The sequence below is a fragment of the Streptomyces sp. GD-15H genome, from assembly GCF_045291515.1.
Classification (GTDB): domain Bacteria; phylum Actinomycetota; class Actinomycetes; order Streptomycetales; family Streptomycetaceae; genus Streptomyces.
The window spans coordinates 1427323-1484022 of sequence record NZ_CP149447.1; the positions used below are offsets into that span (position 1 = coordinate 1427323).

General features: G+C 69.1%; 49 protein-coding genes, 10 pseudogenes and 1 riboswitch (1 of these 60 only partly in view). Of the genes and pseudogenes, 32 read left to right on the plus strand and 27 right to left on the minus strand.

Features of this window, described 5'->3' with window-relative positions; genetic code table 11:
- Nucleotides 1–214: 214 nt before the first annotated feature.
- From WJ438_RS06975 to WJ438_RS07020, 10 genes are read left to right on the plus strand one after another with little or no spacing between them, the layout of a single operon-like run.
- Complete coding sequence (locus tag WJ438_RS06975; protein WP_406724426.1) at nt 215–1186, plus strand: ABC transporter substrate-binding protein; 972 nt, start codon at nt 215–217, stop codon at nt 1184–1186.
- Complete coding sequence (locus WJ438_RS06980; RefSeq protein WP_406724427.1) at nt 1183–2007, plus strand: ABC transporter permease; 825 nt, start codon at nt 1183–1185, stop codon at nt 2005–2007. The genes WJ438_RS06975 and WJ438_RS06980 overlap by 4 nt, the downstream gene beginning before the upstream one ends.
- Nucleotides 2004–2792 (plus strand): ABC transporter permease, encoded by a 789-nt coding sequence (locus tag WJ438_RS06985; RefSeq protein WP_406724428.1) that lies wholly within the window; start codon nt 2004–2006, stop codon nt 2790–2792. Before WJ438_RS06980 ends, WJ438_RS06985 begins: the two co-directional genes overlap by 4 nt.
- Nucleotides 2789–3577: an ABC transporter ATP-binding protein gene (locus WJ438_RS06990; protein ID WP_406724429.1), complete on the plus strand. Its 789-nt coding sequence runs from the start codon at nt 2789–2791 to the stop codon at nt 3575–3577. The genes WJ438_RS06985 and WJ438_RS06990 overlap by 4 nt, the downstream gene beginning before the upstream one ends.
- A gap of 6 nt (nt 3578–3583) precedes the next feature.
- The gene (locus tag WJ438_RS06995; protein WP_406724430.1) at nt 3584–4783 is read left to right on the plus strand and encodes a flavin reductase family protein; all 1200 of its coding nucleotides are present in this window, start codon (nt 3584–3586) and stop codon (nt 4781–4783) included.
- 33 nt (nt 4784–4816) lie between these two features.
- Nucleotides 4817–5695, plus strand: coding sequence for a VOC family protein (locus tag WJ438_RS07000; RefSeq protein ID WP_406724431.1), 879 nt, complete (start codon nt 4817–4819; stop codon nt 5693–5695).
- Nucleotides 5696–5725: 30 nt separating this feature from the next.
- On the plus strand, nt 5726–6892 hold the full coding sequence (locus tag WJ438_RS07005; RefSeq protein WP_406724432.1) for a hydroxylase: 1167 nt from the start codon (nt 5726–5728) through the stop codon (nt 6890–6892).
- A complete protein-coding gene (locus WJ438_RS07010) occupies nt 6892–7767 on the plus strand; it encodes an alpha/beta fold hydrolase (RefSeq protein ID WP_406724433.1) in 876 nt (291 codons plus the stop codon). The genes WJ438_RS07005 and WJ438_RS07010 overlap by 1 nt, the downstream gene beginning before the upstream one ends.
- A 41-nt stretch (nt 7768–7808) precedes the next feature.
- On the plus strand, nt 7809–8669 hold the full coding sequence (locus WJ438_RS07015) for an alpha/beta fold hydrolase (RefSeq protein WP_406724434.1): 861 nt from the start codon (nt 7809–7811) through the stop codon (nt 8667–8669).
- A gap of 35 nt (nt 8670–8704) precedes the next feature.
- The gene (locus WJ438_RS07020) at nt 8705–10168 is read left to right on the plus strand and encodes a 4-hydroxyphenylacetate 3-hydroxylase N-terminal domain-containing protein (RefSeq protein ID WP_406724435.1); all 1464 of its coding nucleotides are present in this window, start codon (nt 8705–8707) and stop codon (nt 10166–10168) included.
- A gap of 106 nt (nt 10169–10274) precedes the next feature.
- On the opposite strand, the gene WJ438_RS07025 is transcribed toward WJ438_RS07020, so the two are convergent.
- The 5 genes and pseudogenes from WJ438_RS07025 to WJ438_RS07045 all read right to left on the minus strand — a co-directional run bounded on the left by WJ438_RS07025 (nt 10275) and on the right by WJ438_RS07045 (nt 16544).
- Complete coding sequence (locus WJ438_RS07025; RefSeq protein ID WP_406724436.1) at nt 10275–10820, minus strand: O-acetyl-ADP-ribose deacetylase; 546 nt, start codon at nt 10818–10820, stop codon at nt 10275–10277.
- Complete coding sequence (locus tag WJ438_RS07030; RefSeq protein ID WP_406724437.1) at nt 10817–12226, minus strand: phytoene desaturase family protein; 1410 nt, start codon at nt 12224–12226, stop codon at nt 10817–10819. The genes WJ438_RS07025 and WJ438_RS07030 overlap by 4 nt, the downstream gene beginning before the upstream one ends.
- A gap of 149 nt (nt 12227–12375) precedes the next feature.
- The gene (locus WJ438_RS07035; protein ID WP_406724438.1) at nt 12376–13221 is read right to left on the minus strand and encodes an inositol monophosphatase family protein; all 846 of its coding nucleotides are present in this window, start codon (nt 13219–13221) and stop codon (nt 12376–12378) included.
- A gap of 101 nt (nt 13222–13322) precedes the next feature.
- A pseudogene (locus WJ438_RS07040) lies at nt 13323–15181 on the minus strand (gamma-glutamyltransferase family protein).
- 226 nt (nt 15182–15407) lie between these two features.
- A complete protein-coding gene (locus WJ438_RS07045) occupies nt 15408–16544 on the minus strand; it encodes a phospholipase D-like domain-containing protein (RefSeq protein WP_406729617.1) in 1137 nt (378 codons plus the stop codon).
- A gap of 284 nt (nt 16545–16828) precedes the next feature.
- Between WJ438_RS07045 and WJ438_RS07050 the strand changes: the two are divergent.
- The 9 genes and pseudogenes from WJ438_RS07050 to WJ438_RS07090 form a co-directional block, all read left to right on the plus strand.
- A pseudogene (locus WJ438_RS07050) lies at nt 16829–17068 on the plus strand (DUF6411 family protein); the annotation flags it as partial.
- A gap of 116 nt (nt 17069–17184) precedes the next feature.
- Nucleotides 17185–17738: pseudogene (locus WJ438_RS07055) on the plus strand (AAA family ATPase).
- A 50-nt stretch (nt 17739–17788) separates the two neighbouring features.
- Nucleotides 17789–17974, plus strand: a riboswitch (cobalamin riboswitch).
- Nucleotides 17975–18002: 28 nt separating this feature from the next.
- Complete coding sequence (locus tag WJ438_RS07060) at nt 18003–19058, plus strand: ABC transporter substrate-binding protein (RefSeq protein ID WP_406724439.1); 1056 nt, start codon at nt 18003–18005, stop codon at nt 19056–19058.
- Nucleotides 19059–19105: 47 nt separating this feature from the next.
- Entirely contained in the window at nt 19106–20194 is a 1089-nt protein-coding gene (locus tag WJ438_RS07065; RefSeq protein ID WP_406729618.1) for a FecCD family ABC transporter permease, read from the plus strand.
- Complete coding sequence (locus WJ438_RS07070) at nt 20191–20961, plus strand: ABC transporter ATP-binding protein (RefSeq protein WP_406724440.1); 771 nt, start codon at nt 20191–20193, stop codon at nt 20959–20961. Before WJ438_RS07065 ends, WJ438_RS07070 begins: the two co-directional genes overlap by 4 nt.
- A 498-nt stretch (nt 20962–21459) precedes the next feature.
- Nucleotides 21460–21639, plus strand: a complete 180-nt coding sequence (locus WJ438_RS07075; protein WP_406724441.1) for a TSUP family transporter — start codon at nt 21460–21462, stop codon at nt 21637–21639.
- Nucleotides 21640–21799: 160 nt separating this feature from the next.
- Nucleotides 21800–22615, plus strand: a complete 816-nt coding sequence (locus tag WJ438_RS07080) for an SAM-dependent methyltransferase (protein ID WP_406724442.1) — start codon at nt 21800–21802, stop codon at nt 22613–22615.
- Between the two features lie 252 nt (nt 22616–22867).
- Nucleotides 22868–23533 (plus strand): hypothetical protein, encoded by a 666-nt coding sequence (locus tag WJ438_RS07085; RefSeq protein ID WP_406724443.1) that lies wholly within the window; start codon nt 22868–22870, stop codon nt 23531–23533.
- 479 nt (nt 23534–24012) lie between these two features.
- Nucleotides 24013–24885: a CAP domain-containing protein gene (locus WJ438_RS07090; RefSeq protein WP_406724444.1), complete on the plus strand. Its 873-nt coding sequence runs from the start codon at nt 24013–24015 to the stop codon at nt 24883–24885.
- Here WJ438_RS07090 and WJ438_RS07095 read toward each other — a convergent pair.
- The 4 genes and pseudogenes from WJ438_RS07095 to WJ438_RS07110 form a co-directional block, all read right to left on the minus strand.
- Nucleotides 24852–25058, minus strand: coding sequence for a hypothetical protein (locus tag WJ438_RS07095; RefSeq protein ID WP_406724445.1), 207 nt, complete (start codon nt 25056–25058; stop codon nt 24852–24854). The two genes, WJ438_RS07090 and WJ438_RS07095, sit on opposite strands and share 34 nt — an antisense overlap.
- Nucleotides 25059–25085: 27 nt before the next feature.
- Nucleotides 25086–26087 carry a TIGR03842 family LLM class F420-dependent oxidoreductase gene (locus WJ438_RS07100; RefSeq protein WP_406724446.1) on the minus strand — a complete coding sequence of 334 codons (1002 nt, stop codon included), beginning with the start codon at nt 26085–26087 and terminating at the stop codon, nt 25086–25088.
- A gap of 11 nt (nt 26088–26098) precedes the next feature.
- Nucleotides 26099–27052: pseudogene (locus WJ438_RS07105) on the minus strand (amidohydrolase family protein); the annotation flags it as partial.
- On the minus strand, nt 26947–29052 hold the full coding sequence (locus tag WJ438_RS07110; protein ID WP_406724447.1) for a recombinase family protein: 2106 nt from the start codon (nt 29050–29052) through the stop codon (nt 26947–26949). The gene WJ438_RS07110 and the pseudogene WJ438_RS07105, both read right to left, overlap by 106 nt.
- A gap of 126 nt (nt 29053–29178) precedes the next feature.
- Here WJ438_RS07110 and WJ438_RS07115 point away from each other — a divergent pair, with 126 nt between their 5' ends.
- Complete coding sequence (locus WJ438_RS07115; RefSeq protein ID WP_406724448.1) at nt 29179–30222, plus strand: IS630 family transposase; 1044 nt, start codon at nt 29179–29181, stop codon at nt 30220–30222.
- Between the two features lie 893 nt (nt 30223–31115).
- Here the strand turns inward: WJ438_RS07115 and WJ438_RS07120 are convergent.
- From WJ438_RS07120 to WJ438_RS07130, 3 genes and pseudogenes are all read right to left on the minus strand, one after another.
- Nucleotides 31116–32456: an IS1380 family transposase gene (locus WJ438_RS07120; protein WP_406724449.1), complete on the minus strand. Its 1341-nt coding sequence runs from the start codon at nt 32454–32456 to the stop codon at nt 31116–31118.
- A gap of 179 nt (nt 32457–32635) precedes the next feature.
- Entirely contained in the window at nt 32636–33598 is a 963-nt protein-coding gene (locus WJ438_RS07125; protein WP_406729619.1) for a phosphotransferase family protein, read from the minus strand.
- Between the two features lie 42 nt (nt 33599–33640).
- Nucleotides 33641–34080, minus strand: a pseudogene (locus WJ438_RS07130) (transposase); the annotation flags it as partial.
- A gap of 54 nt (nt 34081–34134) precedes the next feature.
- Between WJ438_RS07130 and WJ438_RS07135 the strand changes: the two are divergent.
- From WJ438_RS07135 to WJ438_RS07145, 3 genes are all read left to right on the plus strand, one after another.
- Nucleotides 34135–34452 carry a transposase gene (locus tag WJ438_RS07135; RefSeq protein ID WP_406724450.1) on the plus strand — a complete coding sequence of 106 codons (318 nt, stop codon included), beginning with the start codon at nt 34135–34137 and terminating at the stop codon, nt 34450–34452.
- Nucleotides 34453–34463: 11 nt separating this feature from the next.
- Nucleotides 34464–35207 carry an IS3 family transposase gene (locus WJ438_RS07140; RefSeq protein ID WP_406729620.1) on the plus strand — a complete coding sequence of 248 codons (744 nt, stop codon included), beginning with the start codon at nt 34464–34466 and terminating at the stop codon, nt 35205–35207.
- Between the two features lie 197 nt (nt 35208–35404).
- Entirely contained in the window at nt 35405–36475 is a 1071-nt protein-coding gene (locus WJ438_RS07145) for an IS110 family transposase (protein WP_406724451.1), read from the plus strand.
- Between the two features lie 14 nt (nt 36476–36489).
- On the opposite strand, the gene WJ438_RS07150 is transcribed toward WJ438_RS07145, so the two are convergent.
- Nucleotides 36490–38151, minus strand: coding sequence for a recombinase family protein (locus WJ438_RS07150; protein WP_406724452.1), 1662 nt, complete (start codon nt 38149–38151; stop codon nt 36490–36492).
- Between the two features lie 177 nt (nt 38152–38328).
- Here WJ438_RS07150 and WJ438_RS07155 point away from each other — a divergent pair, with 177 nt between their 5' ends.
- Nucleotides 38329–39513 (plus strand): group II intron maturase-specific domain-containing protein, encoded by a 1185-nt coding sequence (locus WJ438_RS07155; protein ID WP_406724453.1) that lies wholly within the window; start codon nt 38329–38331, stop codon nt 39511–39513.
- 43 nt (nt 39514–39556) lie between these two features.
- On the opposite strand, the gene WJ438_RS07160 is transcribed toward WJ438_RS07155, so the two are convergent.
- Entirely contained in the window at nt 39557–39961 is a 405-nt protein-coding gene (locus WJ438_RS07160; protein WP_406723465.1) for a hypothetical protein, read from the minus strand.
- The gene (locus WJ438_RS07165) at nt 39958–40812 is read right to left on the minus strand and encodes an IS5 family transposase (RefSeq protein ID WP_406723466.1); all 855 of its coding nucleotides are present in this window, start codon (nt 40810–40812) and stop codon (nt 39958–39960) included. Before WJ438_RS07165 ends, WJ438_RS07160 begins: the two co-directional genes overlap by 4 nt.
- Nucleotides 40813–40954: 142 nt before the next feature.
- Here WJ438_RS07165 and WJ438_RS07170 point away from each other — a divergent pair.
- Nucleotides 40955–41473 (plus strand): annotated as a pseudogene (locus WJ438_RS07170) (IS30 family transposase); the annotation flags it as partial.
- A gap of 7 nt (nt 41474–41480) precedes the next feature.
- A pseudogene (locus tag WJ438_RS07175) lies at nt 41481–41729 on the plus strand (integrase core domain-containing protein); the annotation flags it as partial.
- Here WJ438_RS07175 and ltrA read toward each other — a convergent pair.
- Complete coding sequence (ltrA, locus tag WJ438_RS07180) at nt 41662–42963, minus strand: group II intron reverse transcriptase/maturase (protein ID WP_406724454.1); 1302 nt, start codon at nt 42961–42963, stop codon at nt 41662–41664. The pseudogene WJ438_RS07175 and the gene ltrA sit on opposite strands and share 68 nt — an antisense overlap.
- Nucleotides 42964–43795: 832 nt before the next feature.
- Here ltrA and WJ438_RS07185 point away from each other — a divergent pair.
- Nucleotides 43796–45013, plus strand: a complete 1218-nt coding sequence (locus tag WJ438_RS07185) for an IS110 family transposase (protein WP_406724455.1) — start codon at nt 43796–43798, stop codon at nt 45011–45013.
- On the opposite strand, the gene WJ438_RS07190 is transcribed toward WJ438_RS07185, so the two are convergent.
- From WJ438_RS07190 to WJ438_RS07220, 7 genes and pseudogenes are all read right to left on the minus strand, one after another.
- Entirely contained in the window at nt 44997–45320 is a 324-nt protein-coding gene (locus tag WJ438_RS07190; protein ID WP_406724456.1) for a transposase, read from the minus strand. The genes WJ438_RS07185 and WJ438_RS07190 overlap by 17 nt on opposite strands.
- A 211-nt stretch (nt 45321–45531) precedes the next feature.
- Nucleotides 45532–45975 (minus strand): hypothetical protein, encoded by a 444-nt coding sequence (locus WJ438_RS07195; RefSeq protein ID WP_406724457.1) that lies wholly within the window; start codon nt 45973–45975, stop codon nt 45532–45534.
- A 188-nt stretch (nt 45976–46163) separates the two neighbouring features.
- On the minus strand, nt 46164–46799 hold the full coding sequence (locus WJ438_RS07200; protein ID WP_406724458.1) for a GMC oxidoreductase: 636 nt from the start codon (nt 46797–46799) through the stop codon (nt 46164–46166).
- The gene (locus WJ438_RS07205) at nt 46796–47788 is read right to left on the minus strand and encodes a GMC family oxidoreductase (RefSeq protein WP_406724459.1); all 993 of its coding nucleotides are present in this window, start codon (nt 47786–47788) and stop codon (nt 46796–46798) included. Before WJ438_RS07205 ends, WJ438_RS07200 begins: the two co-directional genes overlap by 4 nt.
- Nucleotides 47785–49257 carry an aldehyde dehydrogenase family protein gene (locus tag WJ438_RS07210; RefSeq protein WP_406724460.1) on the minus strand — a complete coding sequence of 491 codons (1473 nt, stop codon included), beginning with the start codon at nt 49255–49257 and terminating at the stop codon, nt 47785–47787. The genes WJ438_RS07205 and WJ438_RS07210 overlap by 4 nt, the downstream gene beginning before the upstream one ends.
- A gap of 281 nt (nt 49258–49538) precedes the next feature.
- Nucleotides 49539–49886, minus strand: coding sequence for a hypothetical protein (locus WJ438_RS07215; RefSeq protein WP_406724461.1), 348 nt, complete (start codon nt 49884–49886; stop codon nt 49539–49541).
- 503 nt (nt 49887–50389) lie between these two features.
- Nucleotides 50390–50587, minus strand: a pseudogene (locus WJ438_RS07220) (IS481 family transposase); the annotation flags it as partial.
- Nucleotides 50588–50659: 72 nt separating this feature from the next.
- Here WJ438_RS07220 and WJ438_RS07225 point away from each other — a divergent pair.
- From WJ438_RS07225 to WJ438_RS07235, 3 genes and pseudogenes are all read left to right on the plus strand, one after another.
- Entirely contained in the window at nt 50660–51034 is a 375-nt protein-coding gene (locus tag WJ438_RS07225) for a transposase (protein ID WP_406724462.1), read from the plus strand.
- Between the two features lie 29 nt (nt 51035–51063).
- A pseudogene (locus WJ438_RS07230) lies at nt 51064–51282 on the plus strand (IS3 family transposase); the annotation flags it as partial.
- Between the two features lie 266 nt (nt 51283–51548).
- A pseudogene (locus tag WJ438_RS07235) lies at nt 51549–51677 on the plus strand (IS3 family transposase); the annotation flags it as partial.
- Nucleotides 51678–51708: 31 nt separating this feature from the next.
- Here the strand turns inward: WJ438_RS07235 and WJ438_RS07240 are convergent.
- The 3 genes from WJ438_RS07240 to WJ438_RS07250 all read right to left on the minus strand — a co-directional run bounded on the left by WJ438_RS07240 (nt 51709) and on the right by WJ438_RS07250 (nt 54580).
- Complete coding sequence (locus WJ438_RS07240) at nt 51709–53100, minus strand: IS30 family transposase (protein ID WP_406724463.1); 1392 nt, start codon at nt 53098–53100, stop codon at nt 51709–51711.
- 224 nt (nt 53101–53324) lie between these two features.
- Nucleotides 53325–53729 (minus strand): hypothetical protein, encoded by a 405-nt coding sequence (locus WJ438_RS07245; protein ID WP_406723465.1) that lies wholly within the window; start codon nt 53727–53729, stop codon nt 53325–53327.
- Complete coding sequence (locus WJ438_RS07250) at nt 53726–54580, minus strand: IS5 family transposase (RefSeq protein ID WP_406723466.1); 855 nt, start codon at nt 54578–54580, stop codon at nt 53726–53728. The genes WJ438_RS07245 and WJ438_RS07250 overlap by 4 nt, the downstream gene beginning before the upstream one ends.
- A 343-nt stretch (nt 54581–54923) precedes the next feature.
- Here WJ438_RS07250 and WJ438_RS07255 point away from each other — a divergent pair, with 343 nt between their 5' ends.
- Nucleotides 54924–55406 (plus strand): hypothetical protein, encoded by a 483-nt coding sequence (locus WJ438_RS07255; RefSeq protein WP_406724464.1) that lies wholly within the window; start codon nt 54924–54926, stop codon nt 55404–55406.
- 21 nt (nt 55407–55427) lie between these two features.
- Here the strand turns inward: WJ438_RS07255 and WJ438_RS07260 are convergent, their stop codons facing one another.
- On the minus strand, nt 55428–56294 hold the full coding sequence (locus WJ438_RS07260; protein WP_406724465.1) for an IS5 family transposase: 867 nt from the start codon (nt 56292–56294) through the stop codon (nt 55428–55430).
- A 399-nt stretch (nt 56295–56693) separates the two neighbouring features.
- On the opposite strand from WJ438_RS07260, the gene WJ438_RS07265 reads away from it, so the two are divergent.
- Nucleotides 56694–56700: the 5' portion of a helix-turn-helix domain-containing protein gene (locus WJ438_RS07265; protein WP_406729621.1), read on the plus strand. Its footprint extends 290 nt past the window's final position; 7 of the gene's 297 nt are visible here — the first part of the coding sequence; the start codon lies at nt 56694–56696; the stop codon falls past the right edge of the window.

The window sequence follows — 56700 nt, forward strand, 5'->3', positions numbered from 1 at the left end:
CGGCCAACTATTTTCAGCCAGAACGTTACGTGTACACGGAACGTACGCGACGCCCTGCGTTCCGTCGAGGTTTCCTCGAGAGCCGAGTCGAAATTCCGATTGGTGAGGGATCGGGCCACTCGAGGGCCCCGTTTTGCGACTGTCGTCATGCCCGCCACGGACGAAACCTCCGAACGAGCCGCACTCCCGGGCACGACAGAAGGACTGGACCCTCATGGCTTCCACTCGTTTTCGCGCTGTCGCCGCGACCGCCGTCGCGGCGCTGGCCTTTTGTACCGCCTGCTCCTCCGACGGCTCCGGCTCGAACGCGTCGGCCGACGGGCCGCTCAATCTCGCCGTCTTCGCCTCGCTCAACGGTGTCCCGACCTTCGCCGCGGACGAGGAGGGCGTGTTCGAGAAGCACGACCTGGACGTCGAGATCAGCACGGCGAAGACGTCCACCGAGATGATCCCGCAGCTGCTCGGCGGCAAGGTGGACCTCGCTCTGGTCGACACGGCCACCTCGCTGGTCGCCGCGGGCCAGGGCGTCGACCTGGTCTACGTCGCCGGTGCGACCAACGGGGGCATCCCCAAGGGCCAGGAGGAGTTCAGCTTCGCCAATGTGTGGGTCCAGAAGGACTCCCCGATCAAGTCGCTGGCCGACCTGACCGGCAAGACCGTGGGGGTGCCGCAGATCAAGAGCGCGCCCTGGGTCGACCTGCGCGGTTCCGTCGACGAGGCCGGCGGCGACAGCTCCTCCATCAAGTTCGTCGAGTCCCCGGACACCCTGGCCGCCCTGAAGTCCGGCCAGGTGGACGCGACCACCACACCCGAACCGGTGGGCACCGTGGAGCGCGCCAAGGGCGACCTGCGCCCCCTGGCCCCGGTCAACTCCGGCGGCGGCGGCGTGGCATACGTCTGGGTCACCACCCGGGAGTTCGCCGAGGCGAACAAGGAGACCGTCAAGAACTTCGCCGAAGCCGTGCGCGAGGGCAACAAGGCGGTCAACGGCGACCGTGAGCTGCTGGTGAAGACCGCCGCCGAGGTCCTCGGCGCGGACGCCGGCCTCCTGGAGAAGGCTGCGTTCCCGGTCTACACCGAGAAGCCGCTCACCGCCGAGGACGTCGAATTCTCGGTCGAGTACATGAACAAGTACGACCTGTTCGAGAAGGGTGCCCCAGACGCCGCGAAGCTGGTCGGACCGTGATCGGCACGAAACCCAGGACGGTGACCGGTACGAAGCCCAAGGCCGCGTCGTCCGGCGTCCGGCGGTTGGCCAACCGGCTGCTGGCGATCTTCGTCGCGCTCGTCGTCTGGTACCTGTTCGCCCTCGGGCCCGGGGCCTCCAGCGACTTCCCGACGCCGCTGGAGAGCTTCCGGTCCGCGGTCGACCTGGCCGGAACCGGCGCCTACTGGTCGAACATCGCCACCTCGGTCGAGACGGCCCTGCTGGGGCTGGCACTCGCCGTGCTGGTCGGCCTCCCGGTGGGTCTGCTGATCGGCTCCAACGAACACGCCCGGCGCAGCACCCAGCTGATCCTCGACTTCGGCCGGACGGTTCCCGCGATCGCGCTGCTGCCGCTGTTCCTGCTGCTCTTCGGCGCGACCCGCGATCTGGGCCTGGTCCTGATCCTGGTCTCGGCGGTCTGGCCGATCATCATCCAGACCTCCTACGCGGTCGGGGAGATCTCGCCCCAGCTGCGCCGGGTCGGGCGTGCCTACCACCTCTCGCGGTGGCATTCGCTGCGCCACCTGGTGGCGCCGTCGATGTTCCCGTTCGTCTTCGTCGGCCTGCGGATCGCCGCGACGATCTCGCTGCTGATGGCGATCAGCTCGGAGTTCCTCGGCGGCTCCGACGGTCTCGGCTACGTACTGCTGCAGGCGATGCAGATCAACGACACCGAACGGGCGTTCGTGTACTCGTTCACCGCGGCGGTCCTCGGCCTGCTGCTCAACCTGTTCTTCGTGCTGCTGCAGCGCCGCGTGCTGTGGTGGCACCCCTCGGTCCGCAAGGGAGGTGCGGCATGAACCGGACGCTGAAGGTCGCTTCGCTGGTCGCGCGGGAAGTGTGGCTCCCGGTTCTGCTGGTCGCCGCCTGGTGGTGGCTCAGTGCCGGCAGCACCTCGCTCTACTGGCCCGCTCTCTCGGAGATCACCGACCGTTTCGTCGACCTGTGGTTCTTCGACCACCTCCTCGAGGACGCGCTGCCCAGCGTGGTCCGGCTGGTCGCCGGCTTCGGGATCGGATTCGTCGGCGCCGTGGTCCTCGGCCTGGTGCTCGGCTCCCTCCCGGCCCTGGAGGACGCGACCCGGCCGCTGGTGGAGTTCATGCGGGCGCTGCCCAGCGTGGCGCTGCTGCCGATCATGATGCTGCTGCTCGGCACCGACGACGACATGAAGGTGGTCACCATCGCCTTCGTCTCCACCTGGCCGATCCTGCTCAACACCGTCGAGGGCGTCCGGTCCGTCGACCCGGTCCTGCACCAGGTCGCGGCCGGCGACCGGCTGAGCGCCTGGCACCGGATCCGTTACGTCGTCGTCCCCGCCGCCATGCCCCAGGTCTTCGCCGGCGCCCGAGTGGCGCTGTCGATGTCGGTGGTGGCGATGGTGCTCACCGAGATGGTCGGCAGTCCGGGCGGGCTCGGCTACTTCGTCCTCAATTCCCAGCGCACGTTCGACATCGTCGCGATGTGGACGGGCCTGATCGTGCTGGGCCTGATCGGCTACGCGGCGAACAGGGCCTTCGGCCTCGTCGAGGCCTGGGCGCTGGCCTGGCACCGCGGTTACACCAAGCAGAAGGAGGATCAGCGATGAAGGCGCAGACCACCCCAGACATGGACGCTCCGGACACCGGCGTCACCGACCCGATCATGCAGGTCCGCGGGCTCGGCCACAGCTACGGCGAACGTCAGGTCCTTCAGGGCCTGGACTTCGAGGTCGGCCGCGGCGAGCTGATGTGCATCGTCGGACCGTCGGGCGTCGGCAAGACCACGCTCCTGGAGTGCCTGACCGGGCTCCGCCGCCCCAGCGAGGGCCAGGTGCTGTTCGACGGCCGGCCGATCGAGTCGCCGCCGCGCGGCCTGGCCATCGTCTTCCAGGACTACAGCCGGTCCTTGATGCCCTGGCTCAGCGTGCTCGACAACGTCGTCCTGCCGCTGCGCTCGGCGGGCGTGGCCAAGGACGAGCGGGACCGGACCGCACGTGAGGCACTGGCCGAGGTCGGTCTCTCCGACTTCACCGACTCCTACCCCTGGCAGCTCTCCGGCGGAATGCAGCAACGGGTCGCGATCGCGCGGGCGCTGGCCTACCGGCCGGCCGCGGTGGTGATGGACGAGCCGTTCGCCTCGGTGGACGCCCAGACCCGGGCGGACCTGGAGGACCTGCTGCTGCGGGTCCGCGAGCACCTCGGCATCACGGTGCTGCTGGTCACCCACGACATCGACGAGGCCGTCTACCTGTCCGACCGGGTGCTCGCCCTGGGCGGAAGCCGGCCGGGATCCGCAGTCTGCTCACCGTGGACCTGCCCGGCCCGCGCGAGCAGGTCACCACCAAGGCGCTGCCTCGTTTCGCCGAGCTGCGCAGCCAGGTCTACCGGCTGATCCGCAATGTCTGAGCCGACCACGGGCGCGGCCCTGACCGCGATCGACCCGCACATGTTCCGCGAGGCGCTCGGGCACTACCCGACCGGGGTGGCCCTGATCACCGCGACCCTCGACAGCGGCGAGCAGATCGGGATGGTGGTCGGCACCTTCACCTCCGTCTCCCTGGACCCGCCCCTCGTCGCGTTCCTGCCCGACCGCGGCTCGCGCACCTTCGCCCGGCTGCGGGAGGCCAGCACCTTCTGCGTCAACGTGCTCGCCGCCGACCAGGCCGACCTCGTCACGAGCTGGCGCGGTCCGGAGTCGTTCGCCGGCGTCGAGTGGCGGCCCTCGCCGTCCGGCGCGCCGATCCTCAGGGACTCGGTCGCCTGGATCGACTGCGCCTACCACCAGCTGGTCGACGCCGGTGACCACTACATCGCGCTCGGCGAGGTCCGCTCTCTGGACGTGCAGCGGCCGACCTCTCCGCTGCTCTTCTTCCAGGGCGGCTTCGGCGGCTTCGCCCCCTCGTCGTTCCTGGCACCGGCCGACCACGACCTGATCCGGGCCGCCCGGCTCAGCGAGGCGGCGATGGAGCCGCTGGCCGCCCTGGCCGCCGAGGAGTCGGCCGATGTCTCGCTGCTCGCGCTGGTCGGCGACCACGACGTGGTGATCGGTACCGAGCGCGGCTCGGCGACGCGCACCTATTTCGAGATCGGCCTGCGGCTGCCGCATCTGCCGCCGACGGGCGCGGTGCACCTCGACCCCGGGGACGAAGCCGCCGTCACCCGCTGGCTCGACCGGCTGCCGCGCAAGGACGACGCGGCACGCAAGCGCTGCCGGGAGATCGTGGAACGGGTCGCCGTCCAGGGCTACTCGCTCAACCTGGTGGGCCACGGCCCGGACCAGGAGACCTGGCAGGACGTCACGCGGTACATCCACGGCGAACCGACACCGCGACGCCAGCGTCAGGTGCTCACCATGCACCTGGACCACCTCGACTACTACGAGCCCGAGCTGGATCCGGACGGCACCTACGACGTCCGTTCCCTCACCGTGGCGGTGCCGATGGCCGGTGCCCCGCGGCTGGCGGTCCGGATGTCCTTCCCGCCGGCCGGGGCCGACGGCAGGACCGTCGCCCGGTGGGGTGCGCAGGTGCGCGACCGGGCCGCCGAAGTCGCCGACCTGATCCAGATCCGGTTCGGCCAGGACCGTGTGCTCGGCTGAGCCCACCCCCATCGAAAGACCGCGAGGAGAGACATGACCGCCCGAGTCACCGCCCTGGGTTACCTCCAGTTCACGGCCACCGATCTCGACCACTGGCAGGACTTCGGCCAGCGGGTGCTCGGGCTGATGGCCGACCGCCGGAACGACGACCGCCTGCTGTTCCGCGTGGACGAGAAGACCTACCGGCTCGAGGTGCGTCCCGGCGAGAAGGGCGGCGTCACCGCGGTCGGCTGGGAGACCAAGGGGCCCGCCGAGCTCGCCGAGCTGGAGGCGCGCCTGGTCGCCGCCGGGTATGAGGTGACCCGGCCGGGAGAGGCGGTGGCCAAGGAGCGGATGGTGTCGGACCTGATCCGGTTCCGTGACCCCGACGACTGCTACGACCACGAGATCTTCTGGGGTCTGAGCACCTCCTCGGTACGGTTCGCCTCTCCGGTCGGCGCGGAGTTCGTCGCCGGGACCGAGGGGGTGGGGCACGTACTGCAGGTGGTCTCGGACCGTGCCCGCTACGAGTCGCTCTTCCTCGACGTGCTGGGCTTCCGGCTCTCCGACCACATCGATCTGGCTCCGGACCTGGCCGCGACGTTCCTGCACTGCAACCCGCGCCACCACTCCTTCGCCTTCACCCCGAAGGTGGAGGGCCGTCCGCTGGGCGTGGGTCACTTCATGCTCGAGGTCACCGACCTCGACGTGATCGGCCGGGCGATGGAGCACATCGAGGACGAGCCGCACCGGCTGCTGAAGACGTTCGGCCGACACAGCAACGACCGGATGACCAGCTTCTACCTGCTGACCCCGTCCGACGTGGGACTCGAGTTCGGCACCGGCGGCATCAAGATCGACGACGAGACCTGGACGCCCACGCGGTACGACACCGCGCACTTCTGGGGCCACCACTCCGTCGATCACCACTGACCTGATTGCCACACCAGAGAGGAAGGCGCCATGAACGCCGTGCTTGACCGCGTGATGCAGCACGCCGAACTGCTGGAGAGCGACGGACCCGTCTCCGAGGAACTCGGCCGGGTCAGCGACGCGGTCGCTGCCGTGCTCCGCGAGTCCGGTGTGATCCGGATGCTCCAGCCCCGCGACTTCGGCGGCTTCGAGTCCCACCCGACCGAGTTCCTGCGCACCGCCTACGAGATCGGGCAGCGCAACGGCGCGGCCGGCTGGATCACCGGCGTGGTGGGCGTGCACCCGCACGAGCTCGCCCAGGGCGACCCGCGGATGCAGCGCGAGATCTGGGGTGAGGACCCCGACACCTGGGTGGCCTCGCCGTACGCCCCGATGGGCCGGGCGCGGCCGGTGGAGGGCGGCTACGTCTTCAACGGCCGCTGGCCGTTCTCCTCGGGCACCGACCACTGCCAGTGGGTGATGATCGGCGGCCTGATCACCGACCAGGAGGGCAATGTCACCGACCGGGAGACGATCCACTTCGTCATCCCGCGCAGCGACTACGAGATCCTGCACGAGTCCTGGGACGTCATCGGGCTGCGCGGCACCGGCAGCAAGGACATCGTCGTCAAGGACGCCTTCGTGCCGGAGCACCGGCTGATCCGGACCAACCCGGTCACCGACGGCAGTGCCGGGACGATCGCGGGCCGGGACGCGCCGTTGTACTCGATGCCGCGCAACGTGGTCTTCTCCGGCGCGGTCACCACGGCGACGATCGCGCTGGCCCAAGGCACCCTGGCCGCGTACGTCAAGTGGACCCGGGAGCGCAGCAGCCGGTTCGGCTCGGCCAGCCGCGACCCGTTCCAGCTGTCCGTGCTGGCGCCGGCGGCCGCCGACATCGACGCCAGCATCGGTCACGTCCTGCACGACATGGACCGGGCGTTCGACATCGTCTCCTCCGGACGGCTGCTCACCCTGTCCGAGCGTGCCGAGATCCGCCGCAACCAGGTCTCCGCCTCGCACCGCGCGGCCGCGGCCGCCGACAAGATCTTCAAGGTCAGCGGCGGCTCCCAGCTGCACGCGAAGAACCCGATGCAGCGGATGTGGCGGGACTGCCAGAGCGCCCTGCACCACGTGCAGAACTACGCCGGTCCGCTGTACCAGGCCTATGGCATGAACTACTTCGGCGGCGAGATGCCTGCGGCGGTGAAGGTCTGATGGCGGCCGGCAGCCACGAACCGCTCACCCGGGAGTCCACGTCCCGGTTCGTCACCGTCGACGGCACCCGCATCCACTACCACGAGGCGGGCACCGGCCCGGACGTCCTGCTGTGCGTCCACGGCGGGGCGCCCGGGGCCTCGGGCTGGGGCAACTTCGGCACCAATCTCGCCGAGCTGTCCCGGCATGCCCGGGTCCTGGTCGTCGACCTGCCCGGCTACGGCCGGTCCGACTCCATCGAGCTGTCCGGCGGCAAGTACCGGCCCTACGCCGACGTGTTCGCCGCGATGCTCCGCGAGCTGGGCATCGAGCGGGCGAGTGTGGTCGGCCTGGCCACCGGCGGTGCGGTCGCGATCGCGATGGCCCTGTACCACGCCGAGCGCGTGGACCGCCTGGTCCTGGTCTCCAGCGCCGGCGGTGTGCCCCTGTTCAGCACGACGCCGTCCGAGGGCCAGAAGGCCATCCGCTCCTACTACGCGGGCGAGGGACCGTCGCGGGAAAAGATGCGCGCCTATCTGCGGATGATGATGTCCGACCCGGCGCTGGTCACCGACGAACTCGTCGAGGAGCGGTACCTGGAGTCGGTCGCCGGCGGCGAGGAGCGCCGGGCCGGCGCCGAGTCGGCGGGCGTGCCGGCCGAGCCGCTGTGGCAGGAGCTGGGCCGGATCGCGGTGCCGACGCTGATCGTCTGGGGCACCGAGAACCGGGTGCAGGGCTTCGACAACGCCCTCTTCCTGCTCAACCGGATCCCCGACGCCCAGCTGCACCTGTTCAAGCGCACCGGACTGTGGGTGCCCCATGAGCGGGCCTCGGAGTTCACCCGGCTGGTGCTCGGATTCCTCGCCGAGCGTACGGCCGGCCCGGCCACCGCCTGAGCCCGCCGGAGCCGGGCCGAGATCCATCCAAGGAGAAGAAGATGACGTACACGAGCGTGTGGTCCGACCTGGCACAGGTCGAGTTCCGGCAGGGGTACCTGGAGACGGGACCGTACCGGACCCGGTTCCTGCAGTCGGGCAGCCCGGACAAGCCGTTGCTGCTGTTGCTGCACGGGATCACCGGGCATGCCGAGGCGTACGTGCGGAACCTGGCCGCGCACGCGGAGCACTTCAACTGCTACGCGATCGACTTCATCGGCCACGGCTACTCCACCAAGCCCGAGCACCCGCTGGAGATCCCGCACTACCTCGACCAGGTCAACCGGGTGCTGGACGCGCTGGGTCACGAGAGCGCGTACTTCAGCGGGGAGTCCCTGGGGGGCTGGGTGACGGCGCGGTTCGCGCAGTTGCATCCCGGACGCACCGAGCGGATCGTGCTCAACACCATGGGCGGCACGATGGCGAACCCCAAGGTGATGGAGCGGCTGCTGACGCTGTCCACGCAGGCCGCCGAGGATCCCTCCTGGGAGCGGGTCAAGGCCCGTCTGGAGTGGTTGATGGCCGATCCGTCGATGGTCACCGACGATCTGATCAGGACCCGGCAGGCGATCTTCGAGCAGCCGGACTGGAAGATGGCGTGCCGGATGAACATGGCACTCCAGGACCTCGAAACCCGGCGGCGCAACATGCTCACCGACGACGACCTGCGCGCGATCCGGGCCGAGGCGCTGGTCGTGTGGACCACCAAGGACCCGTCGGGCCCGGTGGACGAGGGACGCCGGATCGCGGACCTGATCCCGCGCGGACGGCTCGCGGTCATCGAGAACGCCGGCCACTGGCCGCAGTACGAGCAGACCGAGACCTTCGACCGGATCCAGCTCGACTTCCTGCTCGGCCGCTGACCTCCGCGCCGAGCCTCATCACAAGGAGTGACGCCATGGGGCTTCGTTCGGGTGCCGCGTACCTGAAGAGCCTGCGGGACGGGCGCAGTCTGTACATCAACGGTGACCGGGTCGACGACGTCACCGCCCACCCCGCCTTCCAGGGCGTGCTCACCACGCTCGCCGGACTCTACGACGCCCAGCTGGACCCGGAGTTCGCCGATGTGCTGACGGTGTGGGACACCGAGACCGGGGAGGCCCACAGCGCGACCCTGCTCGAGGTGCACGACCACGACGACGTGCTGACCCGGCAGCGCTGTGACCGGCTCCGGACCGAGCTCACCTACGGCATGATGGGCAGGCTCCCCGACTTCATGAACGCCTATCTGCTCGATGTCAAGAGCAGCCTGGAGCACGTCGGCAAGCACGAGGAGGCGGCCCGGATGGGCGACTACCTCGCGCGGCTGCGCCGGGAGGACCTCGCGGTCACCCACACCCTGGTGGACCCGCAGAGCGACCGCTCGACGCAGGACGCCCCGGCGGAGGCGGTGCGGATCGTGGAGCGACGCGCGGACGGCATCGTGGTCCGCGGCGCGCGTCTGCTCTCCACCCTCGCCCCGGTCGCCAACGAGGTCTTCGTCGGTCCGTACGTGCCGCGCAGGCCGGGGCAGGAGGACTACGCTCTGGTCTGCACGCTTCCGCTCGACGCGCCCGGCCTCAGCATCGTCTGCCGACAGGCCTACGACCGCGGGGACGGCCTCTTCGACACCCCGCTGAGCGGCCGTTTCGACGAGGGTGACGCGATCCTCGTGTTCGACGACGTCTTCGTCCCCCAGGGCCGGGTCGTCGTCGCCGGCGACCTGGACGCCTACAACAACGTGGTGCGAGGCGCGGTGGGCTACGGCCCGCTCCAGGGGGCGGCGCGCAGCACCGCCAAGCTGAAGTTCCTCGCCGGCCTGGCCACCGTGGCCGCGCGGACGACGGGTCGGGCGGACTCGCCGCGCTACCAGGAGGAGCTCGGCGAGATCATGGGGCTGCTCAACGTCGCCGAGGGCGTCCTCGACGGTGCCGCGCTCGACCTGAGCCGCCGGATCGGCGAACGTCGCGACCCCGGGTCGGTGCGGCGCGGTCACGGCCTGCCGGGCGAGGAGTCGCGGGTCGGCATCGCGGCGTTGACGTTCTTCTTCCCGCACGCGATCGCCAGGGCGGTCGAGGTGCTCCGGATGGTCGCCGGCAGCGGCGCGATCGTGATGACCGAGGGCGAGTTGCGGCACGAGGAGATCGGTCACCTCGTCGAGAAGTACGTCCACGGCCCGGGGATCAGCGCCGAGCGCCGCCTCCAGGTGATGCGGATGGTCTGGGACATGACCTGCAGCCCGTTCGCCGCCCGTCAGGCTCTCTATGAGCGCTACTACACCGGCGACCCGATCGTCGGCAGGGTGCTGTTCTTCCACGCGCCGAAGACCCGCGAGGCGGAGGCCCTCGCCGAGCGCCTGCTGGAGGCCCGGGCCGCGAACTGACCGGGACTCACCAGCCGGGCGGAGGGCTCGTACGCTCCGGAGGGGCCGGGGAGCGGGCTCCGGCCCGGAACCGGGCGGGTTGGCCGGGCTCAGCCCGTGCAGGAGTTCAGCCGAGCTGTGCGGCGAACGCCTCGTAGGCGGGGGCGTCGAAGAGGACGAACCTGACTTCCTCGACTGCCGTGTCAGCCCCGCGTACCGCGTCCACGGCGATACGTGCGGCGTCCTCCAGGGGCCATCCGTACGCGCCGGTGGAAATGGCCGGGAAGGCGATCGTCCGTGCTCCGAGTTGGTCGGCGACGCGCAGGGACTCGCGGTAGCAGGACGTCAGCAGGGACGGATCGCTGCCGGAGCTTCGGTACACCGGGCCCACGGTGTGGATCACCCAGTGGGCGTCCAGGTCGCCCGCGGTGGTGGCGACGGCCTGGCCGGTGGGCAGGCCCTTGCCGACGGGGGTCCCCCCGCTCGAGCGAAGCCGAGAGTGGGGGAGGGAGGCGCGGAGTCCGCGGCACTCCTCGAGGATCGCGGGGCCGCCGCGGCGGTGGATCGCGCCGTCGACGCCGCCTCCGCCGAGCAGGGAGGAGTTGGCCGCGTTGACGATCGCGTCGACGTGCTGACGGGTGAGGTCGCCCTGGACGAGGGTGAGGGTGGTCATGTCCGGCGCAGCCTCCTCCAGACGGCCTTCGCCGCGTTGTGCCCGGACATGCCGTGCACGCCGGGGCCGGGCGGGGTGGCCGACGAGCAGAGGAACACGGCCGGGTGCGGGGTGGAGTACGGGAAGAGGGACAGCTTGGGGCGGAGCAGGAGCTGGAGGCCGCCGGCCGCGCCGGAGGCGATGTCGCCGCCGACGTAGTTGGCGTTGCGGGCGGCGAGTTGGGGCGGGCCGGTGGTGGCGCGGGCCAGGACGCGGTCGCGGAACCCCGGGGCGAAGCGCTCCAGTTGGCGTTCCAGGGCGTCGGTGAGGTCGCCGGTCCAGCCGTTCGGGACGTGGCCGTAGGCCCAGAAGGTGTGCTTGCCGGCCGGGGCCCGGGTGGGATCGGCGACGCTGGGCTGGACGGTGATGAGGAACGGCCGGTCGGGGGCGCGGCCCTCGCGGGAGGCGGCGCGCAGGGCGGTGCCGATCTCGGCGCTGTCCGCGCCGATCTGCACGGTGGAGGCCCTGCGGGCCTCGGGCGCGGTCCACGGCACCGGGCCGTCCAGCGCGTAGTCGATCTTGAAGACGCCGGGACCGTAGCGGTAGTTCGCGTAGTGGTCGCCGAAGCCGGCGATGCGGGCCAGGGCGGTGGGCGAGGTGTCGAAGACGTACGCGCGGGCCGGGGGCAGGTCGTCCAGGCGCTTGACCTCGTAGTCGGTGTGGACGGCGCCGCCGAGGTCCTTCAGGTATCCGGCGAGGGCGTCCGAGATGGCCTGGGAGCCGCCGCGGGCGACGGGCCAGCCGCGGGCGTGCGCGGCGAGGGCGAAGACCAGGCCGATGGCGCCGGTGGCGAAACCGCCGAGGGGGGCGATCACATGGGCGACGAGACCGGCGAACAGGGTCCTGGCCCGCTCGTCGCGGAAACGGCGCATCAGCCAGGTGGAGGGCGGCAGTCCGACGAGGCCGAAGCGGGCGAGGGTGACCGGGTCGCGGGGCAGCGCGGTGAGCGGCAGGGACATGAAGTCGCGGGCCAGGGTGTCCCACCGGGGCAGGAAGGGTTCGACCAGGCGGCGGTACGGGCCGGCATCGCGCGGACCGAAGGAGGCGGCCGTCTCGCCGACCGACCGGGACAGCACGGCCGCCGTGCCGTCCAAGAAGGGGTGGGCCATGGGCAGGTCCGCGTGCAGCCACTCGAGGCCGTAGCGCTCCAGCGGCAGGGCGCGGAACGCCGGTGAGTTGATGCCCAGCGGGTGCGCCGCGGAGCACGGGTCGTGCCGGAAGCCGGGCAGGGTCAGTTCCTCGGTGCGGGCGCCGCCGCCGACGGTGCCCTTCGCTTCGAACAGCGCGACGGAGAAGCCGCGCCGGGCCAGCTCCGCGGCGGCGGTCAGTCCGTTCGGCCCCGCCCCCACCACGACCGCATCGAGCATCGACACCACCTTCGGACTCCTTCGTCAGCCGACGGCAACCGGAGGATCAGGATATGCCGGTGCGCCGACACTGCCCCGAGTGCGGAGCGACCTCACCGGGATTCTGGGCCAACGCCGCCTCGGCCGACCGCGCCGCCGACCCGGAGGGGTCAGACCCCGGCCGACAGCAACCCCACCACCCGGCGGGCCGTGGCCTCGTCGCGGGCCGCGGTGAACGGGAGGTCGTTGCCGCCCGTGATGCGGAAGGGGTCGCCGGAGCGGGTCAGGTGGGTGCCGCCCGCCTCCTCGACGAGGAGCAGGCCCGCCGCGTGGTCCCAGGCGGCTTCCCAGCAGAAGGCGGTGGCGTCCGACTCGCCGCGGGCGACGGCTAGGTACTCCAGTCCGGCCGAGCCGCAGGAGCGGGGCGCCACACCGTCCGCCTCCAGGCCGAGGAGCGAACGCTTCTGCTCTTCCGTCGTGAAGTCCGGGTGGGAGGTGGCCACCCGCAGGTCGCGGCCGGGTTCCGGGGGGCCCGCGTGCAGCCGCGTCCCGTCGAGGAAGGCGCCCTGCCCGCGGACGGCGGTGGCGAGTTCCTCGCGGGCGGGGGCGTACGTCCACGACGCGTGAACGACTCCCCCGTGGGCGAGGGCGACCAGGGTGCAGAACCCGGTGTCGCCGTGCACGAACTGCCGGGTGCCGTCGACGGGGTCGACGATCCACACCGGCGCCTCGCCGCGTATCCCGTCGTACGATGCCGGGTTGTCGTGCACCGCCTCCTCGCCCACCACGACGGAGCCGGGCAGCAGGGCGAGCAGCGCCTCGGTGAGGTACAGCTCGGACTGCCGGTCGGCGTCGGTCACCAGGTCGTGCGGGCCGGACTTGCGGTCGATCTCGTGGTCGGCGAGCCGGCGCCAGCGCGGCATGATTTCCTGTGCGGCAGCCTTGCGGACGGCTTCCTCCACATCGACGGCGTGCTTGGCGAGAAACTCTTCGATGGTTTCGTTGTCCTTGATCATGTCTCCCATGAGAACATGCCCCACTGACAAACCCCACCCGTCCGGTGCACTCCAGGTGGTATCCCCATGAATATGGGTCCTCGGCCCGAGGGAGTATGGGCTCAGCGGCCCACCGCGTAGCCTTGCATGCCGCGCGGGTTCGCGGCCGCCGAGAGCACGCCCGTCGCCGGGTCCCGTGCGACCGCGCACAGCCGGCCCTCCGACCATGCCTCGCCGACCGTGACCCGATGACCCCGGCGCCGCAGCTCCCGCACCACCACCGGGTCCGTCCGGGACTCCACGGTGACACTGCCGGGACGCATGCCGCGCGGGTAGAAGGACCCGGGGAAACTGTCGTTGTGCCAGTTCGGGGCGTCGATCGCGCCCTGCAGGTTGAGGCCGCCGCGTACCTGACCGCGCAGTGCGACGGCGAGGAAGAAGTGCAGCTGCCACTGGTCCTGCTGGTCCCCGCCGGGCGTGCCGAACGCCATCACCGGCACCCCGTCCCGCAGGGCGAGGGACGGGGTGAGGGTGGTCCGGGGGCGGCGACCCGGGGTGAGCGTGTTGGGCAGCCCCTCCTCCAGCCAGGTCATCTGGAGCCGGGTGCCGAGGGGAAAGCCCAGCTCGGGGACGACCGGGTTGGACTGGAGCCAGCCGCCGCTCGGAGTGGCCGCGACCATGTTGCCCCAGCGGTTGACGACGTCCAGGTGGCAGGTGTCCCCGCGGGTCGCTCCGTCGCCGGAGACCTCCGATTCGCCCGGCACGGGGGACGTGGGGTGCTTGGCGACCGTCGGCTCGCCGACACCCGGCACGGCGGTGCTCCTCCCCGGGCCCCCGCCTCGCGCAGGCCGCCCGCGCCGAGGGCCGCCGCGCGCGCGTGCGCGCTCAGTCGCGGGGTGCGCCCGCCGGGGCTGCCGGGCCGCAGCGCGTGGGAGGCCCGGGGTCCCACACGGGTACGCCGCTCGGCGTTGTACTCCGCCGACAGGAGGTCGTCGAGCGGCACCTCGGCCGCGTCCCCGTACCATGCCTCCCGGTCGGCCATGGCGAGCTTGCCGCCCTCGATCAGCAGGTGCGTGTAGTCGGCGGAGCCGTACGGGGGCAGATCCGGCGGGAGCAGGGCGAGCTGCTGGAGCAGGACGGGGCCCTGGCTCCAGGGGCCCGCCTTGCACACGGTCCAGCCGTTCCAGTCGTACGTCGCCGGGTTCTCGTACGTCGCCGACCAGCCGGCGAGGTCGGCGGTGGTCAGCGTGCCGGTGTGGTGCTCGCCGCTGGTGTCCAGGGTGGGCCGGCCGTTCTGCCGTATGAATGCCTCGGCGATGAAGCCCGTGCGCCACACCTCCCGCGCGGCGTCGATCTGCGCCTCCCGGCTGCCCGCGCCGGCGGCCTCGGCCAGCAGCCGCCGCCAGGTGGCGGCGAGGGCGGGGTTGCGCAGCAGCTCGCCGGGGCGGGGCGCCCGGCCGCCGGGCAGGTACACCTGCGCCGAGGAGGTCCACTCCGTCTCGAACAGCTCCCGTACCGTCTCGACGGTCCCGCCGACGTTCTCCACGGGCGCGTGCCCGTGCTCGGCGTACCCGATGGCGTACCGGAGGACGTCGGCGAGGGAGCGGGTGCCGTGGTCGCGCAGCAGGAGCATCCAGGCGTCGAAGGCGCCGGGCACGGCGGCGGCGAGCGGTCCGGTGCCCGGGACGAGGTCCAGGCCGAGCGCCCGGTAGTGGGCGGCGCTCGCCCCGGCCGGGGCGACGCCCTGCCCGCACAGCACCCGTACCTCGCCGCCGGCGGGCGCCAGCAGGATGGGCACCTCGCCGGCCGGGCCGTTGAGATGCGGCTCGACGACGTGCAGCACGAAGGCGCCCGCCACGGCCGCGTCGTACGCGTTCCCACCGCCCTCCAGGACGGCCATGGCCGACTGGGACGCCAGCCAGTGCGTGGAGGACACCATGCCGAAGGTGCCCTGAAGGGTGGGGCGGGTGGTGAACTGCATCTCTCACCTCAGTGTTCGCGCGTGCCGACGACCTCACCCATCCTCTCTGCCCGCTCCGGGAAGAACCCGGGGAGAGGCCGGGGAGTTTCGGTGGCGGACGTGTGGTCCGCCGAAACGGCTGCGGGCGATGTGCGGCTGACGCCGACGGTGGAAGAACCTGCGGGCCTCGGCGGCGAGGACGGCCCGGTCACGGGCTCCCGTCATCCCCTGCCGCGCTCCCCCGGTGTCACAGGAACCGGCGTATGGGCAGGACGGCCTTCTCACGCGCCTGCTGCAGCAGCGACCGTCTCCCCCATCGTCCTTCCCGGATCGGCTCACTGTCCGTCACGTCCTCGTCGAAATGGGCGTCGAGGGTGCCGGTGAACTCCTCGTCGAGGACGGCCAGCATGACCTCCTCGTCGTGTTCGAGGGAACGCCGGTTGAAGTTGGTCGACCCGATGAGCGCGGCCGCCCTGTCCACGGTGATGACCTTCGCGTGCAACATCGTCGGCTGGTACTGGTAGATCCTCACGCCGCAGGCCAGCAGCTCCTCGTAGAAATGCTGCCCGGCCAGCCGGCAGACCCGTTTGTCGGTGTGCGGCCCAGGCAGAAGGATCTCCACCTCCACCCCGCGTCGCGACGCGTTGCACAGAAGTTCGATGAAGTAGGCGTCCGGTGAGAAGTAGGCGGTCGTGAGCCGGAACCGCTCCTCGGCCGACTCGATCATCACCTGGACCAGGGTCTGCATGTCCTGCCAGCCGAAGCCGGCCGAACCGCGCACCACCTGCACCACCGCGTTTCCCTGGGGCCGGTGTTCGCCGAACCGGTCATGGTCGTCGAAGAGTTCGCCGCAGCACTCGGCCCAGTTCTGCGCGAACGCCGCGGCGACACCGTCCACCGCCGGACCGCGCACCTCGACGTGCGTGTCGCGCCACTCGTGCTCGTCACGGGCGTCGCCGCACCATTCCTCGGCTATGCCCACCCCGCCGGTGAACGCCACGCGCTCGTCCACGAGCAGCGCCTTGCGGTGGCAGCGATGGTTCTGCTTGAGCGGCGAGAGCGCCATCGGCTCCCGGAACCAGACCACGCGCACGCCGGCTTCGCGCATGTGCTCCAACAGGCCCTTCTCGATCGTGCGACTGCCGAACCCGTCCAGCAGCAGCCGGACCCGCACGCCGGCGCGGGCCCGCTCCGCCAGGGCCCGGGCGAACTGCCGGGCGATGTCGCCCTTCCAGTACACGAACGTCATCATGTCCACCGTGTACGCGGCGGACCGCACGCTCTCCAGCATCGCGGGAAAGATCTCGTCACCGTTTCGCAGCGCGACCAGGGCGTTGTCCTCCGTCGCGGCGATTCCGATCAGCCGCTCCAGCCTGCGACGCATCCGCAACGCGCGTTCACCGGCGGACCCGCCGGCGGACGTGGAGGGCGGGGTGTGCTGTGGCACCTCTTCGAGGCTCATCCACTCTCCGGCCGGCACGCGAGGAAGCTCCGTACTGTCCGTCCTCGTCCGGCGGAGGTCGGCACAGCAGGGCGACGACGGCAGGCGGCACGCCCCGGGAAACGGTCACCGGGTCGGCTTTCCACTCGTCGAGCGAGCCCCTGGCCACGTATATCCCCTGTGGGCGAGGACAAACGGCAGCTACGTCACAGTCGTTGGAGGTTATCGTGGCCGTCGTCGGAATTGTCGCGCTCTGTGTCGTTCTCGCCGTACTGGCATTCCTCGTGCCCCGCCTGTCCCGCGGGCCCGAACGCGGCACCCAACGAGCCCTGGGCTTCGGCTCCCGTGCGGGAGGAAAGGCACCCGGCCCCCTGGGACGCCTGTTCAGCAAGCCGTTCCGCAGCAGCTCGAAGGCCGTGGGCCGCAGTGGTTCCGCCGGTCGCCGCACTCGTGGCCGCCTGCCTTCCGAACCCGGCGGTCCTCGCCCCCCCGGACCGCCGTCGACGCGTGCGGGCATGCCCGTCCCCGCCGTCGCGGTCAGGCCGGGACGGGGCCGGCGTGGCTCCCCGGCCGCCGGAGTAGCGTGCTTCGCGTGACCGTGGGAAGCGAAGAGACCCGGCTCGTCGTCGTCCGGGGAACTCGGCGTCGGGCAAGTCCTCGGTGGCGGCGGGGATCCGCGACCGCTTCGGGCGCGGCCTGGCCCTGGTCGGGCAGGACAACCTGAGGCGGACCGTGCTGAGGGAACGGGACGTGCCCGGCGCCGCCGACATCGGGCTGAGCGACACGGTCGCCCGCTACGCGCTGGACGCCGGCTACCACGTCGTCGTCGAGGGCATCCTGCACGCCGACCGCTACGGCGACGTGCTCGCGGGTCTGGTCGGCGACCACCGCGGCGTCTCGCACTGCTTCTACCTCGACATCCCCTTCGAGGAGACCCTTGCCCGGCACGCCTCGAAGGCCGATCCCGACTATCTGGCCCAGGTCACCGAGCGGGAACTCCGTGACGGGTACCGCGAACGCGACCTCCTTCCGGATGTCGCCGAAACCGTCGTCGGAGCCGAGGCCACCCTCCACGACACCCTCACCCGCGTCATGCGCGACACCGGTCTCACGGGACTGCCCGCACGCGTCGGCTAATGCCGATAACCGTGCACGCCCGCCCCGGGCGCCTTTTGAGCACGGAGCTCCAGACCGTAGGATCGGCTGGTCATCGCCGCGACGGGAGACAGGAAGCCGGTGTGAATCCGGCACGGTCCCGCCACTGTGACCGGGGAGTGCACCCCTTCGAGACGCCACTGCGCGCACCGCGTGGGAAGGCGAGGGGGAACGTCGATCCGGGAGTCAGGACACTGGCCTGTCGCGGGCCCGTTTTGAGGAGCGCGGACTCCCAGGAGGCTTTACGTGTCCCACGCCTTTGCGCGCCCGTCTTCCTTCCGCCCTGCCCGGCGGCGCCGTGCCCCGCGTGCGGCGGCCGCGGCCGTCGCACTGTCGGCGGTCCTGCTCACGGCCGGCTGCGGCCCGTCCGACGGCTCCGGCCGGGATCCGAGCGGCGACGCGGGCAACACGGCGGCCCCGGCCGGGGGTTTCCCCGTCACCGTCGACAACTGCGGTGTCAGAACGACGTACGACGAGCCCCCGTCCCGCGTGGTCACCATTCACCAGCATCCCGCGGAGCTGATGCTCGCCCTCGGGCTGAAGGACCGCATGGTCGGCACCGCGTTCCCCGACTCGGCCGTCCTGCCCGAACTCAGGGAGGACTACGAGGCGATACCGGAGCTCGCGAAGAGGGAGCCGTCCTTCGAGGAGATCCTCGACGCCGAGCCGGACTTCGTCTACGGCGGCTACGGCAGCGCCTTCGCCTCGAACGAGGGCCGCTCCCGCGAGGCGTTCGCCGACGCGGGCATCGACACCTATCTCAACCGCGAGTACTGCGGCAGGAAGCGGGTGACGATGAAGGACACCTACGACGAGATCCGCACCATCGGCACGGTCTTCGGCGTCCCCGAGCGCGCCGACCTGCTGGTGTCCGACCTCCGTGGCCGGGTCGACCGAGCCGCCGCGGCCGTCGACGGCGAACCCGACGTGCCGGTCTTCGTCTACGACAGCGGTGACAAGTCCGCGTTGACCGCGGGCGGCAAGAGCCTGGGCACCGAGCTGATCAGCCTGGCCGGCGGCACGAACGTCTTCGCCGACCTCGACGACGTGTTCGGTGACGTCTCCTGGGAACAGGTCGTCGAGCGCGCACCCGAGGTCATCGCCCTCTACGACTACGCCGGGGAGAGCAGCGTCGAGCGGAAGAAGGAGTATCTGCTCTCCCAGCCCGCCCTCGCCGACGTACCCGCCGTCAGGAACGAGCGGTTCGTCGTACTGCCGCTGACCGCGACCCTGGTCGGGATCCGTTCCGCGTACGCGGTCGAGGACCTGGCGCGCGGGCTGCACCCCGGAAGCTTCCGGTGACGGCCCCCGCCGCCGACCTGCCCTCCGACGCGTCCGCCGACCCCGGCGTGCGGCGTCGGCGGCCACCGGGCGAGAAGCGCGGCACGCCGGGGACGCTCACCGTCACGCTGCTGGTCCTCGCCGTCCTGCTCCTGATGTCGGTCGTCGCGGGCCTGGGCATCGGCTCGGTGCGGGTGCCGCCCGGCCAGGCCTGGGGAATCGTCACGCACGCGCTGGGCGCCGACCTGGGGGACGCGCAGTGGTCACGGGCCCGGGAGACCATCGTGCTGGACGTGCGGGCGCCGCGCGTCCTGCTCGGCGCGGTGGCCGGCGCCGGGCTCGCGGTGGTGGGCACCGCCATGCAGGCCCTCATCCGCAACCCGCTCGCCGAGCCCTATCTGCTGGGTGTCTCCTCGGGGGCGGCCCTGGGCGCCGTCGTCGTGATCGTGTTCGGGGTGACCCTGTTCGGACCGGTGTCCCTGTCGGTCGCGGCCTTCGCGGGCGCCCTCGGGGCCCTGCTGCTCGTGTACGCCAGTGCCCGCACCGGCGGCCGCATCACGTCGGTCCGGCTGGTGCTGTCCGGGGTGGCCGTCGCGGCGGTGCTCACGGCGGTCCTGAACCTGCTGCTGCTCACCGGTGACCGGGGCAACGAGGCCCGCACGGTCCTCGCCTGGACCCTCGGCGGCCTCGGCGGCGTCAACTGGAGCACCCTGTGGCTGCCGAGCACGGCCCTGCTGATCGGCGTCGGCGTCCTGATGGCGCAGGCCCGCAATCTGAACCTGCTGCTCGCGGGCGAGGAGGCCGCCACCACGATGGGGCTGGACGTGGCCCGGTTCCGGGTGCGCATGTTCGTCCTGCTCTCCCTCGTCACCGGTGTCCTCGTCGCGGCGGCCGGACCGATCGGGTTCGTCGGTCTGATGCTGCCGCACATCGTGCGGCTCGTCGTCGGCGGCGACCACCGCCGCGTCCTGCCGACGGCCGCGCTCGGCGGAGCGGTCTTCCTGATCTGGGCGGACATCGCCGCACGCACGGTCGCCGCGCCCATGGAGATCCCCGTCGGCGTGCTCACGGCCCTGTGCGGGGGGCCGTTCTTCCTGTGGCTGATGCGCCGCGATGCACGGCGCGGCACCGACCGGAGCGACCGGAGGGGAGCATGAGCGCGGCCGAACTCACCGTCGACGGAATCACTCTGACCGCGGGTGCCCGCACCCTGGTCCGTGACGTCTCCCTGACCGCGCGTCCGGGTGAGGTGATCGGCCTGGTCGGTCCCAACGGGAGCGGCAAGTCCAGCCTGCTGCGTGCCGTGTACCGCGTCCTGCGCCCCGATGCCGGCCGGATCCGCGTCGACGGCACGGACGCCTGGTCGCTGTCGGTGCGTCAACTGGCCCGTGACGTGGCCGCGGTGGTGCAGGAGTCGGGCGCCGACTTCGACCTCACCGTCCGTGAGGTCGTCGCGATGGGCCGCACCCCGCACAAGCGGCTCCTCGACGGCGACACCCCCGAGGACGCCGAACTGATCGAGTCGGCGCTGAGGTCCGTGGACGCCACCGGCCTGGCCGGCCGTCCCTTCGACCGGCTCTCCGGTGGCGAACGCCAGCGCGTGCTCATCGCCCGTGCCCTCGCCCAGCAGCCGTCGCTCCTCGTCCTGGACGAGCCGACCAACCATCTCGACATCCGCCACCAGTTGGACGTGCTCGGCGCGCTGCGGCGGCTGCCCGTCACGGTGCTGGTGGCGCTGCACGACCTCAACCTGGCCGCCCACTACTGCGACCGCCTGTACGTCCTGTCCGACGGCGAGGTCACCGCCTGCGGCCCGCCCGCCGACGTCCTCACCCCCCGGCTGCTGGCGGAGGTCTACGGAGTCACGGCCGAGGTCGCGGTCCATCCCCGCACGGGATCTCCCCACGTGACGTTCGTTCCCTGACGCGCCGGTCTCCGGCATGGTCCCGTCGAAGGTGAGAGCGGTATGTCGATGTCCGTGGTGGTGCTGCTGGGACTGATGGGAGGTATCGGTCTCACGGCGTCGGACCCGGTGGGGTGCTGCCCACGATCGGGCTGTTCACCCTGACCGGCCTGTCCCCCGCCGAGGTGGCCGGTACCGCCCTCGTCACCCACGTCGCCACCGGCGCGCTGGGCACCGCGGCCTCCACCCGTTCCGGCCAGTTGCGCGAGCCGGAAACACGCCGCACCCCCGGGACCCTGGCCGTCACGGCCGTGTCCGGGACTCCTGTCGGATGCTGCTCAACACCCTCGTGTCCGCTCGTGCGTTCGGGGTGGTACTCGGTGTGCTCGTGGCCGTGGTGGCCGCCCTGGTGCGGCACCGCGAACGCCACCGGCCCGCGGCCGCGCTCGGCGTACCCGTGCTGGAGTCCCTGGCCTCCGCCCAGGCCCAGTCGATCGTCATCGCCGGGGTGGGCGCACCGTGGGCTATCTCGCCCACGGTGCCCTCGACTGGCCCCTGGCCGCCCTGGTCGGCATCCCGGAACTGGCCGGCGTGCTCCTGGGCCGGCGGATCGCCCACGCACTGCCCGCCCGCAGCCTGCAGTACGCGCTCGTCCTCACGTTGTTCGCGCTGACGTCCTACCTCGCCCTGCACGGCTGACGGCCGGACGGCGGACGTCCCGACGCCGAGCGGAATCCGTCCGCGCGCCCCACCGGAGATACGAACTGAAGTGCGCGACAGCACTGTTGGGACGTAAGTTGTGGTGGAACACACATATTGGCTGAACACACCTGCCTCGGCTGAGAGACGGACCGTACCCATGAGCGACCCTGCGACGACGCCCGGACCCGCTGCGCACCAGAAGATCGACACCTCGGTGCCGCATTCGGCCCGGATCTGGAACTACTGGCTGGGCGGGAAGGACAACTACCCCGTCGACGAGGAGGCGGGCGACGCGTACACCGCCGTCTTCCCCGGCATCGTCACCATCGCCCGCAGCAGCCGGGCCTTCCTGCGCCGCAACATCACGTATCTGGTCTCCGAGGCCGGCATCCGGCAGTTCCTGGACATCGGGACCGGCCTGCCGACCGCCGACAACACCCATGAGGTCGCCCAGCGCATCGCGCCGGAGAGCAGGATCGTCTACGTCGACAACGACCCGATGGTCCTGGCGCACGCCCGCGCCCTGCTCTACTCCGCCCCCGAGGGTGCGACCGCCTACGTCGACGCCAGCGTGCTGGACCCGGAGCACGTCCTGGCCGCCGCCGCGAAGACGCTGGACTTCAGCCGCCCCACCGCCCTCATCCTCAGCAACATCCTGGGACACATCGCCGACTACGACCAGGCCCGCTCCATCGTCACGCGGCTGATGGACGCGCTGCCGTCCGGCAGCTACCTCTCCATCAACGACGGTTCCCGGGGCATCGACCCGGGCTTCGAGCAGGCCCAGGACGGCTACAACAAGAGCGGCGCCGTCCCGTACAACCTGCGCGCCGTGGACGAGATCACGTCCTTCTTCGACGGCCTGGAGCTCCTGGAGCCCGGTGTCGTCCCGGTCCCCCTGTGGCGTCCGGACACCGAGACCCCCGAGTCCGCGCCCGTCGCCGAGCACGGCGGCCTCGCCCGCAAGCCGTGACCCCCTGACGCCCCGCGCGGTCGCGGTGGGAACACCGCGACCGCCCTCGGCCCGCGCCCAGCAGTCCCGCGCTGCCGCAATTCGCCTGAACGCAGGGGAAGTACAGCAAAACACCGCCCTTGTCGGCACGTACCCGTCACCCTCCCCCCACGGAGCGAGTTCGCACTTCCACCCCACCGGGAAGCGTGTGACACTGGCGTCCCGTCCGCTGTGCGGACCCCCTTCCGCACCGACCCCCACGAGAAGTGCGACGTGCGTTCTTTTCCTCTGCCGATAGCGCTGGCCGCGCGCCTGTCCCCGGTGATCGTCCTCGCCGCGGCGGGCTGGGCCCTGTCGTCCGGACCGTCCTCCGAGCCGCAGGCAGCGGAGAGGAGAACGGCCGAGGAGACGGCAACCCAGTCCGCCTCCGCTCCGTCGACGACGGCGGTGCCCAAGACGTACACCGCCGCTCCTGCCCCCTGCGGCAGCGTCGCCGAGAAGACCGTCAAGTCCCTTGTGCCGGGGGCCAAGGCGTCCGGCAAGGAGATCAAGTCCACCGACTCCAAGCTGCGCAGGACCTGTTCCTGGAACGCGCTCGAGGGCTACGAGTACCGCTGGCTCGACGTCTCCTTCGAGGTGCTGCAGTCGGACGACGCGGCGGAGCAGTCGTACGAGAGACGGCTGAAGGACAAGAGCGGTGGCGGCGCGGTCCCCGGGCTCGGTGACGCAGCGTACTCCGTGGTGAACCTCGCCACCGAGGACGGGCAGCAGACCCGCGAGGGCGTGGTGGTGGCCCGCGCCTCCAACGCGCTGGTGGTCGTGACGTACAACGGCAGTGACTTCGAGTCGAAGAAGGCGCCCTCCACGGACGAGATCAACAAGGGCGCCATCAAGGCCGCCAAGGAGGCGATGACGGCGCTGCGGGAGGGGCGGGGCTGACCCGGCCACTCTTGCGGCGCGCCGGGCGGCCCGTCCACCCCGGCGTCGGCCCGGAGTCCGAATCACGGTGGCCTACGCCCGGTGCCCGGCGTCCCGCGGGCACTCCTCGGCTCCGGCAGCAGTCCGGAATTCATGATTCCGTGACATCTGTCACGCCCGTCCTCGATCTATGCAGGCCGCTTAGTAGAACCCGCTCCGACGACATGGGGGATTTATCCGGCTTGCCGTGAACGTGGGGCGGGCCGAGGTGGGTGGTGATCCGATGGGGAGCCGGAAGCCGCGGTTCTTTCGCGGGACGAACGCTCCTGACGGGGCAGCAGGCGTCCCGAGGGGCCCGTCGCGAGAAGGTCGGCACGCTCTTCCATCCGCCGCAAGACCCCCGCAGGCCTACGAAGCGCAGTAGTGCAGCGGCCCTTTGCGTCCCGTGCCGGGCCGTCCCAAGAATGACCAATCTCCGGACAACAGGGGTGAGGTCACACATGGGAAAGCATCGTCGTCAGCAGCGGTACCGGCGGACGGTCGTCACGGCAGTCGCCATAGGCGTCATAGGCATACCCTCGGTCGCCATGGCCTGTACCGACTGGCCCGGCAGCGGGCAGCGGCAGCAGCAGGGCACCGCCGCCCCCGCCGCGGCCGAGGACAGGTGGGACGACGCCGACCGGGACCACCGGTGGAGCGGCCGGCAGCACGGCGGGCCCACGGCGGCGCCGTCGCACACACCGACCGCCACCGCGGGCGCCTCGAAGGCCGAGGCACTGCGGCACAGCAGCGCCGAACCGACGCACAAGTCGAAGAAGAAGAAGAATAAGAATAAGAAGGCCCCCGAGGCATCCGCCTCCAAGCCCGGCACCACGGCTCCGAAGCCCACCGCGGCCACTCCAAAGCCCACCACCGCGGCCCCGAAGCCCACCACGGCCACCCCGAAGCCCACCACCGGTGCTCCGAGCCCCGCCGCGACGGGCGGCGCCGAGGCCTCCGGAGCCGTCGCCAAGGTCGTGGAACTCGTCAACACCGAGCGCGGCAAGGCCGGTTGCTCCCCGGTGAAGGTGAACGCCACCCTGACCGAGGCCGCGCAGAACCACAGCGAGGACATGGCGGCGAGCGGCAACATGTCGCACACCGGCTCGGACGGGTCCTCGCCCGCCGACCGCATCACACGCGCAGGCTACGGCTGGAGCACCTACGGCGAGAACGTCGCCTACGGCTACTCCACTCCCGAGCAGGTGATGGCCGGCTGGATGAGCAGTCCCGGCCACAAGGAGAACATACTCAACTGCGAGTTCGAGGAGATCGGTGTCGGTCTCGCGCAGCCCGGCTCCTACTGGACCCAGAACTTCGGCACGGCCCGGTAGGCGCCGTACGCGCGCACGCGCCGGTGACCTGCCATCAGCGCGACGTACACGACGAGCGACGCCGCCGGCCCCACCGCCCGGCCGTGGTCCGCGACGCCCGGCGGGAGCTCGACGCGTCCCGCCGGGCCGGGTACGGGGCTCTCGAACGGCGGGGGCGGGACGGTCGCGGTCATGGGCGTGCCCTTCCGCGGAGGTGCCGGTCAGCGGTTGAGTGCCGGGATGATCTCCGCGCCGTACGCGTCGATCGTCGTTTCCTGCGCGTCGTGCATGTCGTACACGGCGAACTGGTCCACACCCAGCTCGCGCAGCGCCTTCAGCTTCTCGATGTGCGCCTCGGCCGGGCCGAGCAGGCAGAACCGGTCGACGATCTCGTCGGTGACGAAGTCCGTGGACGGGTTGCCGGCACGCCCGTGGTGGCTGTAGTCGTAGCCGTGCCGTTCCTTGACGTACGACGTCAGCGCCTCGGGGACCAGGTCCGAGTGCTCTCCGTAGCGTGCGACCAGGTCCGCGACATGGTTGCCGACCATGCCGCCGAACCAGCGGCACTGCTCGCGGGCGTGCGCCAGATCGTCGCCGACGTACGCCGGGGCGGCGACGCAGACGGTGACGGAGGCGGGGTCGCGCCCCGCCTCCGCGGCCGCGGCCCGTACGGCCTTCACCATCCACTCGGTCAGATACGGGTCGGCGAGCTGGAGGATGAAGCCGTCGGCCTTCTGTCCGGCGAGGGTGAGCGCCTTCGGACCGTACGCCGCCATCCAGACGGGCAGTTTCCCGTTCCTCACCCACGGGATCCGCAGCGGCTGCCCGTCGACCTCGGCCTCGCGCCCCTCGGCGAGGCCGCGGATCACGTCGATCGCCTCGCCCAGGCGGGCCAGGGTGTTGGGCTTGCGTCCGGCGACCCGCATCGCGGAGTCGCCGCGGCCGATGCCGCAGACCGTGCGGTTGCCGAACATGTCGTTGAGGGTGGCGAAGGTGGAGGCGGTGACCTCCCAGGTGCGGGTGCCCGGGTTGGTGACCATCGGGCCGACCTTCAGCTCGGTGGTGTGGGCCAGGATCTGGCTGTAGATCACGAACGGTTCCTGCCACAGCACGGCGGAGTCGAAGGTCCAGCCGTGCGTGAAGCCGTTGCGCTCCGCGCGCTGCATCAGGCCGACCACCCGCGAGGCCGGCGGGTCGGTCTGCAGAACGAGTCCGAAGTCCATGCGCACCACTCCTAGTCGAGGTACTGGCAGGTGGAACGCGGGGTGTAGACACCGTGCCCGGCGCGTCCGGTGTACTCCCGCTCGGTGATGACCGGTTCGCCTCGCGAGAGGACGGTCTCGACGCGGCCGGTGACGCGCTTGCCCTCGTACGCCGAGTAGTCGACGTTCATGTGGTGGGTCGCGGCGGAGATGATCTGTTCGGCGTGCGGGTCGTAGATCACGACGTCGGCGTCGGCGCCCGGCGCGAGGGTGCCCTTCTTCGGATACAGGCCGAACATGCGGGCCGGGGTGGCGCAGGCGATCTCGATCCAGCGGCGGCGGGTGAGGTGTCCGTCGACGACGGCCTGGTGGAGCAGGTCCATCCGGTTCTCCACGCCCGGCATACCGTTGGGAATCCTGGAGAAGTCGCCGCGGCCGAGGTCCTTCTGGCCGGTGAAGCAGAAGGGGCAGTGGTCGGTGGAGACCACCTGGAGGTCGTTGGTGCGCAGTCCCCGCCACAGGGAGGCCTGGTGTTCCTTCGGCCTCAGGGGCGTGCTGCACACGTACTTGGCACCCTCGAAGTCCGGCTCGGCGAGGTTGTCCGTCGACAGGAAGAGGTACTGGGGACACGTCTCGCCGAAGACGTTCAGGCCCTCGTCGCGGGCCCGGGTCAGTTCGGCGACCGCCTCCGTGGCGGAGACGTGCACGACGTACAGCGGGGCGCCGGCGACCTGGGCGAGCCGGATGGCGCGGTGGGTGGCCTCGGCCTCCAGCAGGGCCTTGCGGACCTCGCCGTGGTAGCGGGGGTCCGTCTCGCCGCGGGCCAGCGCCTGTTCGACGAGTACGTCGATCGCGATGCCGTTCTCGGCGTGCATCATGATCAGGCCGCCGTTCTCGGCGGACCGCTGCATGGCACGCAGGATCTGGCCGTCGTCGCTGTAGAAGACGCCGGGATACGCCATGAACTGTTTGATTTTCGTTCCGCCGCCCCCTCACACGTCGTATCGTCATCGTCGCAGGTCATGGGCGATTCCGGGAGGGTTGCGAGGGCTGGATCGAAGGCACCGGTGATGTCGAGGTCGGGAAGGACGTACAGCGGCGGCACCTGCGTTCCTTCATAGTCGCCCAGCGCGCGCACCGCGGCTCCCCAGGAGCCGTCCTTCAGATACCCCAGGACCCGCTGGTAGACGCTGTTCGGCCGGTGGCCCTGCAGAACCTCCTCGGGCAGGTCCTTCCACTGCAGCCCATGACGCACCTTGTAGAGGGATGCCTCGAACGCCACCCGAGGCGGAACGATGCGAGTCTTCTTCCTGGGGACCGGAAAGCACGCTTCAACCCGCTGCCAGTCATCGTCCGTCAGCTCCGGGGGTACGAGCAGCCCCCGCTCCTCGAACCATCCCTCGAAGGAGCAACCAGCGTTTCGTAGCATTCCGGGAACGTGGCTGGTGACGCGAACTTCGATGTCGACAAGATCAAGCAGGTCCAACCTCTCGGCGAATTCCAGAGCACCGATTCGGGGAGTCACATCAAGGGCCTGCTCGACGACCTCGTGAACTCGCTCCTCCCGCTGCTGAACCTCCAAAAGGCGTTCAGCCGCATCCGCCCTTAAATCACGAAGCCGGCGCTCCTTGCTCTGAAGCTCATCCTTCACCTCTGCGATGGACGCCTTAATCTCCAGTTCCGTCTCGGCATCGTCGCTCTCATCCGCGGCCAGGACTTCGGCCAAGGCGACAAGCTTCTTCTTCCGCAAGCGCTGGCTTCGCTCCAGTTCCTCGTCGAGAGCGGCAAGACGCTCCTCGTACAACTGCGCTTCTCCGGGCACGTCCCCAAGCCACTCTTCAGCGAGGGCCCTAAGCTTTTCCGGATCCCCTAGCGTGCGCACCACCTCGCGCCAAACGACGTCCTCCAGCGGCCGGGCGAGGATCTCCTGGCAGTCACAGGGTGGATCGGAGCGACGCCCCGAACACCGGTAAGAGGTTCTCCCCCGCGCTTCGCGGTGGGCACCGACGTAGTGGGCGCCACAGAGTGCGGTAACACGCCGAGACAGGAGGTAGTCCTTGTGGTTTTCCTTGGTGAACGAGCGCCGGGCGAGCGCCCTCCTAACCTCCCGCACTCGAGAGGTCGGCAATGGGACGGGCACGGGTATGCGAACAGTCTCTCCATACAGCGGCTTGCCGTCAGGGCCAAGGCGCACGGATCCTCGCCCGCTCTCGACGTTGCGGTAGACGATGTATCCGTCCAGCGCCGTCTGCATCCATGTCCGGATGAGGTTCGCCCCTGTCCAGGGGAGCCCGCGCGCGGTCTCATAACCCAACGCGTTAAGCGCAGTGGCTGCTTCTTCGGCAGGGAGCAGCTCATCGGCCAGGAGCCGAGCCGATACTTCGAGGAACCGGGCTCCCTTCTCACGAAGAGTGGGGGGCCCGCTCACACCCTTCTTTGGGAGCTCCAGCCAGAAAGGAGCGACACCTCCAGGCCATCCCCCCTGCGCGAGTTTCTTCTCACGCCCTCCCATCGTTCGGTCGAGGATCATGGCGTGTTCCAGCTCTGCCATGTAGGCCAAGAGGCTGAGCTGGATGCCGAACATGTCATCTTCGCTGTCGATCCGGCCATCTGCGGTCGCAACGCGCACCTTGACACCGCCGAATACCTCGATGTCCGTGGTGTCGTAGACCCAGCGGTGAATGTCGCGCATGGTCCGACCGATACGGTCGAGTTTGCCGAAGATCACGAGGTCGTAGCGCAGAGCCGCCAGGTCAGCATTCAGGGCATCGAGGTCCGGCCGGTGCGCCAGCTTCCCCGAGACGCCTCCGTCCGTGTAGACCTCATAGACGTACGAGCCCTTCCCTAGCTTGTAGTCCAGCCAGGCAAGGCACTCGTCGAGCTGGACCTCAAGCCCGTACCCCTTGAGCTGCTTTACCGTGGAGACCCGCAGGTAAATGGCGACGCGAATTTTCCGTGACCGCCTAGGCAGCACGACCTTACGCATTCCGGAATCCCCTCCATCTCCTGGTCGAAAGGTCGACACAAACGTGCAGGCGGTGCGAGAAACCACCCATCTCTAGAAGCAAATATTGAGCCGAAACGATCTGGTTGCCTCGCGCGTTGAGTGTGCGTGATCGAGTCGGGAGATGCGCGGCGGCTGGCGCCTGCCGCGCAGGAAGTGGTGCGGCTGCGGGTGGTGGCCGCGCTGGAGTCGGGGCGGGTACGGACGTACCGGCAGGCGGCCGAGGTGTTCGGGGTGTCGGAGCGTTCCGTGGGCACTTGGTGGCGCAAGTACCGCCGGCTGGGACGGGAATCGCTCGCGACGCCTGCGAAGTCCCGCTCCGGACCCGGCGAGTTGATCGGTGCCGAGGACCGTGTGGTGCTGTTCCAGGCGATGGCCGACTACACGCCCGAGGAACTGCTGATCGGCGGTCCGTTGTGGACCCGGGCGCTGGTCGCCGAGCTGATTCGGATGGTCGTCGGCGTCACCATGACCGAACAGGGCGTGGGCAAGTGGCTGCGCCGCCACGGGTTCACCCCGCAGCGCCCGGCCCGCCGCGCCTACCAGCAGAAGCAGGAGAAGGTGACGGCCTGGCTGAAGGAGGAGTATCCCGCCCTCGCCGAGCGCGCCCGCAGCGAGGGCGCCGTGGTGGCCTGGGCGGATCAGTGTGGGCTGCGCTCGGACACCGCCCCGCCCGGCCGATCCTGGGCACCGAAGGGCGACACCCCTGTCGTCCGGGTCAACGGCAAGCGGCTGCGCGTGAACATCATGTCCGCCATCGCCTCGCGCGGCGCCCTGTGGTTCACCGTCTTCACCGGCCGCTTCACCGCGAAGGTGTTCATCACCTTCCTGGACCGGCTCGCCCGCCAGGCCGGCCGCAAGGTCCATGTGATCGCCGACCGGCACCCGGTCCACCGCAGCAAGGCCGTGACCGCCTGGCTCGCCGACAACGCGGAGCGGATCGAACTGCACCTGATGCCCGGCTACAGCCCCGAACTCAACCCCGACGAGATCCTCAACGCAGATGTCAAACGGCACGTGCATGCCTCACGAGCCCGCTCGGTGGACGACCTCGCCCGCGAGACCCGACGCTTCCTCCATCGCCGCCAGCGCCAGCCCCACATCGTCCGCGGCTACTTCCATGCCCGCCACGTCCGCTACACCATCCAGTAGGAAACCAGACCGTTTCGGCTCAATACCTATCGCGCTAGGCCACCACGCCGACTGGGATCTGGGCCAAACAGCAGCAACGCCAGACGTCGCCGTTCACCCGCAGTAAGGGAGCGCGGCACCCAATGCACCCTGATCGACGGGCCACGGACGGTGTGCGTACGACTTTCTTGCGCCATGGATGTTCCTCGGTTCACGGCGCAGAGCGGCGCCTCAGTTTGAGGTCACCCACCGACGCGGTTCTCGACGAACACGAGCGCCGCTTGGGCGGGACATTGACCTCCTGGAACCGGCGCCCGGCCTCGTTCGACTGGCAGCACCGGGTCCCCGCCAACTCCACCGCCAGGTGCTGTCAGCGCGAACACGATCCATGGTCTTCAGAATCGCCGGTTTACTTAACCGGCGATTCGATGGTATATATGGCCGCCCTCCTAGGGCAGCGCGACTGCCGAGCAGAAAAGCCCGTCCCGACGCCGGTCAGAGAGCTCCGGATTACAACGCTCTGTGAGGTGGCGCTTATGGGGCCACGCGAGGCGAGCTCAAACCGAGCCACCCGTGCGCCACCTCCTTTTCCCTCCACTGCCTCTCGATGCACGCTGCCGGCCCGCAACCATCTCTTTGCGGGACGTTGAAGATTGACATGCTTTCGGAGGAGGTTCCAGCCGTAGACCGGAATTTCATGTCTGCCGTAGGCGATGCAGCTCACGGGCAGCAGCGGTCCAGGAGGAACGCTAGCCTCGATCTTTCTTGACGGTCCGCCGACGGAGTCGGCGGACCGTTTCGCTTTCGGTGGCTGATGCCGGGCAGGCCGACAGCCCGAGTGTCGCGTCGGGTGGGCGCCGGGTTCCACTGCTCCGGTGGGGGTGGTGCTCCTCGTAGGGGCGGAGAGTCGCTGGTCAGCCGGGCTTCGGCAGGAGAGAGAGTCGTGCGAGAGCTGCGGTGATCTCGCCGGTCCATGGCCAGTGGCGGGCGAGGCGGAGGATGCGACGCCGGCCGGTCGTGACGAGCTGGGCGGCCGCGGAGAAGAGGCGGAGCCGAAGACGGCGGGGTTCCCAGAGCCGGGCTTTGCCGGTCAGAGCGAGCATGGGCATCCAGGCCAGCAGGTCGAGCGCGAGCTGGACGATCTCCAGCCAGACCTTGTTCTGCGCGGTGTCGTGCAGGGGCAGGTTGCGCAGGCCGGTCGCGCGGGCGGCCCGGATCCGGTCTTCGGCCCTGGCCCGCAGCCGGTGACGGAGCTCGAGTTCGGCGATGGGACGGCCGGCGGTGTTGGTGGCGAAACAGGTGATCCGCATGCCGTCCGCGTCGGTGATCCTCAACTGGGCCCCGGGATGGGGCCGTTCCTTGCGGACGATCAGCCGCATCCCTTTCGGCCAGCCGTCGAGCAGGTCGCCGGTGAGTTCGGCGACCCAGGCCCCGTCGCGGACCTCGCCGCCGGTCTCGACGGCCGGGGTCCATGCCGACTCGGGGATCTTCAGCACGTGCTGGTGGATGGTTTCGGTGATCACCATGCCAACGGAGTAGGACAGCCAGCGCCCGCGCCGGGCGAGCCAGGAGACGAACTCATGGGTGCCGCCCGCGGAGTCGCAGCGGATGCCCGCGGAGTCGCAGCGGATGAGAGTCTGCCGTCCGCGCCGGTACCTCTTGGGCAGCTGGGCGAGGGCGAGACGGGCGGTGGTGATGTGGTCGGCGGCGGTGTTCGAGCCCGCGTTCCCGGGGCGGAGCAGAGCGGCGACGGGTTCGCCGGTTCCGCCCGGCCCGTGGTCGACGAACCCCCTCAGGGGGTGGTGGCCGTAGCTCTTCTTCCAGGTCGGGGCCGCGTCTTGCTTGTCGGAGTGGGCGACGACCAGGACTCCGTCCAGGTCCACGATCACCTGCCCACCGGTGTCCGGTGCCCGGCTGCCGGCCAACTCCCAGACTCGTCGGCGGACTTCGGAACGTGCGGTGCGGATGGCGGTCAGTGCCTTCTCGCCCGCAGTGGCGAGGGTGTCGATGAGGCGGGAGACCGTCGGGTCGGAGGCGACCGGTCCGAACACGGCCGGCTCGGCCCGCAGCATCGCGATGTCGGCAAGGCAGTCCCCGCCGAGCGCGACCGCCAGCGCGGCGTCCAGGAGAATCTTGCCCGGGTCGTGGACGGCCCGCGGCTTCCGCCAGGGGGCAAGCGCTGCGGATATGGCCTGGTCAAGGCCGGTCTTGCGGACAGTTTCGACCAGCAGGACCGAACCGGCCTGCGAGAGCACGGCCCGGCCGTCACTCTGGACAAGGACATGGGGGTAGGGCCCGGTAGGCTTCTTCGCCTGGAAAGTGCCTCTGGATTCAGCGGGAACAAGGACCTAGACAATCCTCATTCTTGCTGGTCAGAGGCGCTTTTCTCTTACCTGACCACCCGTCGGACAGCCCGCTTCATGAAAGCGCGAGGCTAGAGGATGCTCCAGGGGAGCTGCCCGTCCCGCCTTCTTAGCCCGTCGACTCGCCGCTGGATCTCACTCAAAGACTCGGGCGCATGTCGAACTTTCCTGGCGTTAGTGGTGATCATGCATAGTTCCCGAATGTCACGCAAAACCGGGTATCCAGTGCATTTCGTGACGTCCCACCCGTAGGTGTCCGCGAACGCTTGGTAGTGGGCTTGGCCGTAGCCGAACCGCCGGCAGTGGACTTCAACTGTGACAAGGTCCCATTCCGGCTGGCCTTGGGCAACAGTGTCCCAGTCGCACAGCACCGCAGATCCGCCGGTGGTGTGCAGCGCGTTTCGGTGCTGTGGGTCGCCCTGGATCAACCCGGGGGCAAGCGTGAAACGGACTTCTCGCAGTTCTCCCTCCAGTCGGTCTGCCTCCTCCTCCATGTATCGGATGGCTGCGGCAGGGAGGCATGTGCTTGCGGCGAGAGAGCGGCGGATCGCACGAATGTTGTCGTGCCCGGCAAGGGCAATCGGGGGTGGGGGCAGCGAGTGGAGCGCCTTGAGGGGACCGGCCAGCTGCCCGGCCGCCACCGGGTACTCGGGCTGCGGCAGGTAGGTCCAGAAGGTGACAGCGTGCCCGTCGACGATCAGCGGCTGATCGCAAGGGTGAAGAGGGACGGTAGGAAAGCCTGCTTCGATAAGCCAGCGTACGAAGGTAACTGTGCGCGCGACGCTCTCGACGTCCGTTCCCTTCCGAGCGATCTTGGCCACCACCTGCTCCTTCTCCAAGAGGAGAACCGCGTTGGTGTGACCTCGCAGGAGACGCGCATCACGACTGTCGAGGCCGGCCTTCGTGCAGGCCCGCTCTAGTACTGCAACGGCGGTTTTTGTAACGGTGGTTCGGTTTCTGGTGGTGTGTGGCCGCGTCGTTTGTAGTGGCTGGTGCGGGCTTGGTGTTGTCTGCGGCGGCGCCAGTGTGACCAGTGCAGGACATGCTCGACGGCCGGCGGTGGGCGAGTCGGTGGATCAGGCGTCTGAGTTCGGGGAGGGTGAGGGGTATGAGCTGGGAGGATCCGTTTCTGCTTTGCCGCCTTCGAGTTCGCGTGCCCGCAGGACGGTGAGGCTGGCGTGGGCGGCCATGGCGAGGGTGATGTGGCGGTGCCAGCCGTCGTAGCGGCGGACCTGGTAGTCGTCCAGGCCGCATTCCTGTTTCGCGGTCTGGAAGCATTCCTCGATCGCCCAGCGGGAGCCGGCGATGCGGATCAGCTGGTCCAGCGTGGTCGACGCGGGGCAGTAGGCGATGTAGTAGGAGATCTGGTCGGCCGGCTGACGCTGCGGCGGGCGATCACCCAGTGCCGGCGGTCCTCCCGGTGCCAGGGCCGGACCTCAACCCTCGCCCAGTCGAACACCCGCGGCCCGTGGGCGCCGTTTCCGCACGAGCGCCGCTTCCACTTCTGCCGGGGCAGACTGAATCGCCCCGGGTTTGATGGAGACATCGAAGACCCGGAAGGATGCCGACCATGGCTGCGCCCAAGAAGTACCCCGACGAACTGCGTGAGCGCGCGACGCGGATGGCGGGCGAGGCCCGCAAGGACCCCGCCGGCCGGACGGGAGCGATCCGCCGCATCGCCGAACAGCTCGATGTCCACCCCGAGGCCCTGCGGACCTGGGCCAAGCGGGCCGAGACCGACGAGGGCCTGCGCGAGGGCACCACCAGCGCCGACGCCGCCCGGATCGCCGAGCTGGAACGCGAGAACAAGGAACTACGCCGGGCCAACGCCCTCCTGACGTCCGCCTCGGCTTTCTTCGCCGCGGAGCTGGCCCGCCCACTGCGCTGAAGGTCGCCTACATCGACCGGCACAAACAGGAGTTCGGCGGCCAGCCGAGCTGCGAGGCCCTGAAGGGCACCGACGCCGAGATCGCGCCGAGCACCTACTACGCCGCCACCAGCAGACCGCCCAGTGCCCGCAGCCTGCACGATGCGCGGCTCACCGAGGAGAGACGCGTGCTCCACGCCGCCCACTACGGCGTCTACGGCGCCCGGAAGATCCATGCCGCGCTGCGCAGGGCCGGCCGGAACGTGGCCCGCTGCACCGTGGAGCGGCTCATGCGCGAGGCCGGCCTGCGCGGCGTGAGCAGGGCCAGGGGACCGCGCACCACCAGGCCCGCTCCCGAGACCGGCCGCCCCGCCGACCTGGTCAAACGCGAGTTCACCGCGAGCGGGCCGAACCAGCTGTGGGTGGCCGACCTCACCTACATCCGCACCTTCTCCGGCTGGGTGTACGCCGCGTTCGTCAGCGACGTGTTCTCCCGCATGGTGGTCGGCCGGCAGGTCGCCACCAGCCTCTACACCGATCTCGCCCGGGAGGCCCTGGACATGGCCGTCTGGCGCCGCCGGCGCGGCGGCGCGGACCTGGCCGGGCTGATCCATCACTCCGACCGCGGCGTGCAATACCGTGCCCCGCGCTCCACCGGACGCCTCGCCGATGAGGCCGCCGTGGCCTCGGTCGGCTCACGCGGCGACTCGTACGACTGTCAGTCTCTTCGTACCGGATCCCGCAAGGATCGGGTAGTCCCGGCCGCGACGGTCTGACTCTTGCTTACGACCGACCCTGCGGGTGTCCTGGCGTTGATCTGTCGACCGTCCGGCCGGGCACGCAGCGAGCGCTGCCGCCGGACGGACGTGACCTGATAGGAGCCTGGAGCCAACTCGTCAAAGCGTCCCCGTGACAGTCCTGTCCGTCCGGCCGGCGACAGCGTGCACCCACGCTACCGACCGGGAGGAACCTGGTGAACACCAACCAGCAGCACAGGTCCGGGCACGTCGTGATCGGCGTCGATACACACAAGCACGTGCACGTCGCAGCGGTGATGGACACGATCGGTGGGATCCTGGCGACTCTGACGATTCCCACCGACACCGGCGGCTTCCGGCAACTACTGGACTGGGCAACCTCGTTCGGCAGTGTCCTGGCGTTCGGGGTCGAGGGGACCGGCTCCTACGGCGCCACTTTGGCTTCGTTCCTTCGCCGGGCCGGGCACAAGGTGGTCGAGGCCGGCCGCCCGGACCGACGGCTGCGGCGGATGGACGGCAAGTCCGACACCCTGGATGCCGAGAACGCCGCCCGAGCCGTCCTGGCCGGCTTCGCGACGGCCACCCCCAAGAGTGCCGACGGCGAAGCCGAGATGATCCGTCAACTCAAGATCGCCCACGACCAGGCCGTCGAACAGCGCACAGCGGCGATGGTCACCATGAAAGCGATGCTTGTCCACGCCCCCGATCCCCTGCGGAACGAGACCGCAGGCAAAACACAGATCTCCCTGGCCCGGCATCTGGCGGGCCTGCGTCCCCGGCAACTGGAGGGCCCCGAGGACGCACTGCGTCATGCTCTGCGCACGCTGGCCAAGCGGTGGCAGTACCTCGACGCCGAGGCCAAGGACCTGACGAAAATGATCGCTGATCTGGTTCACCGTGCCGCCCCACAGCTGCTCGAACCGTTCGGCATCGGCGTGGACACCGCTGCGGAGATCCTCGTCGTGGCCGGCGACAACCCCGAACGCATCAAGTCCGAGGCCGCCCTCGCCAAGCTCGCGGGCATCGCTCCCGTGCCCACCGGCTCCGGCATGACCGGCGGCAGGCACCGCATCAACCGCGGCGGCCACCGGCAGCTCAACGCCGCGATCTATCGCACCGTCATCGTCCGCATGCGCTTCCACCAGCCCACGATCGACTACGTCGCCCGGCGCACCGCCGAGGGCAAGACGAAGCGGGAGATCATCCGCTGCCTCAAGCGCTACGTCATCCGTGAGGTCTACCACCTGATTCGACCCGCTCCACAGACGACCCCCGCAACGAGTTGACAACTATAGGAGCGTCAACGCCCCCAACGCAATAGATAACTCGGGCCGCGGTCACCCTCCGTGTCGGAGTCGCGGTCGTGGTGCCGGCTGGTGGGGCCGGGCTCGCGAATGGGGATCCGGTGGCGGATGGTGATCTTCTCGGGTCCGATCAGGACGTCCTGGACCAGCAGCCGCAGGACGCGCTGGCGCTCTTCGATGCCGGCGGTGGCCGCGTTGTGGCGGAGCTGGGCAAGAAAGCCTTCCAGATCGTCCGCGAGCTTCAGGTAGGCGTCACGGTCGGCGAGTTGGGCTTGAAGGGCGTCGAGCTGACGGCGGAGGTTGGCCTCGCGGGCCCGCAGGCCGGGCATCCGGGCCCGCAGCTCGTCGATGGTGATCAGCTGTTCCTGGAAGGCTTCGATCATGCGGGTGATCGCGGTGGTGGCCTTGGCCAGCGCGTTTTCCAGGCGGGCGTGCTGGCGGGTGGCCAGGTCGCCGGCGCGGACCTGCGTCAGGCGCTGGTCGATCTCGGCGCGGATCAGCGCCGGGTCGGCGAGCAAGCCGGTGATGTGGTCCCAGACGACCGCATCGAGGTAATCGGCGCGGACCGGCTTGCTGGCGCAGACGCGGCCGCCCTCGTACCGGTAGTCGTCCAAGCCCAGGCACCGGTAGTAGTAGATCTTGTTCTTGGCGGTCGTCGTGGTGTGGCTGCGGTAGTAGCCGTATCCGCAGCTCGCGCAGGCGATCATGCCCTGCAGCAGGGAGGGGACCCTGCTGTTGCGGGAGGCGAACCGCTTGTTGTCCTGCAGCCGCTGCGCGGCCCGGTCGAACGTGGCGCGGCTGACGATGGCGGGGACGGGGATGGTGATCCACTCCTCGCGCGGGCGGTCCACGGCCTTGACGGCGCGCGGGGTGGTGCGGCCTTCCAGGGGGGCCCGGCGATTGAGGGCCGTCGGCTCGTGGAGGGCCTGGGTCTTGCCGAAGACGGCCTGCCCTGCGTAGGCGGGATTCTTCAGCATGCCCCAGACCACGCTGTGGTCCCAGCGCTTCTTGCCGGTGCGGGTGCGGGTGCCGGTGGCACTCAGCCAGCGGGTCAACTCCGCGATGGAGGTGCCCTCGTCGGTGTAGCGGCGGAACAGCTCGGCCACCAGTGCCGCCTCGCTCTCGACGATCTCATAGCTCGCCCCGCACTCGGGGCTCTTGCGCCGGTAGCGGTAGCCGAACGGGGCCCCGGACAGCACGTTGAGGGACCCGGTGCGGGCCCGGTAGGCCTTCCCGCGCCGGTAGCGCTCCATCAGCTGGGCCTTCTCGTACTCGGCGAACATGCCCTGAAACTGCACCAGTAGCTGGTCCTCGGGGGTATCGCCGCGTGGGCCGCGCACGAACTCCACCCTCGTGCCGACGCGGGCGAACTCCTCGATCAGCAACGCCTGGTAGGCGAACTTGCGGGCGAGGCGGTCCGGGGCGTAGCACAGCACCACGTCCACCTCCACCTGCGCGACCAGGTCCCGCAGCCGCTCCAGTCCGGGACGCACCAGGGTCGCTCCGGAGTGGCCCTCGTCCTCGAAGACCCATTCCTCGGGCAGCTCAAGATGCAGCTTCGCGGCGTGCGCGCGCAGCGCCGCCGTCTGGGAGGCAATCGTCTGGTCCTGTCGTTGCCGGGCCGAGGAGACCCGGGCGTAGATCGCCGCGCTCGTCATGCTGCGGCGCTCCTTCCTGGCCGGTCCGCAGGCGGGCCCGCCGCTGGGGTACCAAGATGGCGTAGGCCGCCGAGAGGTCCGCGGCCGCCAGGCGGTCGAAGACGCACTCGGTCTCGACCTTCGCCCCGTTCATCGCCGTACTCGCCGGGCTGTCGCCCCGGCCCCCTGCAGAGGGCTGTGGCCGCCGGCACCGACACCATTGGCCATGAGCAGACCGTACCGCCGGTCATCTCAGCCGTCCCCGGCCCGCCGCGGCCGCTCCAGCCGCCGGTAACTCAGCGTGACCTCGAAGCAGAAGTTGCCCATTGCGTTGGGGGCGTGATCAGCCCGTTGCTCTTCAATGTGGCCCTGCACGGGATGGAGGAAGCCGCAGGGGTCCGCTACTTCACGACTGGCAGAGACGCCGGGAGTACGCAGAGCGGCAGCCCCGTGCTGGTGAGATACGCAGACGATTTTGTCGCGATGTGCACCAGCCGTGAGCAGGCCGGACAGGTCAAGGAACGGCTGGCGGCATGGCTGACGCCCAGGGGGCTCGCCTTCCACGAGGACAAGACTCGCATCGTCCACGCGGAGAGCGGATTCGACTTCCTGGGATTCAACGTCCGCCGCTATCACGGCAAGCTGCTGATCAAACCCAGCGCAGCGGCTCAACGACGGATCCGGGAACGGCTGAGTACCGAGATGCTGGCCCTGCGAGGGGCCAATGCGGGTGCAGTGCTCAAGAAGATCAACCCGATCGTGCGAGGTTGGTCGGCCTACTACCGGACGGTGGTGTCCAGCGAGGTCTTCACCGCGCTGGACAATCACATGTGGAAGCTCGCTTACAAGTGGGCCAAGCGCAGCCACCCGAACAAGCCGAAGCACTGGATATCCGACAAGTACTTCGGCCGGTTCAACAGGGCCAGGAAGGACCGGTGGGTGTTCGGCGACCGCGACAGCGGCGCCTACCTGCTCAAGTTCTCCTGGACGAAGATCGTCCGGCACCAGCTGGTCAAGGGCAGGGCGTCCCCGGACGACCCGGCGCTTGAGTCGTACTGGGCCGAGCGGCGTCGCAAGGGACCACCTCCACCAGTCGACGGCATCACCGTGCGCCTGCTCCAGGCACAGCAAGGTCGTTGTCCGGTCTGCGGAGGGCTCCCGTTGCACGCCGATCACCCGCCGCGAAGCCCGCAGGAATGGGAAGCGTGGCGGGCCGTCATCAGGAAGGCGATCTCCAAGCAGTACGTCGCGTTCCCGGGCGGTGGCTCACCGGGCGATCAACGGCTCCGTCTCCTTCACACCCTTTGTCAACGGCGGAGTGGAGCCGCCGAGCTGACGAATCCTGCACTTTCTCCTGCCCACGGGCCCTTGGGGCTTGCTTGAGCCGTGTGCGGTGAACAGCTGCTTGCACGGTTCTGAGAGGGCGTTAAGTCCGTTTCTGGTAGCGGCCCCGTCCGGGCTGGGTGAGGAAGCCTTGGCGGGTGAGGCGCCCGAGGCGGCTGCGGGTGACGTTCATGCATGGGTCGTCGGTGGGCATGCCGAGGAGTTCGTGCAGTTCGCGGACCCGGAATGCCTGGTCGGGGTGCTGGTTGAAGGCGTTCACGATGGCCTGGTAGGCGGTGGTCGACTCGGACGGACCGGCCTCGTCTCCGTCTCTGGTCGGCGTGAGTTCGACGATGACCTTCCGGGTGGTGGCCAGGTCCATGAGACGCGCTTCGGTCTCGGCGAGCACGGCGGTCAGGTGCTCGATCTGGCCGCGGAGTTCACCGGCCCGGGCGGTGGCCTCGTCCTGCTGGGCCTGGAGATCCGTCAGGAACTCGGTGATGTTCACGCGGCCGCCCGGACGGTGTCGCGCCAGGCCGGTGTGGGTGTGGTGAGGCGGCGGGCCATGTTCGCGGTGGCGGCCCAGTAGACGCGCGAGGCGGCGTTGTCGGGACGGTGGTCGTACTCGCGGGCCAGGCGCCGGTGCAGCATCAACGTGCCGTTGACCTGCTCGACCACCCACCGTTTCGGCTGTGGGACAAAGCCCTTGCCCTTCTCGTCCGGGTTGCGGCGGACGGTCTCGACGGTGATGTCCAGCAGGGCGCCGTGGATGATGACCTCGTCCTTGAATCCCTGGTCCACCAGGGCCTTCTCCAGGCGCATCCCGCACCGCTCGGCCACCTGGTCGAGCAGGGCCACCCCGGCGGCGTTGTCGTGCGCCGACGCGGCGAGCACGACGACCCCGATGATCAGTCCCAGCACGTCGACGGCCAGGCCCCGCTTGCGCCCCGGCGTCCGCTTGCTGGCGTCCAGCCCCGTCGTGGTCTTCGGGACTCCCGCGGCCGCGCGCACGGACTGGGTGTCGATGACCACGAGGGACGGGTCCTCTAATCGGCGGGCCTTCTCCCGCACCTGGCAGCGCAGGAGTTCCTGGATCCGCTGGTCGAGCCCGTCCTTGCGCCACAGCGTGAAGTAGTAGAACACCGCCGACCAGGCGGGCAGGTCATGGGGCAGGTAGCGCCACTGGCAGCCCGTCCGGTTCTGGTAGAAGATCGCGTTCACGACCTCCCGGAGATCACAGGTCCCGGGATCCTTGGTCGCCGACCGCGCCACCCGGTCCTGCTTCCAGGACGTGATCATCGGCTCGATCAACGCCCACTGCTCGTCCGATAAGTCGCTCGGATACGGCTCACGCTCCATGCCGATATCCGAGCATGCACATGCCCAACCGCTGCCCCGAACGGCAACCAGTCACACGAACGAGCGATCGCGAACCCAGAGAGATGGGACTTAACGCCCTCTGCAGGGGGCGGGGACGCAGCAATGCGTCCCCGCTACCCGACTGATCATCGGGGCGAACCGCTCGGCGATCGGCACCGTGGTGGAGCGCACGAGCCGATTCACGGTGCTGATTCGTCTCCCGCGTATGGAGGGCTACGGTCTGGAGCCGCGGGTGAAGAACGGTCCGGCGCTGGCCGGCTACGGCGCGGAGACGATGAAGGACGCACTCTCTGCCTGGCTGACCACGTTGCCCGAGCACGTGCGCAGGTCCCTGACCTGGGACCGTGGCAAAGAGCTTGCCCAGCATGGGAAGTTGACGAGCGAGACCGGCATCAAGGTCTACTTTGCGGACCCGCACAGCCCCTGGCAGCGCGGCACCAACGAGAACACCAATGGCCTGCTGCGGCAGTACTTTCCCAAGGGCACCGATCTCTCCCGCTGGAACGAGAGGGAGCTTGAGGCGGTCGCAGCCTCGCTCAACAGCAGGCCACGCAAGACGCTCGGCTGGAGGACGCCGGGAGAAGTCCTTGCTGAACACCTACACTTGGATCACCGAACCGATGTTGCGACGACCGGTTGAGTGCGGGCAATACGTATCAATTCGGTATACCGAGAGGCTGTCCGACAGCGGGGCTTCGGCCTCGGTCGGCTCGGTCGCGGACAGCTATGACAACGCGATGGCCGAGGCCTTGAACGGCACCTTCAAGGCCGAGCTGATCGAGATGCAGGGCCCCTGGAAGGACGTCGAGCGGGCGATCTTCCAGTGGGTCACGTGGTACGACGAAGAGCGTCTGCACTCCGCGCTCGACTACGTACCACCGGCCGAGTACGAGGAAGCCCGAAATGGCGCAGGTATCGGAAGGTGGCGTGCGAGACGCCGAAACGGAAGTAGGCGGTCCAGCCCCGCAGCACCCGGTTGAGGCGGTGCAGCAGGACTTCCAGCGGCAGATTGGTGTCCTGTCGGCATACGTTGCGCACCTTGTCCTTGACCGACGCGAGCGCCTTCTTGGACGGGTAGGTGTAGACGTAGTGCCGGTTGGTGCCCTTCTTCCGGTGGCGCTGGAGGCGCCAGCCGAGGAAGTCCAGGCCCTCGTCGATGTGCGTGATCTTCGTCTTCTCCGGCGACAGGCGCAGGCCCATCGGGGAGAGGACCTCGGCCATCCAGTCCCGGATGCTGATCGCATCCTCGCGGGTCCCGGCGACGAGCACGAGAAAGTCGTCCGCGTACCGGCAGATCCGGTAGTTGGGCCTGCCCGTTGCCCGCCGGTGGGCCCGGCGACTGCGGGTGGCTCCTGGTCCTCCCGGTCCCGCCGCGATCGCCTCGTCCAGTACGGACAGGGCGATGTTGGAGATCACGGGTGACAAGATCCCGCCTTGCGGTGCACCGGCCCTCGACTCCTTCAGCCCGGAGTCCTCGGTGAGGACCCCGGCCTTGAGGAACGCCTTCACCAGATCCATGACGCGTTTGTCCCCGACCCGGGCACGCATCCGTTGCAGCACGGATGCATGCCCGATGTTGTCGAAACACGCCTCGATGTCGCCCTCAACCACCCACTCGTAGGAGCGGGAGGCCAAATGGTGACTCTCGGCGATCGCGTCATGGGCCCGGCGCTTGGGGCGGAACCCGTAGGAACACGGGAGGAAGTCCGCCTCGAAGATCGGCTCCAGGACCAGCTTCAAGGAAGCCTGGACCACCCGGTCGCGGATCGTGTTGATCCCCAGGTAGCGGACCTTGCCGCCCGCCTTGGGGATCCCACGCTGCCGCACCGGCAAGGGCCGGAAGGTGCGGGCCTTCAACTCGGCCCGCAGTTCCGTAAGGAAGCCCTCCAGTCCGCGCACGTCCTCGATGTAATGGGCGGTCACGCCGTCCACTCCGGCCGTGCGTGCACCCTTGTTACTCCGCACCCGCATCCACCCTGCAAGCAGGAAGGCCGGGTCGCAGACGAGATTGTGCAGGTCATCAAACCGGCGGAGAGGATCCTCCGCCGCCCAACGGTGCAGCTTGGTCTGGATCTTCAGTACCCGGCGTTCGGCCGCATACGCGACCTCCTCCAGCTCGTCGGTATTCACCAACGGCCTCCTGACATTCCAGCTTCCGCACTGCCGACTTGCTGGCCCCCTTCGCCATGTACGCGCCTTTCGCGCGCTCGGACTACTACGGGGCCTCCGCCCCACCACGAGACCGCCAGCCGGCGACGGGCCTGCCCCCACTCCCGGTCTGGGCGAACGGTGCGGGGGTGGTCTCGGATGGTTCCCACGTTCCCTGTGTGCCGATCGGCCAGGATGGGTGCCCTGCTTTGCCCCGGCAGCCTCGCCGTGCCTACGCCGCAGTCCTTCGGCACGGCCGCCGGACCCGCAGACTTCTCGGATTCCGGAGTCGGCGGCCCGCATGTAGGGCAGCCGCGTACTGCATCCCGGCCCAGATCCACCAGGTTGGAGCCGGTACAACGCTTACGGAGCTTTAACCGCAGGTTCCTCACGTACACCTTCTGGCCTCGCTTGCCGGACCCGCGCCGTCTGGCAGTACCGGCGCGTCCCGTCGTTGTCGGGGCTGCTTCCCGCCCTCCCCGGCGTCCCCCGGGTCGGACTGCCCCCAGCTTCTACCGGACCGCTGCGACGGCCCGGCGGTGGTGGTCTTGCACCACCACTCGGTCACACAGAACTTCGTGGCGCACCCATGCAGCGTTTGAGGACATCGCGCCCTACCTTCTTCTCGGGTCTGAACTGGTCATTCGTAGGATCGGTGGACCCAGGGGCTCCGGGTATGGCTCACATCGCGCTGCGCCGTCGGATGGTTCATGGAGCCTGGCCGCCCGGAGCCCCGCGACGACTCGACCGCCAATTGGGAACTGCGACTCGATCGCTGCGTAGGGCAACGCCGGCGAGGTCGTCTGCGGGATCGATGTACGACGTACTGACGGAGGTGACCGTGCCTGAGACATGGGCCGGGGTGGACATCGGTAAGACGCACCACCACTGCGTGGTGATCAACGCGGAGGGTGCGCGACTGCTGTCCCGCCGGATCCCAAACGACGAGAGCGAACTCCTGGCCTTGATCGGGGAGGTCCTGGAAATATCGCGTGACGTGCTGTGGGCCGTCGACCTCAACCACGGCGGCGCCGCCTTGCTGATCGGGCTGCTGGCCAGCCATGAGCAGCCCGTCGCCTACCTCACCGGACTCGCGGTGCACCGTGCCTCAAGCACCTACCGGGGCGAGGGCAAGACGGACGCCAAGGATGCCTTCGTCATCGCCGACCAGGCCCGTCTCCGCCGGGACCTCGGCCTGCTCCGGCCCGGCGACGAAATCGCCGTCGACCTGCGCACCCTCACCAACCGCCGCCTGGACCTGGTCTTCGACCGCACGCGGCAGATCAACCGACTGCGCGCACAACTACTGGAAGTCTTCCCCGCCTTGGAGCGGGTCCTGGACCTGACGGACAAGGGCCCGCTGATGCTGCTGAGCGGATACCAGACTCCGGCAGCCATCCGTCGCTCCGGGGTGAAACGGATCGAGACCTGGCTGAAGAACCGCAAGGTCCATGGCGCCGCCACACTCGCCAAGACCGCCCTGGACGCTGCCCAGGCCCAGCACACGGCGTTGCCGGGCGAGAAACTAGCCGCCGCTATGGCGGCCCGCCTCACAAAGGGAGTGATGGCCCTCGACGAGGAGATCGCCGAGCTCGACGCCCAGATCGAGGCCCGGTTTCGCGAGCATCCGCATGCCCAGGTGATCAGCACCCTGCCTGGGATGGGGCCCAAGCTCGGTGCCGAGTTCCTCGCCGCGCCCGGCGGCGACATGGATGCCTTCGGCACCGCGGACCGGCTGGCCGGCTTCGCCGGGCCGGCGCCGCAGCCACGCGACTCCGGCCGCGTCAGCGGCAATCTCCGCCGGCCCCGGCGCTGCCATCGCGGCCTCCTGCGGGTGATGTACCTCTCGGCCATGGTCAGCCTGCGCTGCTGTCCGGCCTCCAAGGCGTACTACGACCGCAAACGAAGCGAGGGGAAGGGGCACAAGCAGGCCCTCCTGGCCCTCGCCCGCCGACGCATCAACGTCCTATGGGCCATGATTCGTGACGGAAATTCCTACAAAACGCCACCCTCTGTCACCGCCGCGGCTTGACATCCTGATTGGGAAGCTCCATCTCCGGCTCGCGGATGCGCTTGTTCTTCTCGCCCATCTCCCTGCGCAGCCGCTCCGGCTCGGCACGCTCACTCTCGCGCAGCCGGCCGCTCCCCTCCGCCGCCGGTGCCCGCCGATCGGAGGACGGCGAACCGTTGCGTCGCCAACGCGAGACCCAGCTGTGCGGCGTCCCGGGGTGGACCCCGAGTTCCTCGGCGACCTCAGGAACCGGCTTCCCCGTCTCGATCACGATGCGTACAGCGCCCTCGCGGAACTCAGCGTTGTACAGCTGTTGCTTGGACCCCATGAACCTCAGTTTCCTCTGCAATCACGGGCTCCACGGTACGAGGGGAGGAACACGAGTCATGAGCCGCCGGCCCCGCACGCACCCCGCGTGCGGGGCCGCCCGCGTCGATGCAACGCCCCTGCCGCGTGCGGCCGTGCGGCCTCGCCCACCGGCCGGCTGCTTGCGGCGCTAGCCCGACTTCCGGCCAACGTCCCGCCTCGTCAAGGGTCGCTCAGCCCCGGCAGCAGAGTCGGAGGAACGAACGATGACCACCACGGCCCGGCCCCCGCGGACCCGCATCACCAACGAGAAGCACGCGCCCAGCATGTCGGCGGTCCAGGCTTGCGGCGGCCTTGGCGATGACGTCGCCGATGGCCTCGAACGGGTTGGGGATGTCACCGATGCCCGGGATGCCGCCACCGAACAGGTTCCCGACGTTGGGGAGTTTGGGGATCCCGGGCAGCCCCGGCACGCCGGGGAGTCCGAGCCCGGGGAGCCCGCCGTCGCAGATCGCGTCGAGGATGCCGCAGCCGTCCGGGAGCAGCCCGGTGGCGCCGTCGAGGACGTCGCCAGCACCGTTGAGCAGGTTGCCGGCACCGTCCTTGACCCCAACGGCTGCGTCCTTGCCGCAGTCGATCGGGTCCTTCGCGCACTCGACGGCGTCGAGGAACGCCACTTTGTCGTCGTCCTAGCCGCGTCGAGCAGGCCCGACCCGGCCAGGTGGGCGCTTCGGTTCACCGTCAGCCTTGAACGCCTCACGCAACAGCTTCGTCGAGCTGTCGGCCGCCGTCCAACGATCCGTGGGCAGACGACTCAGAGTCGAGCGAGAAAAGAGCCTCGCTCGACGCTGAGTGCGACAAGCCGTCAGCTCGCTTGTGCCTTGATCAGATCGGCAGCTCGCCAAGCGAACGCAATCGTGGGAGCGTTGCAGTTGCCAGACACCATGGTCGGAAACACCGACGCGTCCACGACTCGCAACCCCTGCACACCACGCACACGAAGATCCGAGTCGACAACGTCGTCGTCGTTCGGTCCCATCGCACAGGTCCCCAGCGCGTGATAACCCGTGGAGCCGTTCAGCAGGATCTCTCGCTCGATCTGCTCGACGGTGTTGACAGACTTCCCAGGAACTGTTTCGAACTCCACCAGCTCCGACAGCGGACTGCACTCGAGCAGCTCGCGCATCTTCAGGAACCCCTTCACCGTGACGTCTCGATCCTCCTGGGTCGCCAGGTAGTTCGGGTAGACCGCTGGCACATCGCCTGGAGCAGAACCCGTCACATGGACGGAACCCACGCTGGTCGGGCGCAGCGCGTAGATCAGAAAGTTCAGGCCGGCCTCGCGTTCGGGGATCAGCTTGGAATGCTGCACCTCGTTCAAGTCGACCTCCCCTGGCCTCTCCACCGAGAGAGGTGAGAGAAAGGCCTGGATTTGAGGACGGTCGCTCGTCTCGTCTGCCTTGAAGTACGCGGCGAGGTCGTAGGCCGGTTGCGAGATCACGCCCTGACGCGACACCAGGTACTTCGCGCCCGTCCACCCCTGAGCCAGCTTCGACCTGATCTGACGGTTATAACCGAGATTCGGCTTGAGTCTGGCCTGCAGCCCGACGGCTCGATGTTCGCGCATCTTCTCGCCCACCTGAGGAGACTCGACCCGCAGATCGATTCCGGCGGCGCGCAGCACGTCCCCTCGGCCGATTCCTGCGCGCTCCAGCGTGAGGGGGACTCGAACGAACCCATGCTCAAGATGACCTCTCCCCTGGTCCGGTACTCACGTGCCCCCACTTTGGACCTGCAGCGAACCCCGGTGACCCGCGTGCCGTCGAACACCAGGTCGGTCACCTCGGTGTCCGTCAAAACGTGCAGGTTCTTGCGATCTCTCACCGGCCGCAGGAACGCCCGCGCCGTGCTGACCCGCGTGCCGCGCCTGGTCGTCGACGGCGCGTAGCCGATGCGCTCGTCGTCGCTCGCGTTCACGTCGTCGACCCGCTTCCAACCCAGGTGCCCACCGGCATCGATCATCGCCTCACACACAGGCTCGGTCCGGGTCGGCACGGAGACGCCCAGCGGCCCACCCTCTCCGCGAGTGGGTGACGCCCCGAGCGAATGGTCTTCCATCTGACGATAGATCGGCAGGATGTTGTCCCAACCCCACCCGGGGTTCCCGAGATCAGCGATGGCGTCGAAGTCAGCGGCGAAGCCGCGGTTATAGTGCAAGCCGTTGATCGAGCTCGAACCGCCGAGGACGCGTCCTCGGCCCCAGATCTCGGTCTGCTTGTTGGGGCCAAACGGCGTCGTCTCGTACTGCTTCTTGACCTTGTCCGGCAGGTAGTAGAAGCCCTTGGGGACGAAGATCATCGGACTGCGATCTCGACCGCCCGCTTCTAGGAGCAGGACCGTGGTATGAGGATCAGCCGACAACCTGTTGGCCAGCACGCATCCCGCTGACCCGGCCCCCGCGATGATGTAGTCGTAGGTGTCCGAGCTCATACGGCAGCTCCGGCCTCGGCCGCAGGAAGGATCACCTTGATATTCGACATCTCGAGCATTCCTTCCAGGCCACCCACTCGCCCGTACCCCGACTGCTTCATCCCGCCGTACGGGGCTGCCAGCGACGGGAACCGCCCGCCGATGCTGAACTGACCCACTCGCACCTTGGAGGAGACGAGACTCGCCACTTGGGGATCGTTCGTGAAGATGGTTCCGTAGAGGCCATATTTCGAGTCGTTCGCGATGCGGATGGCGTCCTCGATGTCGTCGTACCGGATCACGCTGTAGACGGGGCCGAAGACCTCTTCCTGCGCGATCTCCATCGAGTTCTTGACGCCGGTCAACAGAGCAGGCCGCAGGTAGATGCCCTCGGTCAGCCCCTCGGGGACGTCGCCGCCATATTCCAGCGTCGCACCCTCCGCGATGGCTCTTTCGATGAACGCGAGCGACCGATCACGCACGCGCTCAGCAGCGAGCGGACCGTACTCGGTCTTCGGGTCGAGCGGGTCACCGATCTTCAATGCCTTGAAGCTCTCGACCAACCTCGCTACGAGCTCATCATGTCGCTCGCTCGACACGAGGATTCTCGAGCTGGCGATGCACATCTGGCCTTGGTTGCTGACGGCGCCGCCGACGAGGACGGGCAACACTTCATCCAAGTCGACATCGTCGGCAACGATGGCAGCCGTCTTCCCTCCGAGCTCCAACGTTACTCGAGCGATGCGTGAGGCGGCCACCGAAGCGACCTCCGCCCCGATCTTCGTCCCGCCAGTGAAGTGCACTGCGGAGAGGCGCTCATGGGCGACGAGGTACTTGCTCACGTCGGCGTCCGCCGCAAAGATGCTCAGCACACCCTCCGGGAACCCAGCCTCGTGAGCTGCCGCGGCGATCACGGCGCCGACCAGGTAGTTCTCGGGAGGCAGCTTGAGAATGACTGGGTTACCCATGAGCAGGGCAGGCACGACCGACATGCCCAACCCACTGACCGGCCCGTTGTAGGTGCCAATCACGAGCGTGGGCCCGATCGCCTCACGATGGATTTCGACGGCGCCAGTTGCCGTTTCACGGTGCTCGACGAACTCGATGGTGGTGGCCAGCGCCAAAGCGTCCTCGACGAGCACGAGCCCGCTGTCGGTCATCGCCTCGGCGAGTGTCAGCGGCATGCCCGTCTGGCCGGCATTCGCGGCGCTAAGCGCTTCGAACTTCGCTCGCAGCGCGTCGAGCCAGCGCTGGGCGAACTCGGCACGGTTGGACGGCGCTAGGTCTGCCCAGCCGCCTTCGTCCCAGACCCCTGCGGCCGCGTCGACCGCTAGCTGCGCATCGGCAATCGTGGCCTCGGGGAGGCGGGCGATCAGCTTGCCGGAGTGAGGACTCATGACCTCGACTGTCGAACTACTTGCTGGCTGCCGCCACTGGCTGCCGATGAACAGCTCACTGGTGTTGATGATCTCGAGCGGAATTTTTGCCATGGAATCTTCCTCTGGTGTGGGAGTTGTCTTAGAAGTCACTTTGTTTAAAGCGCCCGATAGGCGGTCCCGTCGACGACCTCTTCACCGAAGATGCGTCGCTGATTCTGGATCGGCGTCTCGTTCGGATAGAGGCCGATGTCTTCGCGAGCGCGGTCGTGACCATGCGCCACGAGCCCATCAGCACGATCGGCTCCTCACCATTCAGCACTCGGAGAGTCTGGTAGATCGTCGGGGAGGCCAGCGCGCCGAACGCCGCGCCGACGTCGGAGCTGAGCTCACCATCAAGCAGCGGCTTGATGTACTCCGACTGAAGGTTTCACGAACTCACAGTCACCTTGCCGTCCGGATTGATCCGCTTGAGCGTTGCCGTCAGAGGCGTGATCACGTCGCCGTAGGCGGGCATCAGATAAGAGGTCGGGCTTCCGCAGGAATAAGTTCGTCATGGTCAGGCTCAAGGTGACGATCATCAAGATGGCCTGTGACGCGAGAATGTTGTTGATGTTCCCGGTGGAGCCGAAGGTCTTAGGCGCCAAGATTAGGGCGGCCACGATCTCCACGGTGAGCATCAAGAGCAGACCGTACTTGGCCACAGCCACGCGGGCGAAGTCGTTGCGCCCGCGCTGGGGCACATTGCCGTCCGTTGCTGCCGGGACCTCCCGGAGGCCCGCGGGTGTCTCGAGGACCTCTGCGCTGCCTCGGCCGCCAATACGTCTCATCACTGCGACTGACCCCCCGTGTGTCACCTGTGTGTGATCGGCGTTACATGATTCGGATGCGGATACGGTGTCAGCGACAGCTGCGTAGATCCCGGTGGCCGAGGACAACTTTGGGTTCGGAAATTGTGTGCATGCCCTGAAGCGACTGAGTTCTCACTGTGCGGACGGGCCTTCCAGGACCCAGCCGACTTGGGAGGAAGCCGAGCATCATGGTCCCGGCGGGCGGCGTGGGCCTAGTTGAGCCCGCGTGGCAATTACCCGCTTGCCCTGGAGAAGCCACAAGATCGAGGGCCGTGGTCGTGGTCGAGATCCTGCACCGAGGTTGGTCAAGCCCAGCAAGCGCTCCTGCACTATTGACCCCGCTGCGGTGACGGCCGTCGTGGATCGCGGCGTATATGAAGCAGCGGGGGTGGCTCGCGGTTCCATCCAACATGGCACTTGCCGACGAATCGCCACCAACCACCACCGCCGGGGAGTTGCGGCAACTGGTGACGTCGACATGGATCAGTCGCCGGGTCGCTCGCGCTCGTAGCGGCGGTCCGGCTCGCCGGTGACCCGGTCGATGTGGCTGACTCGGTTGAGTCGGCACCGGCCAAGACCGCGTGATCGGTGGAAAAATTGAAGCTTCCCCTTGAGGTTGGACACCTGGAGACTGGGACGTGCCGTTCCAGAGGAAGCAGTGCCAGGTGGGAAGCAAGAGCAACCGCAGCAGGCGGTACTCGGAGGAGTTCAGGCGCGACGCGGTCGCGCTGGTCCGCTCCTCCGGGAAGACCGTCACCGAGGTGGCCCGGCAGATCGGGGTCAGCGCCGAGGGCCTGCGGAACTGGGTCAAGCAGGACACCATCGACCGCGGGCAGGGGGCTTTGGGCAAGCTGACGAGCGCGGAGCGGGAGGAACTGCGCCGGCTGCGGCGGCAGCATCGTGAGCCGACCGAGACGATCGAGGTGCTGCGAAAAGCGGCGGTCTTCTTCGCGAAGGAGAGCGATCGAAGAACGAGGCGTACGCGTTCATTGAGGCGGAGAAGACCGCCCACCCAGTCGCTCCGTTGTGCCGGCTGCTGAAGGTGGCCCGGGCCTCCTTCTACGCCTGGATGGCCGGCGAGCAGGCCCGCGCCACCCGCCGGGCCGCCGACGACGCCCTGGCCCACGAGATCACCGTCTTGCACATCGCCTCCCGGTGCACCTACGGGGTGCCGCGCATCCATGCTGAACTGCGCAGGCTGGGCCGGCGGGCCAACCGCTGGGGGTACCCCCGCTTGCGGGGAAAGGTGGAGCGGATCGTGCGTGAGCGCGACATCGCCGGGGTCACCCGGCGCAAGCGCCGATCGCTGACCCGTCCGGCGAAGAGGGTGGTGCCCGCCGCGGACCTGATCGGGCGTGCCTTCACGGCCGGCGCCCGGGCCGGAAACTGGTGGGGACATCACCTACATCCCCACCGACGAAGGCTGGTTGTACCTGTATGTTCTGTGGAATCTGAGCCACCACGAGCCCGCAGCTCGGACACGGCCTGTACCTGCGAAGATTCCCACCGAACAAGGATTCTGTGGACTGCGACGGAGGAGCATTCCACAGAATGGCAACCTGGCTGGACCTGGCGACCCGCGAGATCGTCGGCTACTCGATGGCCGACCACCACCGCGCATCCCTGGTGGTCGACGCACTGGCCATGGCCGCCGGTCGCAGCGACCTCCAGCCCGGCTGCATCGTGCACTCGGACAGCGGAGCGGAGCCCGGACTCAACCGGTCGTCGCAACACCGGCCTGTGGGATCAACAGTAGCTGCTCGTTGAGGGCCTCGCCCGGGGTCTTCCAGCCAAGGGCCTTGCGCGGTCGGCTGTTCAAGGTGGCAGCGACCGCATTGAGCTCGCGAGTGCCGTAGCGGGAGAGGTCCGTTCCCTTGGGAAAGTACTGCCGCAGCAGACCGCTGGTGTTCTCGTTGGTGCCGCGCTGCCAGGGGCTGTGTGGGTCGGCGAAGTAGATCTCCAGCCCGGTGTCGATGCGTAGTTGGGCGTGCTGGGCCATCTCCGTTCCCTGGTCCCAGGTGAGCGTCCTGCGCAGTTGTTCGGGCAGCGTGGTGATCGTGGTGGCGATGGCGTCCCGGACCGCCTCGGCCCCGTGCCCGGCCAGCGCGGGGCCGTTCTTCTCTCGCGGGCCGCCGTGGCCCGGCATCGGCGGGAGGTGCAGCAGCATCGTGAACCGGGTGGTGCGTTCGACCAGTGTGCCGATCGCGGAACTGTTCAGTCCGATGATCAAGTCGCCCTCCCAGTGGCCGGGAACGGCCCGGTCCTCCACCTCGGCCGGCCGCTCGCTGATCCTGACCTGGTCGGTGACGAACTTCTTCCCCGTCCCCGGGTGCGGGCCCGCGGGACCCGCAGTGCCCGCCCGGTACGCAGGCAGGCGGTCAGCTCGCGGCGCAGCCCGCCTCGTCCCTGGATGAAAAGCGCCTGATAGATCGCTTCGTGCGAGATGCGCATGGTCTCGTCCCCAGGGAAGTCCAGCGGACAGGCCGGCGATCTGTTCAGGACTCCATGCCCTGCCCCAGCGCCGGTCTGCACGTCGCCCGTGACGCCGTTTCTTCCACGGCACATCCGGACCGGCGACCTCGCTGCCGTCGCCCGTGTGAACAGTACCGGCCAGCCGGTTCTGCACGTAGTCACGCAGCCGCAAATTCGCCGTCAACTTGCAGGACTTGGGGCGACGTGCCTGCCGGTCGGCATGCCACTGGGCGACCGAGGCCCGGTAGTCCAGGCGCCCAGAGCGGGTGGCCGCGTTGCGGCGCAGTTCGCGGGAGACGGTCGACGGCGAGCGCCCGGTTTCCCGCGCGATGTCGCGCACCCCGCAGTCCTTGGCACGCAGCAGCGCGATCTCTTCACGCTCGGAGAATGACAGATATCGGCCCGAGGGCTCGTCCAGGCTGATCGGTGGCATGCCGCCACCCTCGCGGAACCACCGGCCGCCCAGCGGCTGCGACACCCCGCACGCGGCAGCGGCCTCCTCGCTCGACAGACCCTTCGCGATGAACCTCCAGAACTGCCGCTTCTCCACGGCCCGGTTGACCGGTGGCCTGCCCGGGGAACGCAACGCGGACCGCCCCGTCACAGCCGTCGTCCACCCTGCCGGTCGTCCCATGAACACCTCCACCATCAAGGTGTTGCGACGACCGCTTGAATCCACCGAGTACACCGCTGACGAATTTCGCCCGGGAGATTGGTCGGTTGGGGCTGCGGCAGAGCATGGGACGAACCGGCTCGTGCTACGACAATGCCGCCGCCGAGAGCTTCTTCGCGCTGCTAAAAGCGGAGATCGGCACTCGCCGCTGACCCGACCGGACCACTGCCCGCGCTGAGAGGGCGTTAAGTCCGTTTCTGGTAGCGGCCCCGTCCGGGCTGGGTGAGGAAGCCTTGGCGGGTGAGGCGCCCGAGGCGGCTGCGGGTGACGTTCATGCATGGGTCGTCGGTGGGCATGCCGAGGAGTTCGTGCAGTTCGCGGACCCGGAATGCCTGGTCGGGGTGCTGGTTGAAGGCGTTCACGATGGCCTGGTAGGCGGTGGTCGACTCGGACGGACCGGCCTCGTCTCCGTCTCTGGTCGGCGTGAGTTCGACGATGACCTTCCGGGTGGTGGCCAGGTCCATGAGACGCGCTTCGGTCTCGGCGAGCACGGCGGTCAGGTGCTCGATCTGGCCGCGGAGTTCACCGGCCCGGGCGGTGGCCTCGTCCTGCTGGGCCTGGAGATCCGTCAGGAACTCGGTGATGTTCACGCGGCCGCCCGGACGGTGTCGCGCCAGGCCGGTGTGGGTGTGGTGAGGCGGCGGGCCATGTTCGCGGTGGCGGCCCAGTAGACGCGCGAGGCGGCGTTGTCGGGACGGTGGTCGTACTCGCGGGCCAGGCGCCGGTGCAGCATCAACGTGCCGTTGACCTGCTCGACCACCCACCGTTTCGGCTGTGGGACAAAGCCCTTGCCCTTCTCGTCCGGGTTGCGGCGGACGGTCTCGACGGTGATGTCCAGCAGGGCGCCGTGGATGATGACCTCGTCCTTGAATCCCTGGTCCACCAGGGCCTTCTCCAGGCGCATCCCGCACCGCTCGGCCACCTGGTCGAGCAGGGCCACCCCGGCGGCGTTGTCGTGCGCCGACGCGGCGAGCACGACGACCCCGATGATCAGTCCCAGCACGTCGACGGCCAGGCCCCGCTTGCGCCCCGGCGTCCGCTTGCTGGCGTCCAGCCCCGTCGTGGTCTTCGGGACTCCCGCGGCCGCGCGCACGGACTGGGTGTCGATGACCACGAGGGACGGGTCCTCTAATCGGCGGGCCTTCTCCCGCACCTGGCAGCGCAGGAGTTCCTGGATCCGCTGGTCGAGCCCGTCCTTGCGCCACAGCGTGAAGTAGTAGAACACCGCCGACCAGGCGGGCAGGTCATGGGGCAGGTAGCGCCACTGGCAGCCCGTCCGGTTCTGGTAGAAGATCGCGTTCACGACCTCCCGGAGATCACAGGTCCCGGGATCCTTGGTCGCCGACCGCGCCACCCGGTCCTGCTTCCAGGACGTGATCATCGGCTCGATCAACGCCCACTGCTCGTCCGATAAGTCGCTCGGATACGGCTCACGCTCCATGCCGATATCCGAGCATGCACATGCCCAACCGCTGCCCCGAACGGCAACCAGTCACACGAACGAGCGATCGCGAACCCAGAGAGATGGGACTTAACGCCCTCTGAGATCTTCGCCTTCATCGAGACCTTCTACAACCGCAAGCGGCTACGGAAGCATCCAGTCTGGGGCTACCTCACCCGCTGGAGACCCGGCAGCGACACGAACAAGTACACGCCCTCGCGGCGTAAGAACCGTTCTCGAATCCGATGACCGTGAAGTGGTCTCTTGATCGTTTTGCTTGGGGTGGGTGCGGCGGAGCAGATTCGGCGCCGTTCGTGTCCCCGGCCGATTGGGAGATCAGCTCGTGTCGCACCTGACCCGTGACAAGGTCGTCGATGAGTGGCTTGCCGAGGCCGAGCTGGCGGTGCGGACCGCGCAGGAGGTCCTCGAGGCGGCCGAGCGGGAACTTCGGGCAGCGCAGGGGCGGCTGATGCGTCTGCGGGCGGCGCGGGAGGTCGCGGCGGAGGCCGACGCGGTGGTGCGGGAACATGCCGGCGAGGCACCGGCGGGGACGGTTCCGTCGGTGCGGGCCGAGCAGGCACTGGTCCCGAAGTGGCGTCCGGAGATCGACTTCGCGCAGTTGCCGCGCGACTATCCGCAGATCGCGCGGGTGGTGAAGGAGGCCGGACCGGAGGGGATCCGGGCGGTCGAGGTCCATCGGCTGCTGGGATGGCCGGACACCGACGGCTCACGGCAGAACGTGCGCAACCGGTTGCAGCGCCTGACGCAGAAGGGCTGGCTGCGGCTGGTGAGCCGCGGCGTGTACGCCTGGGCCACCCACGCATAGCCGCCCCGGTCCCGCCCGAGGTCAGCCGGCCGATTGGGGCTCGGGCGCCTCGACGGCCGCGACACGGCGGACCATGATGCGGATCATCGCCCACTTCACCATCGCCTCGTGCACCGCGGGAAGATACTCGTAATCCCTCGCCAGGCGGCGGGAGTTGACCAGCCAGGCGAGCGTGCGTTCCACGATCCACCTGCGCTTGAGCAGCACAAACCCCTTCGCTTCGTCGGGGCGGCGGACGATGTCGACGTCCAGGCCCAGCTTGGTGCGGGCCCACGCCACCAGCGAGCCGGTGTAGCCGCCGTCAGCCCACACCTTGGTCACCTCGATGAAGCCCCGGCGCAGCCGGGTCAGCAGCGGCACGGCCACGTCCCGGTCCTGCAGACCGGCGGTGGTCACACAGACCACCAGCAGCAGGCCCAGGGTGTCCACCACCAGGTGCCGCTTCCGCCCGTTGATCTTCTTCCCGCCGTCATAGCCACGGCTCTCCGCGGCGACATGCCAGGACGCCTTCACGCTCTGGGAGTCCACGATCGCCGCGGTCGGCCGCGCCTTCTTCCCCGCCGCCTTCCGGGCCAGCTCGCGCAGCGCGTCGTGCTGGGCGTCGAGGAACCCGCACGCCGCCCAGCGGCGGAAGAACCGGTACACCGCCTTCCACGGCGGGAAGTCCACCGGCATCTCGGTCCACTTGATCCCGTTGTTCACCAGATACAGCACTCCGTCGATCATGACCCGGTGGCAGTAGCCCTCCGGCCGCCCGCCCCGCCCTTGCAGCCACGCCGGCACCGGGATCAGCTTGCGCACCACCCGCCACTGCCGCCGGTTCAGATCCGAGCCGTACGCGCGCTCCCGGCGCGTGCCATCGGCCGCGTTCCCGGCCCGATGCGCCATGCAGCCACAGTTGTGATCAGCAAACTTGCCCGACGTGACGGCCTCGGCTGTACTGGCATGCATCAACGGGACCTCGGTTTCGGCGTGTTGAGGAAGTAGAGAGCCCTCACGCTAGAACCAGGTCCCGTTGCCATGCCGCGATCTTCCCTCTCCCACGACCGCTCGCACATCAGTCCAGGTCACACCGTCGCTATCCGGATTCGAGAAGAGTTCTAAGCATCCAGCTCCGGCTGCACCTGCGAATACGCCAGTCACGAGCGACACCCCAAGCATGCCGGAAAACCAGGCCGACCCCGGCGTGAGCCTGGTCCAGGCCACGCGTGTGGTGTGGCGTAGCCGCTGCGACGACACCCTGACCATCTCACCGAGGACGATCTGCAGCGCGCGGTCGACAGCCGTATACCCG

What these genes read in the sequence shown, in the direction of transcription:
- WJ438_RS07090 (WP_406724444.1), top strand. Translation starts at nt 24,013, where the DNA reads ATGGGAAAGCATCGTCGTCAGCAGCGGTACCGGCGGACGGTCGTCACG.
- WJ438_RS07240 (WP_406724463.1), bottom strand. Translation starts at nt 53,100, where the DNA reads ATGGGACGACCGGCAGGGTGGACGACGGCTGTGACGGGGCGGTCCGCG.
- WJ438_RS07190 (WP_406724456.1), bottom strand. Translation starts at nt 45,320, where the DNA reads ATGGGGTCCAAGCAACAGCTGTACAACGCTGAGTTCCGCGAGGGCGCT.
- WJ438_RS07100 (WP_406724446.1), bottom strand. Translation starts at nt 26,087, where the DNA reads ATGGACTTCGGACTCGTTCTGCAGACCGACCCGCCGGCCTCGCGGGTG.
- WJ438_RS07135 (WP_406724450.1), top strand. Translation starts at nt 34,135, where the DNA reads ATGGCTGCGCCCAAGAAGTACCCCGACGAACTGCGTGAGCGCGCGACG.
- WJ438_RS06990 (WP_406724429.1), top strand. Translation starts at nt 2,789, where the DNA reads ATGAAGGCGCAGACCACCCCAGACATGGACGCTCCGGACACCGGCGTC.
- WJ438_RS06975 (WP_406724426.1), top strand. Translation starts at nt 215, where the DNA reads ATGGCTTCCACTCGTTTTCGCGCTGTCGCCGCGACCGCCGTCGCGGCG.
- WJ438_RS07010 (WP_406724433.1), top strand. Translation starts at nt 6,892, where the DNA reads ATGGCGGCCGGCAGCCACGAACCGCTCACCCGGGAGTCCACGTCCCGG.
- WJ438_RS07110 (WP_406724447.1), bottom strand. Translation starts at nt 29,052, where the DNA reads ATGCGTAAGGTCGTGCTGCCTAGGCGGTCACGGAAAATTCGCGTCGCC.
- WJ438_RS07150 (WP_406724452.1), bottom strand. Translation starts at nt 38,151, where the DNA reads ATGACGAGCGCGGCGATCTACGCCCGGGTCTCCTCGGCCCGGCAACGA.
- WJ438_RS06995 (WP_406724430.1), top strand. Translation starts at nt 3,584, where the DNA reads ATGTCTGAGCCGACCACGGGCGCGGCCCTGACCGCGATCGACCCGCAC.
- WJ438_RS07025 (WP_406724436.1), bottom strand. Translation starts at nt 10,820, where the DNA reads ATGACCACCCTCACCCTCGTCCAGGGCGACCTCACCCGTCAGCACGTC.
- WJ438_RS07080 (WP_406724442.1), top strand. Translation starts at nt 21,800, where the DNA reads ATGAGCGACCCTGCGACGACGCCCGGACCCGCTGCGCACCAGAAGATC.
- WJ438_RS07095 (WP_406724445.1), bottom strand. Translation starts at nt 25,058, where the DNA reads ATGACCGCGACCGTCCCGCCCCCGCCGTTCGAGAGCCCCGTACCCGGC.
- WJ438_RS07260 (WP_406724465.1), bottom strand. Translation starts at nt 56,294, where the DNA reads ATGGCGCATCGGGCCGGGAACGCGGCCGATGGCACGCGCCGGGAGCGC.
- WJ438_RS07035 (WP_406724438.1), bottom strand. Translation starts at nt 13,221, where the DNA reads ATGATCAAGGACAACGAAACCATCGAAGAGTTTCTCGCCAAGCACGCC.
- WJ438_RS07210 (WP_406724460.1), bottom strand. Translation starts at nt 49,257, where the DNA reads ATGGCAAAAATTCCGCTCGAGATCATCAACACCAGTGAGCTGTTCATC.
- WJ438_RS07250 (WP_406723466.1), bottom strand. Translation starts at nt 54,580, where the DNA reads ATGGAGCGTGAGCCGTATCCGAGCGACTTATCGGACGAGCAGTGGGCG.
- WJ438_RS07185 (WP_406724455.1), top strand. Translation starts at nt 43,796, where the DNA reads ATGTACGACGTACTGACGGAGGTGACCGTGCCTGAGACATGGGCCGGG.
- WJ438_RS07205 (WP_406724459.1), bottom strand. Translation starts at nt 47,788, where the DNA reads ATGAGCTCGGACACCTACGACTACATCATCGCGGGGGCCGGGTCAGCG.
- WJ438_RS07005 (WP_406724432.1), top strand. Translation starts at nt 5,726, where the DNA reads ATGAACGCCGTGCTTGACCGCGTGATGCAGCACGCCGAACTGCTGGAG.
- WJ438_RS06985 (WP_406724428.1), top strand. Translation starts at nt 2,004, where the DNA reads ATGAACCGGACGCTGAAGGTCGCTTCGCTGGTCGCGCGGGAAGTGTGG.
- WJ438_RS07015 (WP_406724434.1), top strand. Translation starts at nt 7,809, where the DNA reads ATGACGTACACGAGCGTGTGGTCCGACCTGGCACAGGTCGAGTTCCGG.
- WJ438_RS07020 (WP_406724435.1), top strand. Translation starts at nt 8,705, where the DNA reads ATGGGGCTTCGTTCGGGTGCCGCGTACCTGAAGAGCCTGCGGGACGGG.
- WJ438_RS07165 (WP_406723466.1), bottom strand. Translation starts at nt 40,812, where the DNA reads ATGGAGCGTGAGCCGTATCCGAGCGACTTATCGGACGAGCAGTGGGCG.
- WJ438_RS07000 (WP_406724431.1), top strand. Translation starts at nt 4,817, where the DNA reads ATGACCGCCCGAGTCACCGCCCTGGGTTACCTCCAGTTCACGGCCACC.
- WJ438_RS07045 (WP_406729617.1), bottom strand. Translation starts at nt 16,544, where the DNA reads ATGCGTCGCAGGCTGGAGCGGCTGATCGGAATCGCCGCGACGGAGGAC.
- WJ438_RS07070 (WP_406724440.1), top strand. Translation starts at nt 20,191, where the DNA reads ATGAGCGCGGCCGAACTCACCGTCGACGGAATCACTCTGACCGCGGGT.
- WJ438_RS07030 (WP_406724437.1), bottom strand. Translation starts at nt 12,226, where the DNA reads ATGCTCGATGCGGTCGTGGTGGGGGCGGGGCCGAACGGACTGACCGCC.